General features: G+C 64.4%; 59 protein-coding genes and 1 riboswitch. Of the genes, 13 read left to right on the top strand and 46 right to left on the bottom strand.

All coding sequences use genetic code 11. The features are described 5' to 3' along the window. Positions 1-6: 6 nt before the first annotated feature. From B3M58_RS14435 to B3M58_RS14425, 3 genes are all read right to left on the bottom strand, one after another. Positions 7-780, bottom strand: coding sequence for a class II glutamine amidotransferase (locus B3M58_RS14435; protein ID WP_296220106.1), 774 nt, complete (start codon positions 778-780; stop codon positions 7-9). 2 nt (positions 781-782) lie between these two features. After that, positions 783-1229 (bottom strand): HIT family protein, encoded by a 447-nt coding sequence (locus B3M58_RS14430; protein ID WP_296220105.1) that lies wholly within the window; start codon positions 1227-1229, stop codon positions 783-785. Positions 1230-1310: 81 nt separating this feature from the next. Continuing rightward, complete coding sequence (locus B3M58_RS14425; RefSeq protein ID WP_296220103.1) at positions 1311-1790, bottom strand: MFS transporter; 480 nt, start codon at positions 1788-1790, stop codon at positions 1311-1313. Positions 1791-1901: 111 nt separating this feature from the next. Here B3M58_RS14425 and B3M58_RS14420 point away from each other — a divergent pair, with 111 nt between their 5' ends. Both B3M58_RS14420 and B3M58_RS14415 read left to right on the top strand, forming a co-directional pair. Further along, on the top strand, positions 1902-3938 hold the full coding sequence (locus B3M58_RS14420; RefSeq protein WP_296220102.1) for a S9 family peptidase: 2037 nt from the start codon (positions 1902-1904) through the stop codon (positions 3936-3938). Between the two features lie 118 nt (positions 3939-4056). After that, positions 4057-4530: a cyclic nucleotide-binding domain-containing protein gene (locus B3M58_RS14415; RefSeq protein WP_296220101.1), complete on the top strand. Its 474-nt coding sequence runs from the start codon at positions 4057-4059 to the stop codon at positions 4528-4530. A gap of 339 nt (positions 4531-4869) precedes the next feature. Here B3M58_RS14415 and B3M58_RS14410 read toward each other — a convergent pair whose 3' ends face one another. After that, positions 4870-5205 carry a hypothetical protein gene (locus B3M58_RS14410; protein WP_296220099.1) on the bottom strand — a complete coding sequence of 112 codons (336 nt, stop codon included), beginning with the start codon at positions 5203-5205 and terminating at the stop codon, positions 4870-4872. Between the two features lie 131 nt (positions 5206-5336). Here B3M58_RS14410 and B3M58_RS14405 point away from each other — a divergent pair, with 131 nt between their 5' ends. Together B3M58_RS14405 and B3M58_RS14400 are read left to right on the top strand one after the other, a co-directional pair. Next, positions 5337-5711, top strand: a complete 375-nt coding sequence (locus B3M58_RS14405; protein ID WP_296220097.1) for a YajD family HNH nuclease — start codon at positions 5337-5339, stop codon at positions 5709-5711. Between the two features lie 74 nt (positions 5712-5785). Further along, positions 5786-6256 carry an RNA methyltransferase gene (locus tag B3M58_RS14400; protein ID WP_296220096.1) on the top strand — a complete coding sequence of 157 codons (471 nt, stop codon included), beginning with the start codon at positions 5786-5788 and terminating at the stop codon, positions 6254-6256. A gap of 125 nt (positions 6257-6381) precedes the next feature. Here B3M58_RS14400 and B3M58_RS14395 read toward each other — a convergent pair whose 3' ends face one another. The 8 genes from B3M58_RS14395 to rnd all read right to left on the bottom strand — a co-directional run bounded on the left by B3M58_RS14395 (position 6382) and on the right by rnd (position 13922). Continuing rightward, a complete protein-coding gene (locus B3M58_RS14395) occupies positions 6382-7473 on the bottom strand; it encodes an extracellular solute-binding protein (protein WP_296220095.1) in 1092 nt (363 codons plus the stop codon). Between the two features lie 9 nt (positions 7474-7482). Then, a complete protein-coding gene (gene aguA, locus B3M58_RS14390) occupies positions 7483-8592 on the bottom strand; it encodes an agmatine deiminase (protein ID WP_296220093.1) in 1110 nt (369 codons plus the stop codon). 97 nt (positions 8593-8689) lie between these two features. Beyond that, complete coding sequence (locus B3M58_RS14385) at positions 8690-9577, bottom strand: LysR substrate-binding domain-containing protein (RefSeq protein WP_296220092.1); 888 nt, start codon at positions 9575-9577, stop codon at positions 8690-8692. 25 nt (positions 9578-9602) lie between these two features. After that, complete coding sequence (locus tag B3M58_RS14380; RefSeq protein WP_296220091.1) at positions 9603-10829, bottom strand: hypothetical protein; 1227 nt, start codon at positions 10827-10829, stop codon at positions 9603-9605. A 62-nt stretch (positions 10830-10891) separates the two neighbouring features. Then, positions 10892-11341, bottom strand: a complete 450-nt coding sequence (locus tag B3M58_RS14375; protein WP_296220090.1) for a YcgN family cysteine cluster protein — start codon at positions 11339-11341, stop codon at positions 10892-10894. Between the two features lie 195 nt (positions 11342-11536). Next, positions 11537-12469 (bottom strand): D-2-hydroxyacid dehydrogenase, encoded by a 933-nt coding sequence (locus B3M58_RS14370; protein WP_296220128.1) that lies wholly within the window; start codon positions 12467-12469, stop codon positions 11537-11539. A gap of 29 nt (positions 12470-12498) precedes the next feature. Then, entirely contained in the window at positions 12499-12792 is a 294-nt protein-coding gene (locus tag B3M58_RS14365) for a YcgL domain-containing protein (RefSeq protein WP_296220089.1), read from the bottom strand. Further along, the gene (gene rnd, locus B3M58_RS14360; protein ID WP_296220087.1) at positions 12789-13922 is read right to left on the bottom strand and encodes a ribonuclease D; all 1134 of its coding nucleotides are present in this window, start codon (positions 13920-13922) and stop codon (positions 12789-12791) included. Before rnd ends, B3M58_RS14365 begins: the two co-directional genes overlap by 4 nt. A gap of 237 nt (positions 13923-14159) precedes the next feature. Between rnd and B3M58_RS14355 the strand changes: the two genes are divergently transcribed. Beyond that, the gene (locus tag B3M58_RS14355) at positions 14160-15221 is read left to right on the top strand and encodes an SMP-30/gluconolactonase/LRE family protein (RefSeq protein WP_296220086.1); all 1062 of its coding nucleotides are present in this window, start codon (positions 14160-14162) and stop codon (positions 15219-15221) included. 168 nt (positions 15222-15389) lie between these two features. Here B3M58_RS14355 and B3M58_RS14350 read toward each other — a convergent pair whose 3' ends face one another. Together B3M58_RS14350 and gdhA are read right to left on the bottom strand one after the other, a co-directional pair. Then, positions 15390-16070 carry a spermidine synthase gene (locus B3M58_RS14350; RefSeq protein WP_296220085.1) on the bottom strand — a complete coding sequence of 227 codons (681 nt, stop codon included), beginning with the start codon at positions 16068-16070 and terminating at the stop codon, positions 15390-15392. A 191-nt stretch (positions 16071-16261) separates the two neighbouring features. Further along, complete coding sequence (gene gdhA, locus B3M58_RS14345) at positions 16262-17599, bottom strand: NADP-specific glutamate dehydrogenase (RefSeq protein WP_296220083.1); 1338 nt, start codon at positions 17597-17599, stop codon at positions 16262-16264. 318 nt (positions 17600-17917) lie between these two features. Between gdhA and B3M58_RS14340 the strand changes: the two genes are divergently transcribed. From B3M58_RS14340 to B3M58_RS14325, 4 genes are all read left to right on the top strand, one after another. Further along, positions 17918-18772 (top strand): sulfurtransferase, encoded by an 855-nt coding sequence (locus B3M58_RS14340; RefSeq protein WP_296220082.1) that lies wholly within the window; start codon positions 17918-17920, stop codon positions 18770-18772. Positions 18773-18988: 216 nt separating this feature from the next. Then, positions 18989-19468 (top strand): hypothetical protein, encoded by a 480-nt coding sequence (locus tag B3M58_RS14335; RefSeq protein WP_296220080.1) that lies wholly within the window; start codon positions 18989-18991, stop codon positions 19466-19468. A 327-nt stretch (positions 19469-19795) separates the two neighbouring features. After that, positions 19796-21058, top strand: coding sequence for an OmpP1/FadL family transporter (locus tag B3M58_RS14330; protein ID WP_296220079.1), 1263 nt, complete (start codon positions 19796-19798; stop codon positions 21056-21058). 68 nt (positions 21059-21126) lie between these two features. Next, positions 21127-21744: a response regulator transcription factor gene (locus tag B3M58_RS14325; protein ID WP_296220078.1), complete on the top strand. Its 618-nt coding sequence runs from the start codon at positions 21127-21129 to the stop codon at positions 21742-21744. A 49-nt stretch (positions 21745-21793) separates the two neighbouring features. Here B3M58_RS14325 and B3M58_RS14320 read toward each other — a convergent pair whose 3' ends face one another. From B3M58_RS14320 to btuB, 21 genes are all read right to left on the bottom strand, one after another. Beyond that, positions 21794-23569 carry a hybrid sensor histidine kinase/response regulator gene (locus B3M58_RS14320; protein ID WP_296220076.1) on the bottom strand — a complete coding sequence of 592 codons (1776 nt, stop codon included), beginning with the start codon at positions 23567-23569 and terminating at the stop codon, positions 21794-21796. A 36-nt stretch (positions 23570-23605) separates the two neighbouring features. Next, complete coding sequence (locus B3M58_RS14315; protein WP_296220075.1) at positions 23606-24685, bottom strand: lipase secretion chaperone; 1080 nt, start codon at positions 24683-24685, stop codon at positions 23606-23608. 51 nt (positions 24686-24736) lie between these two features. Continuing rightward, complete coding sequence (locus B3M58_RS14310) at positions 24737-25663, bottom strand: esterase/lipase family protein (RefSeq protein ID WP_296220073.1); 927 nt, start codon at positions 25661-25663, stop codon at positions 24737-24739. A gap of 114 nt (positions 25664-25777) precedes the next feature. Next, complete coding sequence (locus tag B3M58_RS14305; RefSeq protein ID WP_296220071.1) at positions 25778-26344, bottom strand: glutathione peroxidase; 567 nt, start codon at positions 26342-26344, stop codon at positions 25778-25780. Positions 26345-26461: 117 nt separating this feature from the next. Beyond that, positions 26462-26587, bottom strand: coding sequence for a hypothetical protein (locus B3M58_RS14300; RefSeq protein ID WP_296220069.1), 126 nt, complete (start codon positions 26585-26587; stop codon positions 26462-26464). Next, positions 26584-27792, bottom strand: a complete 1209-nt coding sequence (locus B3M58_RS14295) for an MFS transporter (protein WP_414704092.1) — start codon at positions 27790-27792, stop codon at positions 26584-26586. Before B3M58_RS14295 ends, B3M58_RS14300 begins: the two co-directional genes overlap by 4 nt. A 42-nt stretch (positions 27793-27834) precedes the next feature. Next, on the bottom strand, positions 27835-28248 hold the full coding sequence (locus B3M58_RS14290; protein ID WP_296220067.1) for a MarR family winged helix-turn-helix transcriptional regulator: 414 nt from the start codon (positions 28246-28248) through the stop codon (positions 27835-27837). A 62-nt stretch (positions 28249-28310) separates the two neighbouring features. After that, positions 28311-29117, bottom strand: coding sequence for a hypothetical protein (locus tag B3M58_RS14285; RefSeq protein WP_296220066.1), 807 nt, complete (start codon positions 29115-29117; stop codon positions 28311-28313). Positions 29118-29307: 190 nt separating this feature from the next. Next, positions 29308-30033, bottom strand: a complete 726-nt coding sequence (locus B3M58_RS14280) for an adenosylcobinamide-GDP ribazoletransferase (protein WP_296220064.1) — start codon at positions 30031-30033, stop codon at positions 29308-29310. Then, complete coding sequence (cobC, locus tag B3M58_RS14275) at positions 30030-30605, bottom strand: alpha-ribazole phosphatase family protein (protein WP_296220062.1); 576 nt, start codon at positions 30603-30605, stop codon at positions 30030-30032. Before cobC ends, B3M58_RS14280 begins: the two co-directional genes overlap by 4 nt. Then, positions 30602-31657 carry a nicotinate-nucleotide--dimethylbenzimidazole phosphoribosyltransferase gene (gene cobT / locus B3M58_RS14270; protein WP_296220061.1) on the bottom strand — a complete coding sequence of 352 codons (1056 nt, stop codon included), beginning with the start codon at positions 31655-31657 and terminating at the stop codon, positions 30602-30604. Before cobT ends, cobC begins: the two co-directional genes overlap by 4 nt. Continuing rightward, a complete protein-coding gene (gene cobU / locus B3M58_RS14265; RefSeq protein WP_296220059.1) occupies positions 31654-32175 on the bottom strand; it encodes a bifunctional adenosylcobinamide kinase/adenosylcobinamide-phosphate guanylyltransferase in 522 nt (173 codons plus the stop codon). The genes cobT and cobU overlap by 4 nt, the downstream gene beginning before the upstream one ends. 88 nt (positions 32176-32263) lie before the next feature. Continuing rightward, a complete protein-coding gene (locus B3M58_RS14260) occupies positions 32264-33715 on the bottom strand; it encodes a cobyric acid synthase (RefSeq protein ID WP_296220058.1) in 1452 nt (483 codons plus the stop codon). Beyond that, positions 33712-34704 carry a threonine-phosphate decarboxylase CobD gene (cobD, locus tag B3M58_RS14255; protein WP_296220057.1) on the bottom strand — a complete coding sequence of 331 codons (993 nt, stop codon included), beginning with the start codon at positions 34702-34704 and terminating at the stop codon, positions 33712-33714. Before cobD ends, B3M58_RS14260 begins: the two co-directional genes overlap by 4 nt. Next, positions 34697-35599, bottom strand: a complete 903-nt coding sequence (gene cbiB / locus B3M58_RS14250) for an adenosylcobinamide-phosphate synthase CbiB (RefSeq protein ID WP_296220125.1) — start codon at positions 35597-35599, stop codon at positions 34697-34699. The genes cobD and cbiB overlap by 8 nt, the downstream gene beginning before the upstream one ends. 2 nt (positions 35600-35601) lie before the next feature. Next, positions 35602-36399, bottom strand: coding sequence for a cobalamin-binding protein (locus B3M58_RS14245; protein WP_296220055.1), 798 nt, complete (start codon positions 36397-36399; stop codon positions 35602-35604). Between the two features lie 296 nt (positions 36400-36695). Then, positions 36696-37355, bottom strand: coding sequence for a 5,6-dimethylbenzimidazole synthase (bluB, locus tag B3M58_RS14240; protein WP_296220053.1), 660 nt, complete (start codon positions 37353-37355; stop codon positions 36696-36698). After that, a complete protein-coding gene (locus B3M58_RS14235; RefSeq protein WP_296220051.1) occupies positions 37352-38659 on the bottom strand; it encodes a cobyrinate a,c-diamide synthase in 1308 nt (435 codons plus the stop codon). The genes bluB and B3M58_RS14235 overlap by 4 nt, the downstream gene beginning before the upstream one ends. Before the next feature lie 58 nt (positions 38660-38717). Continuing rightward, entirely contained in the window at positions 38718-39329 is a 612-nt protein-coding gene (gene cobO, locus B3M58_RS14230; protein WP_296220049.1) for a cob(I)yrinic acid a,c-diamide adenosyltransferase, read from the bottom strand. Then, positions 39329-39898 carry a hypothetical protein gene (locus B3M58_RS14225; protein ID WP_296220047.1) on the bottom strand — a complete coding sequence of 190 codons (570 nt, stop codon included), beginning with the start codon at positions 39896-39898 and terminating at the stop codon, positions 39329-39331. The genes cobO and B3M58_RS14225 overlap by 1 nt, the downstream gene beginning before the upstream one ends. A gap of 102 nt (positions 39899-40000) precedes the next feature. Further along, positions 40001-41848 (bottom strand): TonB-dependent vitamin B12 receptor, encoded by a 1848-nt coding sequence (gene btuB / locus B3M58_RS14220; RefSeq protein WP_296220046.1) that lies wholly within the window; start codon positions 41846-41848, stop codon positions 40001-40003. Positions 41849-41966: 118 nt separating this feature from the next. Next, positions 41967-42203: riboswitch (cobalamin riboswitch) on the bottom strand. Between the two features lie 283 nt (positions 42204-42486). Here btuB and B3M58_RS14215 point away from each other — a divergent pair. After that, positions 42487-42888, top strand: coding sequence for a hypothetical protein (locus tag B3M58_RS14215; protein WP_296220045.1), 402 nt, complete (start codon positions 42487-42489; stop codon positions 42886-42888). A 118-nt stretch (positions 42889-43006) separates the two neighbouring features. Here B3M58_RS14215 and B3M58_RS14210 read toward each other — a convergent pair whose 3' ends face one another. The 7 genes from B3M58_RS14210 to ttcA all read right to left on the bottom strand — a co-directional run bounded on the left by B3M58_RS14210 (position 43007) and on the right by ttcA (position 47796). Next, on the bottom strand, positions 43007-43327 hold the full coding sequence (locus tag B3M58_RS14210; protein WP_296220043.1) for a hypothetical protein: 321 nt from the start codon (positions 43325-43327) through the stop codon (positions 43007-43009). A gap of 79 nt (positions 43328-43406) precedes the next feature. After that, positions 43407-44069, bottom strand: a complete 663-nt coding sequence (locus B3M58_RS14205; RefSeq protein ID WP_296220042.1) for an O-methyltransferase — start codon at positions 44067-44069, stop codon at positions 43407-43409. An 81-nt stretch (positions 44070-44150) separates the two neighbouring features. Beyond that, positions 44151-44669: a C40 family peptidase gene (locus B3M58_RS14200; protein ID WP_296220041.1), complete on the bottom strand. Its 519-nt coding sequence runs from the start codon at positions 44667-44669 to the stop codon at positions 44151-44153. Positions 44670-44752: 83 nt separating this feature from the next. Next, the gene (locus B3M58_RS14195; protein ID WP_296220040.1) at positions 44753-45358 is read right to left on the bottom strand and encodes a C40 family peptidase; all 606 of its coding nucleotides are present in this window, start codon (positions 45356-45358) and stop codon (positions 44753-44755) included. 55 nt (positions 45359-45413) lie between these two features. Then, positions 45414-46193, bottom strand: coding sequence for an NAD-dependent deacylase (locus B3M58_RS14190; protein WP_296220038.1), 780 nt, complete (start codon positions 46191-46193; stop codon positions 45414-45416). Between the two features lie 78 nt (positions 46194-46271). After that, the gene (locus tag B3M58_RS14185) at positions 46272-46943 is read right to left on the bottom strand and encodes a DNA-3-methyladenine glycosylase I (RefSeq protein WP_296220036.1); all 672 of its coding nucleotides are present in this window, start codon (positions 46941-46943) and stop codon (positions 46272-46274) included. Positions 46944-46971: 28 nt separating this feature from the next. Beyond that, on the bottom strand, positions 46972-47796 hold the full coding sequence (gene ttcA / locus B3M58_RS14180) for a tRNA 2-thiocytidine(32) synthetase TtcA (protein WP_296220035.1): 825 nt from the start codon (positions 47794-47796) through the stop codon (positions 46972-46974). Between the two features lie 97 nt (positions 47797-47893). Here ttcA and B3M58_RS14175 point away from each other — a divergent pair, with 97 nt between their 5' ends. The 3 genes from B3M58_RS14175 (at position 47894) to B3M58_RS14165 (ending at position 49865) form a co-directional block, all read left to right on the top strand. After that, positions 47894-48490 (top strand): DNA-J related domain-containing protein, encoded by a 597-nt coding sequence (locus B3M58_RS14175; RefSeq protein ID WP_296220033.1) that lies wholly within the window; start codon positions 47894-47896, stop codon positions 48488-48490. A gap of 167 nt (positions 48491-48657) precedes the next feature. Beyond that, on the top strand, positions 48658-49257 hold the full coding sequence (locus B3M58_RS14170) for a Yip1 family protein (RefSeq protein WP_296220031.1): 600 nt from the start codon (positions 48658-48660) through the stop codon (positions 49255-49257). A 113-nt stretch (positions 49258-49370) separates the two neighbouring features. Next, entirely contained in the window at positions 49371-49865 is a 495-nt protein-coding gene (locus B3M58_RS14165) for a SprT family zinc-dependent metalloprotease (protein ID WP_296220029.1), read from the top strand. 44 nt (positions 49866-49909) lie between these two features. Here the strand turns inward: B3M58_RS14165 and B3M58_RS14160 are convergent, their stop codons facing one another. From B3M58_RS14160 to B3M58_RS14145, 4 genes are all read right to left on the bottom strand, one after another. Next, positions 49910-51091 carry a CaiB/BaiF CoA transferase family protein gene (locus tag B3M58_RS14160; protein ID WP_296220027.1) on the bottom strand — a complete coding sequence of 394 codons (1182 nt, stop codon included), beginning with the start codon at positions 51089-51091 and terminating at the stop codon, positions 49910-49912. Between the two features lie 124 nt (positions 51092-51215). Then, positions 51216-52853, bottom strand: a complete 1638-nt coding sequence (locus B3M58_RS14155) for an AMP-binding protein (protein ID WP_296220025.1) — start codon at positions 52851-52853, stop codon at positions 51216-51218. A gap of 36 nt (positions 52854-52889) precedes the next feature. Further along, a complete protein-coding gene (locus B3M58_RS14150; RefSeq protein WP_296220023.1) occupies positions 52890-53720 on the bottom strand; it encodes an amidohydrolase family protein in 831 nt (276 codons plus the stop codon). Positions 53721-53847: 127 nt separating this feature from the next. Next, positions 53848-54987 (bottom strand): acyl-CoA dehydrogenase family protein, encoded by a 1140-nt coding sequence (locus B3M58_RS14145; protein WP_296220021.1) that lies wholly within the window; start codon positions 54985-54987, stop codon positions 53848-53850. Between the last annotated feature and the right edge of the window lie 303 nt (positions 54988-55290).

The following is a 55290-nucleotide window of genomic DNA, read 5'->3' as shown; positions in this document are numbered from 1 at the left end:
AGCGCCCTAAGCGTTACCCTGCGCCACACACTCGCCGCCTCGCCACAGGCGCCACTCGCCCGGCTGGTAAAGGCTCCAGCGCTCGTTATCGGTCAGTGGCTCGGTGGCCAGCACCGTCACCACATCATTGGCCGTGGTCTCGGCCTGGAAATCCACACGCATGTCGGCATCTTTCAAGTGTGCGGGGCCAAACGGCGCACGCCGCGTGATGTGCGCCAGCTTGGTCGAGCAGAAGCTGAATAACCAGTCGCCATCGCTGAGCAGGCAATTGAATACGCCGTGTTTGCGAAACGCCGCACACGCGCTGACCAGGTTGGGTAACAGCGCCGCGACCGGTACTGGCGAAGGGAACGCCGCCCGCAGGCGATTGAGCAGATCGCAAAACGCCGCCTCGCTGTCGGTATCGCCGACCGGCCAATAGAAGCTCGGCTGCGGATGAAAGTCGGCCAACTGGCCATTGTGCGCAAAACACCAGTTACGGCCCCACAACTCGCGCACGAACGGGTGGGTATTGGCCAAACACACGCGGCCGACATTGGCCTGGCGAATATGGCCGATCACCACCTCGCTCTTGATTGGGTAGCGTTGCACCAAGTGCGCCACCTCCGACTCGCTGCTCGCACGCGGGTCCTGAAACAGGCGCAGGCCACGCCCCTCGTAAAAACCGATGCCCCAGCCATCACGGTGCGGCCCGGTGCGCCCGCCGCGCTGCATCAGCCCGGTAAAGCTGAAGACGATATCGGTGGGCACATTGGCGCTCATACCCAGTAACTCACACATGGCTAAAACTCTCGATTCAAGGCGTTGCGCAATTGTTCGGCTTCGTGCTGCAAACGCGCCTCCAAGCGCTTACGCCGCAGCGGTAGAAAACGCGTCAGCGCCCGCCAAATAAGTTGCGGTACATCGCCGGAGCGCCGCGGAATCAGGTGCAGATGCAGGTGCGGCACGTGCTGGTTCGACGCCGGGCCATCGTTGAGCAACAGGTTGATCCCGTCGCGCCCGTAATCAAGCGCACGCAAGGCCGCGGCGACGCGCTGGCCAAGGCTAAGCAGACGGTCACGGGCGGCGGCGGATAGATGCTCAAGCAACGGCGCGTGTTCGCGACTGACGATCAGGACGTGAGCCGGACGCAAGGGGAAAATATCCAGCAAGACAATGAAGTGCTCGTCTTCATAGACCCGCTGCGCCGGCAAGCGATTAGCGGCGATAGCGCAGAACACACAGTCCATAAGCCCTCCTTGTGCGCAAAGGCCCATGCTGAACGCCTGACGAGATAGGTGCAAGCGCTGCTCGCGAGTAGCAAGTGTCGATCAGAGGCGCGGCTCGACGCGCAAACGGCGTTCGCCACGCTGGTCATAACGGCTATCACCGGCGTCGCCGCGTTCTTGCTCCAGCATTTCGCGCAGGGTCGGCGCATCCTCGTCGTCGGGCTGCGCAAGCGGGCCACGCCGACCCTTCCACCAGCGCTCCAACGGCCAACGGATCACCACGAACAACAGGTACAACGCAAAGGCGATCAGCCCATACATGGCCAGATCGGCCACCGCGCGCCAGGCGTTATTGCCCACCTGAAACAGTAAGTCCAGGGCAGTAATGGCGATGGCCGGGGCAAACAGCTCCTTGGCCGGGTCGACGATGGTCGGTGTCAGCAGCAGGATCGCCACCAATACCCGCAGCGGTTCGCGCAGATAACGCCACATCCAGCGGGTCAGGCGGAACCAGACCAATAGGCAACCGAGCGCGGCGATGGCATAGGCGCCCCAGGCGAGTAGGTAGTCGTTCTCGATCATAAAACGCAGGGTCCCTGGCATGGCGGGGCAGACAAAGTGGGGCTTATGATAACGGCTTTTCGCCGGCCCGGCGCCCCTGCTGTCGGCCGTGCCTCAGCCCGGAGTGACCCAATGCCGCACGCCCCCATCGCCCGCACCGAGACCGGCGCCGACCCTTACTGCTGGCTGGAGAACCGCGACTCGGCCGAGGTACTCGAACACCTCCAGGCGGAAAACGCCTACCTGGAAGCCGAACTGGCCGAGCAGCAGGCGCTGCGTGAAACGCTGTTCCAGGAGATTAAAAGCCGCATCCGCGAGACTGACCTGTCGCTGCCGTCGCCGTGGGGGTCTTACCTGTACTACCAACGCACCACCGCCGGCGATGAATACCCACGGCACTACCGCAGCCCGCGCCCGGCCGACGACTCGCTCAGCGTCGACGAAAGCGCCGAGCACTTGCTGCTCGACCTGAACGCACTGGCGGGTGGCGGTTTTCTATCGCTAGGTGCGTTCAGCATCAGCCCGGATCACCAGCGCCTGGCCTACAGCCTGGACACCAGCGGCGACGAAACTTATCAGTTGTTCGTCAAGGAACTGGCCAGCGGCGCCATCAGCGAACTGCCCTTCAGCGACTGCGACGGCAGCATGACCTGGGCCAACGACAGCCAGACCCTGTTCTTCGGCGAACTGGACGACACCCATCGGCCGCACAAGCTCTACCGCCATCGCCTCGGCAGCGACGGCGCCGAGCTGGTGTTCCATGAACGCGACGGGCGCTTTTTCCTCAACTGCTACCGCGCCAGCTCCGAGCGTCAGCTGCTGCTGTTGCTCAACAGCAAAACCACCAGCGAAACCTGGGTACTCGATGCCGACACGCCGGCCGAGGCATTCCACTGCCTGGCGCCGCGCGAGGAAGGTCACGAGTACTACGTCGACCATGGCAAGCGTGATGGCGCCTGGAGCTGGTTGATTCGCAGCAACCAGAGCGGCATCAACTTCGCCCTGTACGGCGCCACGGAACAGGCGCCGACGCGCCAACACTGGAACGAACTGCGGGCGCATGACGCACAGGTCATGCTCGAAGGCGTCAGCCTGAATCACAGCGCGCTGATTCTCAGCCTGCGCGAAGGCGGCCTGCCGATCATCGAGGTGCAAGCGCACGGCCAGGCGCCCTACCGCGTCGACCTGCCGGATGCGGCCTACAGCCTGTATGTGCAGGACAGCCTGGAGTTCATCAGCCCGACGATCCGCCTGCGCTATGAAGCCCTCAATCGCCCGGCGCAGATTCGCCAACTGACGCTGGCCAGCGGCGCGCAACAGGTGCTCAAGGAAACCCCGGTGGAAGGCCCGTTCGACGCCGACGCCTATGTCAGCCAGCGCCTGTGGGCCACAGCAGCAGACGGCAGCCAAGTACCCATCAGCCTGGTGGCGCAGCGCGAGGTGCTGCACGCCCGGCAACCCGCGCCACTTTATCTGTACGGCTATGGCGCCTACGGCGAAAGCCTCGACCCATGGTTCTCCCACGCCCGCCTGAGCCTGCTCGAACGCGGCTTTATCTTCGCCATCGCCCATGTGCGCGGCGGCGGCGAGTTGGGCGAAGCCTGGTATCGCGCCGGCAAACTGGCGCACAAGCAAAACAGCTTCAACGACTTCATCGCCTGCGCCGAACACCTGATCGCCAACGCTTACACCACAGCGGCGCAACTCGCCATCAGCGGCGGCAGCGCCGGCGGCCTGTTGATCGGCGCGGTACTCAACCAGCGCCCGGAGCTGTTCGCCGCGGCGATTGCCGAGGTGCCGTTCGTCGACGTGCTCAACACCATGCAGAACCCCGACCTGCCGCTGACAGTGACCGAGTACGACGAGTGGGGCGACCCGCACGAACCGGAGGTGTTCGCCCGCATCAAAGGCTATGCGCCCTACGAAAACGTCAAGGCCCAGGCCTACCCGGCGATTCTTGCCGTGGCCGGCTACAACGACAGCCGCGTGCAGTACTGGGAGGCGGCCAAGTGGGTGGCCAAACTGCGCGCCAACAAGAGCGATAAGCACCTGCTGCTGCTGAAGACCGACTTGGGCGCCGGCCATGGCGGCATGAGCGGCCGCTACCAGGCGCTCAAGGATGTCGCCTTGGAGTACGCCTTCTTGCTCAAGGTGCTTGGGCTGCACTGAACAGCGCTCGACTGCGCGCACCTTCACAGCTTCCGGCGAGCGGCAGTTGGCAAGTCTGCGCGCGCCGGCTACCGTCGCGCTCATCCACCACGACGTGCCAACGCGCCGCAGAGTAGCCATGCCCGACAGCTCTTACTTGATCGATGAAATCCGCGACATGCTCCTCGACTGCGGCCTGTTCAACAGCCTGTTGCCGAGCGAGGTGCTCAGCGCCGCCGGCTACTTCAGCATCAGCCGCTTCGATCAGGATGCGTTGATCTGCAGCGAGGGCGATGCCGGCACGTTCATGTGCATCATCCACTTCGGTGCGGTATCGATCCGCAAGACCAACTCCAGCGGCGAAGTCGTCGAAATCGCCAAACTGCGCAAGGGCCGCGCCTTCGGCGAAATGGCCGTACTGGATGGCGAGCGGCGCTCGGCCAGCTGCATTGCCGTCAGCGACTGCACCTTGCTGATCCTGGCCAAGGACTCGCTGGAAAAAATGCTGCACGAGGCGCCGAAGTCAGCGGCCAAGGTCATCCGCGCCATCGCCGTGGCCATGTCCAAGCGCCTGCGTATGGTCGACGGCCAACTGATCGAACAACAGATCTAGCAGGCCGCTTTTAACGCCGTATCGGTAACGTAGGTAGTTTTTATGGCTATGTCCCCGTTATGTGTTGGAACGTGGGGCCGGCTAGGCGATGCCTGGAGCGCGGTAATGCGTAGGGTGGGTTAGGCGCACATGACCGCGGACTATCGGCCGCTGCATAGTCAATTGCGCCGTAACCCACCAGAGGGACTAGGCCGATTAGCGCTGGGTGGGTTACGTGGCGCAACTAGTTGCGCAGTCGCTTTGCCAGCCCGCATCAGCGCCACTAACCCACCCTACCGAATCGACGTACAACCGTTAACGGGTACATAGCCTTTTCAATGGCCTGCTAGCAGGCACACCTCAATCGGTAGTTCGGCGGCCTGGCGGCAGAGCGTCGCGATTGCGCTGTAGCTGTTGCTCCAGCAGCGGTAACTCACCATCCGGCGGCGCCAGGTTGCCGCGTGGCGGGTTGAGGCGCTGGCCCGGATTCCCCGTGCCATCGTTAAGCAACGGCGGGCTATTCGGCGCAGTGCTTGGCAGGTTGCGCGGCACCGCCTGGGTAAACGGCTGCGGTGTGGCCGTGCCGGGCGCACCGCTCGGCCGCTCGTAGGTGCTGGGCAATGGATAGGTTTGCGCGTACAGCGCCGGGCTGCACAGGGCAATCAGGCTTAACGCGAACAGGCTGGGCCGGTGCATCGTCCATCTCCTTTATCGACAGGCATGGCTATTGGGCCACGTCGCCGCCCGATAAGTGCCCGCCCGGCGGTTCTCCCCGACCATCGGCAGGGCTACACTGTCAGTATCCGCGTTAAGCCACGAGAACAGTTATGAGCACCGACAAAGCCCCCTCGCCCACCGCCAAGCTCGACCGCATCCTCGCCGATGCCCAGCGCAGCCGCGAAGAAGGCTACCGGGACAAAGCCCTGAAGATGTATCCGCACGTCTGCGGCCGCTGCGCCCGCGAATTCGCCGGCAAGCGCCTGAGCGAGCTGACCGTGCACCACCGCGACCACAACCACGACAACAACCCGCAGGATGGCTCCAACTGGGAGCTGCTCTGCCTGTATTGCCATGACAACGAACACTCGCGCTACACCGACCAGCAGTATTTCAGCGAAGGCTCGCTGAACACGCCTAAAACCTCCCAGGCGACCCACAACCCCTTCGCCGACCTGGCTGCAAGGCTGAAAAGCAAAGAATAGGTCGCCTCCCGCCTGCACCCGTATAATCCCGGCCTTTACCCAGATGGCTGCACAGCCAAGACAAGGCCGGTTACGTGGCAAACAAACGATACAGCTGCATTGGTTTATTCAATCCCAAGTCCCCGGAAAACGTCGGCGCGGTGATGCGCGCGGCCGGCTGCTATGGCGTCGCCTCGGTGTTCTATACCGGCAAACGCTATGAGCGCGCCCGCGACTTCATCACCGACACCAAGCGGGTGCATATGGATATTCCGCTGATCGGCATCGACGACTTGCAGAAGATCATCCCGCTGGGTTGCACGCCGGTCGCCGTGGAGCTGATCGAAGGCGCACGGCCGTTGCCGGAATACACCCACCCGGACCGCGCCCTCTACATCTTCGGCCCGGAAGACGGCTCGCTGGACAAGGACATCCGCGCCTGGTGCGAGGACGTCATCTATATCCCCACCGAGGGCTGCATGAACCTCGCCGCCACCGTCAACGTGTTGCTCTACGACCGCATGGCCAAAGGCAACAACACCAAGTCCGGGGCCAAGTTCAAGTAAGCGGCAGCGCAGTTTCTACAGGACCGTGGGGTGGGTTACGGCGTGCCTAACCCACCCTACGCCTTACCCCTACAGGCCACGAAGAGCCTGATGGTGAACACGGCGGCGCCATGTCCGGCCTAGCGCTACAGCCCGGACTTGAGCCGACTGAAGGCGCGGGTCAGCGCGCGGTTGAACGCCTGACTGTTGTCATTCTTGCTGTACAGCCCAGCACGCACGGCCTGCGGCGGGTAGATGCCGGGGTCGTTGAAAATCGCCGGATCGACCGCAGAATTGGCCGCTGGCACCGCGTTGGCGTAGTAGATGCTGTTGGTGATGCCCGCCACCACGTCCGGGCTCATCAGGTGATCCATCAGCGCATGAGCGGCCTCGGGATGCGGCGCATCCGCCGGGATAACCATCGCGTCGAACCAGATCAGCGTGCCTTCGCGCGGGATGCTGTAGTGCAGGCTGTACGGCTTGCCCGCCTGCTGCGCCTGCCCGGCGGCGATCGACACGTTGCCATTCCACGACATCGCCAGGCAGGTATCGCCATTGGCCAGGTCGGCGATGTTGCGGTCGTTGTCGAAGTAGCGGATCGATGGCCGCACCTTGGCCAGATGCGCTTCGGCGAGCTTCAGGTCGTCGAGGCTCTGCTGATTGATGTCCAGGCCCAGGTAGCGAAAGGTCGCGGCGAACACCTCGTTGGGATCGTTGAGAAAACTCACTCCACAATCGGCGAACTTCGCCACCACCGCCGGATCGAGCAGCATGGCCCAGCTGTCGGTCGGCGCATTGGCCATGCGCTTGGCGATGGCCTGCTGCTGATAACCGAAGCCGGTGGTGCCCCACACGTACAGCCCGGCATAGCGGTTGCCCGGATCGAAGGTCGCCATATGTCCGGTGAACTCGGCATCAAGGCCGGCGAAGTACGGCAGCGCGGCCTTGTTCAGCGGTTGCAAGGCACCGCTGCTGATCGCCCGTTGCAGGTGCTGGCCGGCGGTGAGCACCAGGTCGTAACCACTGCGCCCGGTAAGCAGCTTGGTCTCCACGGTCTCCAGCGAGTCGAAGTGATCGGCCACCACCTTGATCCCGGTCTTCTGCTCAAACGAAGACAGGGTGTCCGGCGCCAGATACTCGTTCCAGATATACAGATTGACCTGCTTCGGCGTTTCGGCCGCCAGCGCGTGTGCGCTAGCGGCCAGACCCAGGGCCAACAGGGTGGCATGCAGTTTCATCGGGGCCTCCTAGCGCTTAGGCGCGGCGTATTGCGGCATGGTGATGCAGGCGACGTTGCCGCCACCGAGGAGGATCTCCCGCGAATTCTCAATGCCGAGGATGCGGTGCTGGGGGAACAGCTCGGCCAGGGTGGCCTGGGCGATGCGGTCACGCGGATCGTTGAACAGCGGCACGACGATGGCCGAGTTGCCGGCGTAGTAGTTGATATAGGAAGCACAGATCTGCGTGCCGGCCTGGCGCGTGTGGGTGGCGTCGTCCTGATCCAGGCCCTCGGCCTCTTGCGCCGTCCACTCCAGCACACGCGGTTGCGGCAGCTTGTGCACTTCCAGCTCGCGGCCCTGGGCATCGCGGGTGCTGCGCAGGATGTCATAGGCCTCCTGATAGATTTCCCACTGCGGATCGCTGCGGTCGTCGGTCCACTGTTGCACCACCACGCCGGGGCGCACAAAGCAGGCCAGATCGTCGATATGGCCGTCGGTTTCGTCGAACTTGCAGCCACGCGGCAGCCAGATCACCTGCTCGGCGCCGAGGTAGTCCTGCAGGCGGCGGGTCACTTCGTCCTTGCCCAGATGAGCGTTGCGATTGCGGTTGAGCAGGCACTGCTCGGTGGTCAGCAGAGTGCGCTGGCCATCGGTCTGGATGCCGCCCATCTCGGCGATAAAGGGCGCGCGGTAACGGTCGTAGCCCTCGATCTCGAGGATCTTCTGCGCGATCTGGTCGTCCTTGTCCCACGGGTAGTAGAGGCCGCCGTCGAGGCCGCCGTAGGCGTTGAACTCGAAGTCGACGCCGCGCACTTCGCCGCTGTCGTCATTGACCAGGAAGGCCGGGCCGCTGTCGCGGAACCAGGTGTCGTTGCAGGTCATCTCCACCACCCGCACATGGGCCGGCAGCTGGCGACGGGCATTGGCGTACTGGCTGGCCGAAGCGCACACGGTGACCGGCTCGCTGGTCGCGATGGCGCTGACGATCTCCACCCAGACCTTCTGCGCCGGCTTGGCGCCGTTGCGCCACACGTCGGTGCGCTCCGGCCAGCCGAGCCAGCAGCGCGCCTTGGGTTCGAATTCACCGGGCAGGCGGAAGCCGTCGGCTTTGGGGAGAGAGGTCAGGGAACGGGCCATTGCTAGGTACTCGTCGGTGGCGGTTGGATAGCTCGACAGTACCCGCGGCAGAGCGCCCGCGACCAATGACCATTATCGCGGAATAGCTGAATTCAACTCACAGGTCGACCAACTGATCAGTGAACCATTCAACGAACTGCGCCACCGCTGGCTTGTCCAGGCGCAGGCGTTCGCAGACCAGCGCGTACTGCCCGAGCGAGGCCACGCTGGCGGCGAACGGGCGCACCAGGCGGCCGCTGGCGAGGTCCTCGGCGCTGGTCAGGTTGTCGCCGATGGCCACGCCCTGCCCGCGCGCGGCGGCCTCCATGGTCAACCCGGCATGGCCGAGGTAGAGATGGCGCTGCGGCTGGATATCGCCGGCATGAGTGGTCAGCCAGGCGGTCCAGGTCTTGCCGTCCTGGTCATCGTGCAGCAGACAGTGACGGGCCAGGTCGCGCGGGTGTTTGAGCGGCAGCTGGTTGAACAGGCCGGGGCTGCACACGGGGAAGAACAACAACGTCGGCAACGGCCGCACAAAGTATGCGCTGGCGTCCGCCGGGCCGGTGCCGTAGGTGATCGCCAGGTCGATCTCCTCGCCCGGCTGGGTCGCTTCCAGCGGCTGCTCGTAGAGGTGCAGGGTGATCTGCGGGTAGCGCTCGCTGAAATCGGCCAGGCGGCCGACCAGCCACTTCTGCGCCAGCTCGGCAGTCACCGCGATGCGCAGCTGCGCCTGGGAGCCGGGATCGCGCAGCTCGTCGCAGGCATCAAGGATCAGCTCGAAGGCCTGCTGCAGGCTGCGCAACAGGCGCTTGGCCTGCGGCGTGGGGCGCACCTGACGGCCGTCGCGCTGGAACAGCGGCGTGCCGAGCTGCTCTTCCAGTTGGCGAATCTGGTGACTCACCGCGCTGTCGGTGACGCACAGCTCAGCGGCCGCCCGGCCGAAGTGCGCATGCCGGGCGGCGCACTCGAAGGTGCGCAGCGCGGTAAGGGAAGGCAGACGACGCATGCGGGACTCCTGGCGGCGCTTGGCGCTACTTGAGCAGCTTGCTGTCGAGTACCTCGGACGGCTTGCCCATGACGTTCTCGCTGATCTCGATGAAGCCTTTGGTGCTGGCTTTGTCCAGACGCATCAGGCCGCGGGTCACGTCGTCCAGCGAGCGCTGCTGGCTATCCTTGGTGGCCTGGCGGATTTCCCGGTCGAGCTCTTGCAACAGCAGCACGGCGCGTGCAGTGATCGGGCCGGTGGAGTTTTCGCTACGCAAGCTATCCACCGGGCGACTCCACTCAATCAGCTGCTCGCGGATTTTCTGGTAGCGATCCTCGCTCAAGCCACCGGCCCGACGCATCAGTTCGATGGCGTAATACTCGGCCAGGCCTTCGCTGATCCAGTCGCTCTTATCGGTGTCGCGGATGCGGCTGAACACATGCACCAGCTCATGCACCAGGGAACTGGTGCCGTTCTCGCTGACCAGCGGGCGCTCGGCGTGCATGAAGTAGGAGTTGGGCGCCGACAGGCCGCCGCGCCACATCGGGTCGCCGGCACCGACGATCAACAGTTTTGCCGGATCGCGCGGGAATACCGCCTGCGCTTCCGGCCAGACGAAGGTCAGCAAGGTGAGGACATCCATGCGGCGCATGCCCTCGCCCACCGGCGCGGCGATGGTCACGTCGGTCTCGCCGAGCTTGGCCCGGCGGGTGCCGATCTTACCGGCGAGAATCCAGCCGGTCGGGCGGTCGAACTTGCGCGTCGGGTTGTCGATGCGGAACTTGTTCTTGCCGATGCGCGGCCAACCGGTTTCCACGCCGCGCCAGCCTTCCGGCAGATCGAAGGTCAGCCGCGAGACCAGTTCGGTGCCATCCTGCTGGCGCAATTTGGCGCTGGGCACCAGGTCGTCGCCACGCAGCAAGGCCCAGTTCTCGGTCATCCGCGCATCGAAACGCTTATCTTCACGTGGGTGATTGATGCGCACGCGGTAGGTCAGCGTCGCCTTGCCTTTGCCCGGCTGCCAGACACCACGCCCGGGGCTTTCCTGAGTCCATTGGCCATCGCCGTTGAAATCGCTGTAATAGCCTTTTTCACCCAGGTCGAAGCTCAGACTGGTGACCGGCTCGCCCTTCTCCAGGGTCAGGCTGACTTCGGCCTGATCGCTCGCCGGGAGGAATTTCACCCGGTAATCCAGGTCGACTTTCTGCGCGGCCCACAACGGGGCGCTCAGGCACAGGACTACGGCAGACAACGACAAACGGCGAATCGGCATGGGCAACTCCTTGTTGGCGGGACGGTGCAGTGCAGTCGTAGACCGAAAAGCAGCGCAGCAATTCAACCGGCGCGGAAGATCAGGTAATCCTCCCAGTCGTCCTCGGCCACGCTTTTTTCGCTGAGCATGCGCCCGGACTGGGAAATACGTTCGATGTGCACGGCCTCGGGATCGCCGCACACCAGGTGGTGCCACAGTGGCAGGTCTTTGCCCTCGCTGATCAGCCGATAGCCGCAGGTCGGCGGCAACCACTGGAACTGATCGGCCTGGGCCGGAGTGAGCTGGATGCAATCGGCGACGAACTGCCTGCGGTTAGCGTAGTCGGTGCAGCGGCAGGTTTTCAGGTCGAGCAGCTGGCAGGCGATGCGCGTGTAATACACGCTGCCGTCGTCCTCGTCCTCGAGCTTTTGCAGGCAGCACAGACCACAGCCGTCGCACAGCGACTCCCACTCGTCCTGGTCGAGTTGAGCGAGGGTTTTGCGTTTCCAGAAGGGTTCGACTTTGGCGGCCATGGCGAGGGTTACGAGTGACGAGCGAAAAGGCCGGCAGTCTAGCCTGGCGACTGCCTGCGGCCAAGGCTGGCACGCCGAATGGCGGCCGTAGGGCGGACATGCCGCAGCGCGACTTGTCCGCCGCCTAAGCGGCAGACGGTGGACAAGCTGCGCATGTCCACCGTCTGCCGCGATCACGGATTTCATCCAACGCACTCAATAGCCGCGGACGAAGTCCACCAAACCACGCAGCTCGGTGTCCGCGCGGTAGCGTGCCAGGTTGTCGAGAAACAGCCGGGCCATGAGGCGTGGGTCGGTGGGCGCGGCGCTGTGCCCGGTGAGTAACAGGTGCGGCGCCGTCCAGAACGCATGCCCCGGCGGTAACGGTTCCTGACGGCAGACATCGATCACCGCACCCGCCAACTGGCCGCGCTCAAGCGCCGCCACCAGATCGGCATCGACCACCGCCGCGCCGCGTCCGGCATTGATCAACAACGCGCTGGGCTTGAGTCGGGCGAACAGCGCGGCGTCATATACGTCGCGGGTGGCCGGAGTATCCGGCAGCAAGTTGATCACGTAGTCGGCGTCAGCGGCCAAACGTGGCAAAGCGTCCAGCCCCGCCACCTCGCTAAATGGCGGCACTACACGCGCATGACTGGCCACGCCACACAGCACCACAGCAAAAGGCGCGAGCAAGTGCGCCACGCTCAAGCCGATATCGCCGACACCGACGATCAGCACCCGGCGCCCGGCCAAACTCTGCGGCTGGCGGTTGTCCCAGCGCTGCTCGACCTGCGCGGCCAGGCGCGCAAACAGCTCGCGCTCATGTGCCAGCAGGTGACACAACACATACTCGGCCATCACCTGGCCGAAGATGCCCACGGCGCGGGTCAGGCGGTAATCGCGCGGTAAATCGGCGGCCAGTAATGGCGTGATGCCGGCCCAGGTCGATTGCAGCCACTGCGGCCGATGGCCCTGGCGCAACAGTTTGGCAAGCAGATCCGGCTGCCCCAGCCAGAGCGGACATCTGTCAGCCCAGCGCGCCAGCTCAGCGGCATCGTCACTACCCACTAGCTCCAGCACCGGGGCGGCCTGCCGCAGCAGGTCGGCATAGCGGGCGTGCTCGGTTTCGCCGAGCAATACCCGCACGGGAGGCTGCGCGCATGCGGACATCGGGTTTATACCGGGTCGTTACGGCGTAGCAGTTCGTCTGGCAGGTGCTCGATGTAGTCGTCTTCCGCCGGCGGCATTTGCAGGTGATAACCCTGCTGATCGAGGTTGGCCAGCACCGCGTGGATGTCCTCGCGGGCCAGGGTGCGCTCCGGCGTGAGCACCATGTCGAACGCATGGGTCGGCGGCCCAAAGGCCACCAGCAAGGACTCCGGCACGCGCTTGAGTGCATCGCTGCGCAGCACGTAGAGGTACATCTCGTTCTTGCGCGGGCTTTTGTAGATCGAACAGATACGTTTCACGCGGATTCTCCTTCAGCGGCCAGGCAATCGAGCAACGCCTGGCCCATCAATTCACGGCGCCAGCCGCGCAAGGTGTCCGGCAGCTGATAAGGCCCATTGGGGTAGCCGCTTTTCAGCAGGGCTTCGAGGGTTTTCTTGCGCAGCATCAACTCGGGGGCGATGTTCAAGCGTTCGGCTTCGCGCTGGCCAACCGCACGCAGCTTCTTCAGCAACGTCGAGGCGTCTACCGGCAAGGGTTCGGGCAATGCTTGCGGCCAATCGGCGGGCGCTGTGGCGGCGGCGCTTTTGATCAGTTGCAGGAGGAATTCACCGTCCTGACGCACGGTTTTCGGGTGCATGTCCTCGATCCGCGCCAGGGCCACCAGGTTATCCGGTTGAGTACGGGCCAACGGCCACAGCGAATGCTCGCGGATGATCCGGTTGCGTGGCTGGTTGCGCACCCGCGCCTGACGCTCGCGCCAGGCACAGAGCTCGCGCAGCACCGCCAGTTGCGCGCGGGACAGCTTCCAGGCCAGTTTGGCTTCGCGGTAGGCATCCTCGGGGGCAATTTCACGGCCCAGGTTGGCCACCAGCTCGGCACCGTCTTCCAGCACCCAGGCGTTCTTTTCCGGCGCCAGTTGCTGTTGCAGCGCGGCGTAGACCTCGGCCAGGTGCAACACATCTTCGGCGGCGTAGCTGACTTGGGTTTCCGACAGCGGCCGTTGCAGCCAATCGGAGCGGGTCTCGCCTTTCGGCAGCTCGATGGCCAGCACCGCCTGCACCAGGCGCGAATAGCCCATGGAGAAGCCGAGATTGAGGTAACCGGCGGCCAGTTGGGTATCGAACAGCGGCGTCGGCAGGCTGCCGGTCAGGCGCAGGAACACTTCCAGGTCTTCGCTGCAGGCGTGCAGCACCTTGACCACGGCCGGGTCCACCAGCAGTTCGGCGAAGGGTGCCCAGTCACTGATCAGCAGAGGATCGATCAAGTACGCCCGCTCACCCTCGCTGACCTGCAACAGACCGGCGATCGGGTAGAACGTATCGACCCGCATAAATTCGGTGTCCACAGCCACGAATGGCAGGCTACGCCAGCTGGCGCAGTAGTGCGCCAGGCTGGCGTTGTCACGAATCCACTGAATCTCAATAGCCACACGGCTCTCCCCTGAAGAATGCCGCGCAGTATATATCGCCCGCGGGTCTGCTGACGTTTCATCGCACCTGCGGCGCAACGTCTACAGCCGCCACTTCGTGCTCAACTCAAGCAGAAGCCGTGGTCGAGCGCCTGAGCGACCCGCACCACATGCCCAGCGGTGCGTGAAGACAGCGACCTGTGTAATCTGGCGGCCGCTCACAGCACTCGGTCAGCTTCAGCACAAGGAATAACAACAATGAAGAAACTGCTTGGCCTACTCGCCCTGGTAATCGCCGCCGTGGCGCTCTATCTGTTGGTAACACCCAGCCCTATCGACCCGCTCGCCTGGGAGGCGCCGCCAGCGCCAACCATGACCGGCGTGCTGGAGCCCAACGACACCCTGATGAAGGCCGAGCTGCTCGGCCGTGGCCAGGTGCATGGCCCGGAAGACACCGCCGTGGACGCCCAGGGCCAAGTCTACAGCGGCCTGCACGATGGGCGCATCGTGCGAATCAAGGCCGACGGCAGCGTGGAGACCTTCGCCGACACCCAGGGCCGCCCGCTGGGCATGGACTTCGACGCCAGCGGCAAGCTGATCGTCGCCGATGCCTACAAGGGCTTACTCAGCATCGATACCCAGGGGCAGATCAAGGTACTTACCCGCGAGGCCGACGGCCTGCCGTTCAAATTCACCGACGACCTGGATATCGCCCGCGACGGCACCATCTACTTCAGCGACGCCTCCTCGCGCTTCGAGCAGCCGGACTACCTGCTCGACCTGCTCGAAGCCCGCCCGCATGGCCGCTTGCTCAGCTACGACCCGGCCAGCGGCACCACCAAGGTATTGCTCAAGGATCTGTATTTCGCCAACGGCGTGGCGCTGTCGGCCAACGAAGATTTCGTGTTGGTCAACGAAACCTACCGCTACCGCATCACCCGTTATTGGCTCACTGGCGAGAAAGCCGGCAGCCACGATGTATTTATCGACAACCTGCCGGGCCTGCCGGACAACCTGCAAGGCGACCGCAACGGCACCTTCTGGGTGGCCCTGCCGACACCGCGCAAAGCCGATGCCGACTTCCTCCACCGCCACCCGTGGCTGAAAGCGCAAATGGCCAAACTGCCGCGCGCGCTGTGGCCCAAGGCGATCCCCTACGGCTTCGCCATCGCCATCAACGAACAAGGCGAGATCGTGCGCAGCCTGCACGACACCAGCGGCACCCACCTGCGCATGGTCACCTCGGTCAAGCCGGTGGGCGACTACCTGTACTTCGGCAGCCTGGACAACGACCGCATCGGCAAGCTGAAGATTCGTTGAGCCGCAACCTGTGTAGGGTGGGTTGTCCGCGTAGCGACGTAACCCACCGATAGCGGTAGCGCCATGGGCATCGCTCGCGACGGGTTCGACCTGGCTGGTGGGTTACGCCTACGGCTAACCCACCCTACGGGCTGCTTCATCTACGCGCTTCGCAGCCATGGGCTGCGGCTAAAGCTTCTGCGCGATCCAGATGGTGTGACGCGTGCCTTTATTGCCGTGGGCGTAGACCTGCACTTCTTCCACCTTGAAGCCGGCCTTACGCACCTTCTCGGAGAACTTGCGGTCGGCACTCGACGACCACACGGCCAACATGCCTTTCGCCCGCAAGGCCTTATTGCAGCGCGCCAGCCCATCCATGGAATACAGCCAGCTGTTGCCCTTCTGGGTCAGGCCCTCGGGACCGTTGTCGACGTCCAGCATGATCGCGTCATACGCCTGCTCGGCGGCTTTCAGCAGATTGGCGACATCGTCCTGCACCACCGTTGTGCGCGGGTCGTGCAACGGATAGGCGGCTTTGGCGCCGAGCGGCCCGCGATTCCACTCGACCACCCCCGGCACCAATTCGGCCACCACCACCTCGGCATCGGCTCCCAGGTGCTGTAACGCCGCAGCCAGAGTGAAGCCCATGCCCAACCCACCGATCAACACCCGCGCCTGCGGGCGATTGGCAATTTGCTTGCAGGGAATCGCTGCCAACGCATCCTCGGAGCCATGCATGCGCGTGTTCATCAACTGACCGCCATCGCCACCGGCGATCTTGATCACGAAGTCCTCGCCGTATTCGAACAGGCAGAGCGCGCCATCCGTTCCGGGAATCGGAGCCGTATCGAGCAAAACAAAACGCTTCATGCTGGGCGGTCACCTGCGTGGGGAAATGAGGGGCACGCAGCATGCCTGAAGTTGAGCGGCAATGGACGCAAATCCTCAGGCCGCCAGGGGCATCGCCCGCGGCGCGCCGGTACATCGCCATACGCAGCGCCAACCGCGGCCGTGCGCCGAAACGACAAGGCCGCGCATGCCCATGCGCGGCTTTGGGCGGCTCAGACCACGCCTTGAGCCAGCATAGCCTCGGCGACCTTGACGAAGCCCGCGATGTTGGCGCCCTTGACGTAGTTGATGCGGCCGTTTTCCTCGCCGTAATGCACGCAGGCGTGATGGATGTTCTGCATGATGCCATGCAGACGTTCATCCACCTCGCCAGCGCTCCAGTGCAGGCGCATGGCGTTCTGGCTCATCTCCAGACCGCTAGTGGCTACGCCGCCGGCGTTGGAGGCCTTGCCTGGGGCGTAGCAGATGCCGGCTTCGACGAACAGATCCACTGCTTCCAGGGTCGAGGGCATGTTAGCGCCCTCAGCCACGCAGATACAGCCACCCTTCAACAGCGCCCGCGCATCCTCGCCGTCCAGCTCGTTCTGTGTCGCGCAGGGCAAGGCGATGTCGCATGGCAACCGCCATGGCCGCTGACCGACGAGGAACTGCAAGCCATAATGCTCGGCCATCTCACGCAGGCGACCACGGCGCACGTTTTTCAGCTCCATCAGGTACTGCCACTGCTCGCTGCTCAGGCCGCCCTCGCTGTACAGCGTGCCTTCGGAGTCGGACAGCGAGATCACTCGACCGCCCAATTCCATGACCTTCTGCGCCGCATACTGAGCCACGTTGCCAGAGCCGGAGATGGCCACGCGCTTGCCCTCGAAGCCCTGCGAGAGACGCTTGAGCATCTCCTCGGCGAAATAGACGCAACCATAGCCGGTGGCCTCCGGGCGGATCAGGCTACCGCCATAGGTCAGCCCTTTGCCGGTAAACACCGAGGTGAACTGGTTGGACAAGCGCTTGTACTGACCGAACAGGTAACCAATCTCGCGACCGCCAACGCCGATATCACCAGCCGGCACGTCGAGGTCCGCACCAATATGGCGGTACAGCTCACTCATGAACGACTGACAAAAGCGCATGACTTCGCCTTCGCTCTTGCCTTTAGGGTCGAAATCCGCGCCGCCCTTGCCGCCGCCCATGGGCAACGACGTCAGTGAATTCTTGAACACTTGCTCAAAGGCCAGGAACTTGAGCACGCCCAGGTTCACCGAAGGGTGGAAACGCAGGCCGCCCTTGTAGGGGCCGATGGCACTGCTCATCTGAATCCGATAGCCGCGATTGACCTGAACCTGTCCGCGGTCGTCGACCCAGGGCACGCGAAACAGGATGGCGCGCTCCGGATCAACCATGCGCTCAAGGATACCGGCCTCCCAGTAACGCGGATTGGCCTCAAGAAAAGGCCAGAGACTGCGCACCACCTCTTCGACCGCCTGATGGAACTCCGGCTGGTCAGGATCGCGCTGTTTGAGGCGCGACAGGAAAGCTTCAACGGACAACGACATGCAGCACCTCGACGCTACAGCAACAGAATGCGCGGCACTTTATCAGGCAAAAAAACACAAAAATAGATCAAAATGTCGCCTATCTGAAACTTTCTAGTACACAAAAAATCGACCACCCCCTGTCGGGCAGGATTACCCGGCATAAACCGCGCTAAACGCACGCAATAAACCCTGAACGCGCTGAGAAAAAGTGCATATCAAGCCATCCACAGCGTCACGAACAAACCGCCAGCACATCGCCATGCCCCCAACGGCCGGCCAAACCCACACCCTTGGCGCTATGATGGTCGGCATCCTTGTCACAGCAAAGGCCTCGCCATGCCGCTTGCCCAACTGATCAGCGCCGCCGACCTGCATACCCGTCTCGGCAACGCCAACGTGGTCCTGCTCGACTGTCGCTTCGCCCTCGATGACCCGGCCTACGGCCAGCGCAGCTTTGCCGAAGGGCACATCGCCGGCGCGCAGTTCGCCGACCTGGAGCGCGATCTCTCCGGCCCGGTGCATAAAGGCATCAGTGGCCGTCACCCCTTACCGAACCCAGCGCAACTGCTTGCGCGCCTGCGTGCATGGGGCCTGTGCGCCAACAGCAGCGTGGTGCTGTATGACGACGGCCCCGGCGCATTTGCCGCACGCGCCTGGTGGTTGCTGGCCTGGCTGGGCAAGCGCGATGGCGTGTACCTGCTCGACGGCGGCCTGCAGGCCTGGCGTGCGGCGGGTTTCGCGCTGACGCAAGCACAGCCAAGCCGCGCACCTGGCGACTTCGCCGGGCACGCCGATGCCAGCCTGGTGCTGAGCGCCGAGCAGGTCCAGCAACGCTTGCACAACCCACAGCTAACCTTGCTCGACGCCCGCGCCCTGCCGCGCTTTCGCGGTGAGGTGGAACCGCTCGACCCAGTGGCCGGGCATATTCCCGGCGCCCGCTGCGCAGTGTTCACCGACAACCTCGACAGCACCGGCCGCTTCCTGCCGGCCGCGCAGTTGCGCCAACGCTTCGCCGCGCAACTCGACACGCGCCCGGCCAGCGAGCTGGTGGCCTACTGCGGCTCCGGCGTCACCGCCTGCCACAACCTGTTCGCCCTGTGCCTGGCGGGCTACCCGCTGGCGCCGCTGTATGCCGGGTCGTGGAGCGAATGGATCACCGATCCGAGCCGTCCGGTGGCCACTGGCGACTGATCCCAGGGTTATGGCAAATCATGGCGGGCTAAGCACCGCCTGGAATATAGGTAATAAGCGAAAGCTGAAAACAATTTAAAAACAGCCCTTTACACGCCAAAGGTCGCACTACACTTCAAATCAAGCGGCTAACCCCGCTGCCGGTGGGGCCTTTATTAAAATCATCAGAAGCTGCCATGCGCCCTGGCCCCACCGGTCACCTTTCGTGAGGGCTCTATGGGAATCGCCGCCTGCGAGTTGCGTCAGCACGTTATCCGCCCCACCTTGATCTACCTGGGGCGCCACTCCCCTTCCGCCGAAGCCCTGTTATTGGGTGCCGCGGCCTGCCAATCCGGGCTCGGCAGCGCCCTCGACGATTGCCACGGCCATGGCCTGTACCGCATCGCCGAAGCCAGTCATCAACAACTCTGGGACTCACACCTGGCGCGCGACCCCGACCTCGCCAGCCAAGTCCGCGGGCTGGCCAGTCAGCATGCCTTCCTCGCGGCGCCGCACCTGGAACTCACCGTCAACCTGCGTTACGCCACGGCCATCGCCTGGATGCTGATCGAGGCGCAAAACAGCGTATTGCCCGAAGCCGAAGACCTCCTCGGCCTGGCGCATATCTGGTGTCAGGTATTCCACCCCCAAGGTCGGCCACGCGACTTCATCGACGCCTGGAAACGCTGCATCGGCACCCTTAGCCAAGTCGCCTGACGGGCCTGCACAGGCGTTCACGACTGCGGAAAACGCCAGCATATTGCCTTCACTTATCGGACAAAACCGCTCTATTACGGGAACTTCAGCGGCTTGTCAGGGGTCAGCAGAGCCTGCTAGAAGCCTGTCGGACTTAACGCTGCTCTACTGCGAAAAAGCCCCTCTTCTGGATGGATTCGGTCATGTTTGCCGCTCTTTCTCGTTAAATAGCTCGCTATGCGCCTCGAAAGATCAACAAAACTGACTCGATCCGGACTTTCCCTCGCGACGAACGGTCAAGTCCGACAGGCTCCTAGGTTGCGCCCCCGCTTAACCAAGGAGCCCCCTGTGAGCCAACGCGTCCTCAAGACCAGCTTCGCCCTCGCCATTACCGCCGCATCCAGTTACAGCCTGGCCGGCGGCTTCGCCATCAATGAACAGAGCGTCAGCAACATGGGCACCGCCTTTGCTGGCCGCTCGTCGTCCGCCGAGGATGCCAGCACGGTATTCGGCAACCCCGCCGGCATGGCGCGCCTGAAGCGCGAACAAGTCAGCGGCGGGGTCGCCCTGCTCAACGCCAAAACCGCTATCGACGATGCCAGCGGCAGCACGCCGGGCAGCAACGACGGCGACATGGTGCCGTTCATCGGCGCGCCGATGGGCTATTACGTCAACCCGCTGGATGACCGCTGGACCTTTGGTTTCGGCATGTACGTGCCGTTCGGCCTGGTCACCGACTACGAACGCAGCTTCCAAGGCCGCGCCTATGGCGACCGCAGCGAAGTGCGGGTGATCACTCTGCAGCCGACCCTCAGCTACCGCATCAACGAGCACCTGTCGATCGGCTTCGGCCCAACCCTTAACCGCATCGACGGCGAACTCTCCTCGACACTCTCCGACCCCTTCGTCGCGGGCAACACCGGCAGGGTAACAATCAAAGGCAACGACACCGCGCTGGGCTTCAACGCCGGCGTGCTGTTCGAGTTGAGCCCGCACACCCGCTTCGGCCTGACCTACCATTCCAAGGTCGACTACCGGCTGAAGGGCGACACCGAGATCGAGGGCGGTGGCACCTTCGCCAGCGCGGCCGGCAAGTACGATGCCTCGCTCGACCTGCAAACCCCGGAGTCGCTGGACGTCTCGGTGACCCACGACCTCAACGCGCGCTGGACGGTCTACGCCGGCAGCACCTGGACGCGCTGGAGCCGCCTGGAAGAAATCACCGTCAACAGCCAGAACGTCGGCGGGCCGTTGTCGTCGGTGTTCAGCACCCTCACCGAAGACCAGCAGTGGCACGACACCTGGGCGCACGCCGTGGGTGCCGCCTACAAGTTGAACCCGCAATGGATCTTGCGCGCGGGCCTCGCGGTCGATCAGTCGCCCACCAACAATCGGCACCGCTCGCCACGCATTCCCACCGGCGACCGCACAATCCTCAGCCTGGGCACCGCCTGGAGCCCGAATGACCAGGTGACCATCGACGTGGCCTACTCCTACCTCAAGGAAGACGACAGCGAGATCGCCCTCAACGAACCGCTCAAGGGCACATACAGTTCCACCTACAAAAATTCCGCCCACGGCTTGGGTGCGCAAGTGACCTACCGCTTCTAATTCAACCAGCGGTTTGCGCTACACTCGCGCGGCGACCATAAACATAAAAAAAGCCGCGTGAGACAGCCATGACAGCACTCTGTACTGCCTTGCCCGAACATCTGCGCCTGTTGTTGGTGGATGACCATCGGATTTTCCTCGACGGCCTCAGCCTGGCACTAGCGCCGCTCTGCCCGAACCTGCATATCCAGACCGCGCAAAATGCCGCCGAGGCGGAAGCCTGCCTGCGCCAAGACGATTTCGATTTGATCCTGCTCGACCTGCGCCTGCCGGATGTCGCCGGTCTCGACCTGTTGCAGCGCTGGCAACAGCAAGGACGCCTGACACCGGTGGCGATTCTCAGCGCCAGCGACTCCAGCCTCGATGCACAAGCGGCGCTGGCGGCCGGGGCACTCGGTTTTATCCCGAAAAGCGCCGACAGCGATGCCCTGCGCCAAGCAGTAACCCGCGTACTGCTGGGTGAAACCCTGCCGGCGCCAGGCGCCAGCGACAAGCCGCAACTCACTCCCCGACAGCGGGAAATCCTACTGTTATTGGCCGACGGTTTGCCGAACAAGGCCATCAGCCGCCAACTGGGGCTGTCCGAAGACACGGTGAAAACCCACCTGAAAGCGCTGTTTCAGGAGTTCGACGTGCACACCCGCACCGCCTGCGTAAACGCCGCGCGGCAACGTGGCTGGCTGTAAAAGGCCATGCATTGCCGCGCTTTCGGTGGGCTGAACGCGGGGTGCGGGCTCAGCCTTCGCTGGCGACCTGGTGCGCCGCCGGGGTCGGCAGCATCACCGCCAGGGCTTGGCGCAAGCGTGCCGGCAGCAGAGGCTTGCCGAGCAAGGTGACATGCGCGGGGCTGCACCGCTCTTGCAACTCGGGGCTGATATCGGCGCTGATCAACAACGCCGGCAGCATGCGTCCGGCCTCCTCACGCAAGCGCTCGATGGCGCGCAGGCCATCCTCTGCCGCCGCCAGTCGGTAATCACTGATCAACAACTGCGGCGCCGCTTCGCCCAAACATTGCAAGGCCGTCGGCAAGTCGGCGCAAGCCCAAACCTGACACCCCCAGCGTTGTAGCAAACCCGACAAGGCTTCGCGCCCGGCACTGTCATCCTCCAATAGCAGGATGCGTCCGCTGAGGGCCGCACCAACAGGGGTGCGCGGCTGCCATTCGCCAGCGGCCGCAAGCGGCAAACGCAGCCCAAAGCACGCCCCCTGCCCCGGGCTGGAGTGCAGCTGCAACGGATGCTCCAGCAGCGCCGCCAGTTGCTGGACGATAGCCAGGCCCAGGCCCAGACCACGCTCGGCATTGCGCCCTGGATTGTCCAGCTGGCGAAACTCCTCGAAAACCTGCGCCTGCTCCTCCGCCGACAGCCCTTGGCCGTCGTCGGCCACCTCCAGCAGCAGCATGCCGGCATCTTCCCTGGCGGTGATGCGCACATGCCGCGCCTGGGCGTGGCGCAGCGCATTATTGAGCAGGTTACGCAGTACCCGCTCGAGCAACAGCGGGTCGCTACGCACCCACAGTTCGGCGCATTGCAGCTCCAGTTCGACACCCTGTAACTCGGCTTCGCGCCGGGTCTCGCCGCTCAAGCGTTCAAGCAGCGGGCGCAACGCGAAGGCTTGCGGTTTGGCCTGCACGCCGCCGGGTAGCGTCAGGCGGGTGTAGTCGAGCAACGATTGCAGCAAGCGGCTGAGTTGCTCCACCGAAACCGCCAGACGGCTGCTGACCCGCCGGATGCTCGGCTCCTGGCTTTGCTCGAGCAGGTGCTGAGCATACAAACCCATGGCGTTCAGCGGTTGGCGCAGGTCGTGGCTGGCGGCGGCCAGCAGACGCAGCTTGCGCGCATCGTCGGCTTCGGCGCGTTGGCGGGCCAGGTCGAGCAAACGCAGGTTGAGCCAGGCGCCACGCTGACCGTGCTCTTGCAGGTAGGCGCCGACGCTGCCAATCAGGTTGGCACAGGTCAGAAACAGGCCATGATAGGCGAGCACACCGCCGGGTTCGGTCAACAGTACACCGAGCAGCAGGTATACGGCGCAAAAGCCCCAGGCCGCCAGGCTGACAGCGCGAAAGGACACCCCAAGCAGCACATAACCGAACAACAGGATCAGGAACAACCCGTCATACGGCATCACCACGCCTTGGACCCAGCACAGGTGAATGATCACGGCGACGCAGACGCCGTTCAACGCATACGCCCCGATGTAAGCGAGCAAGGCGCGGCGCGGCGGGCTTTGCGGCCGGCGGTAATAGAGCACCACCAGCACCACGCCGAGCATCGCCAGCACCCGCAAGGACAATGCCGAGAGGCTGACGGCCAACGGGAGCAGCAGTAAATCCAGGACGGCGTAGATCAGTTGAAACACGATCGCCGTGCTGGCGATCAGCAGCAACCGGCGTTGCACGCGCTGCACGCGGTGTTCGACGAAGCGCTGCTCCAGAGCCGGAACAAAACACAAGCGCCGATGACCGCGGCGCTGTTGCGCCAGCAGCAGGCGCTCTTCCTGCTCCAGGTTCATCGCTGACAGCCTGTGTGGCCCACTACCGGGCGCGCTTTACAGCTCCGGGGTTTCGCTCGCGCTGTTCTGTTGTTTGGCGGCAATCGCGTCATAGGTATCCACTCGGTGCTGGTCTTCGGCGCTAAACAACCGCTGACGCAAACGCTGCTGTTCCTGTTGTCGATCCGCCGGGCTCAGGCCATTGCCTTGCAGACTCGCCAGCTGCTGTTGGTAAGCCGCATAACGCTGTTGCCAGCTGCGCTCGCTACGTTGCTCGGCGAGCAAGCGCTCGACCGTCGCGGGATCATAGGTCAAGGTGAGGAACTGCCGCACCTGTTCCTCGCTCGCGCCCTCACGCCACAGCTGCTCGCTCTGCGCTTGCTGCGCCAAAGCCTGGCTCTGACGCTCCTCGCTGGCACGCATGGCCTGCGGCAATTGCCCGCGCAACTGCTCTTGCGCATCGGCCTTGGCCTGCTCGCTCAAATCGTCGCGTCCCAGCAGCATCAGGCTATCGAGCGTGTACCGAGCATAGGCTTCCTCGGCGCCGAACAAGGCCTCGACCGCGCCACTGGAAAAGTGGGTCCGACGCAGCTGCGCCAGACTGTCAAAAGCCTGCTGCAACATGCTTAATTGCGCCTGCGGCTGAGCTTGTTGCTGCACACTCAGTGGTTGCTGCAGCAGCGCCAGGCTGGCGCGTTTGTAGTCCAGATAATCGCCCAGCACGCCGATCAACTGACCCAACGCCGGCTCCTGCAAACGGCTACCGGCATCGGCCAGCAACGCCTCGACCGCCACCTCTAACCCAGCCTGATCGGCGGCGCTGAGAAAATAATCGAAGTAGTCACGCACCGCCAAATCGAGCTGCAGATTACCCGCGCTGTCGGTTTTCAAATCACCGTCGACCTCGGTACCGAGCATGCTTGGCAGCAGCACCTGCGGCGTTGCCCGCGCGGTGACGGTTGGTGTCGGTTGGCTGAACGAGGGGTTTGACGGGGTAGCGGCGACAGCGGGTTTAACCACGCTGGCGGAGCTGGTTGTGGGCGCGACGGGCGTCGGCCATTGCCAGTAGAGGGTCAGTGCGGCAGCACCGAGGGCAAGCAAGCTCACTAAGACGATGGAACGTAACGGCAAGGGCATGCGACCTCCGGATAGCGGGCTGCAGGGCGCAGCCCGCGAGTACGACTGGGATCAGACGCCTTTGTTTTTCAGGCGGTTGGCATGCTGACGGTAGAGCGACACTGGCTCGGTCCAGCCGCGGATGCCGAACAGGTGGTTGATCGCATCGACGTGGTTCATGTTGTAGCTGTCGCCGAGTACTTGGCCCAGGTAGCTCGAGCAAACGCCGACCAGCCCATCGTTCTTCTCGCTGCCGAAGGCCAGGCCGGTGATGGCCAGGAACGGATCGACCGCATCGAAGACATTGGTGTAGGACGCGTTACCGGTCCAGGAGAAGTAGCGAATGGTATGCCCACGCACGTTGTGCGTTTCGCTGGACTTGGCGCAATAGCTGGAGTTGTTCACGCCCCATGGGTGGCGGCTGTTGAGCGCCGCAGTGCCGGCCGTGGTCAGGGTTTTCAGGGCGGCCAGGCCATTCTGCGAATTGTTGCTGCCGGACAGCAGGTTGATGATCGAACCGATGGCATTGGCGACGGCATTGGCGCCGCCTTCGATGGCGCCGTTGGCCGGGATTACGCCGCGCACCACGTCGGCGACTTTCGAGCCTTTATTGACACCGTTGATCGAGGTCACCGAGGCCACCAGATCGGGGCGCAAGGACGCGGCCACGCGCGAGGTCGGCGAGCCCTGACTGTGGCCGATCAGGTTGACCTTGCCGCCATTGGCGCCGGCCCATGGCACGATTTGTCGGGCCAGTTCGGCGCCGCGCTGCTCGCTGTCGTTGAACGCCGCCACGCTGGCGACATACACCTTGGCGCCATCACGCTCAAGGTTCCAGGGAATGGTGTGGAAGTAGTTGATCAACCCGCCGATGGTGTTGAAGCCGGTGACGCCGTGCACCAGCACGATCGGGTATTTGGTTTGGGTATAGTTGGCCTGGGCCTCGACGGCGCCGACCAGGGCCACAGCGGCCAGGGCAGTAGTAAAGACGCGACGCATGGGGTGCCTCCATTATTTTTCTTGTGGGCACGCCGGGAAACTGCGTCCGGCGTGCCACAAGTCTAAGGAGGCAACGCGTGCCAGCCCATCGCCCAGATGGGTGAAGGGCCTGGCTCAGGGCGCCGAGGCGATGGCCTTCTCCACCGCCGCGATCAACTCGGGGTCATCCGGCTGAGTGCGGCTGGAGAAGCTGGCGACCACCTTGCCCTGGCGATCCACCACGTACTTGGCGAAGTTCCAGCGCGGCGCCTGACTCTGCGCCGCCAGCTCCTTGAACAACGGAATCGCCTGCGCGCCGGTGACAATCTGCGTCTCGCTCATGCTGAAGGTCACACCGTAATTGACGAAGCAAACCGTGGCGGTTTCTTCGGCATCGCCGGACTCCTGCTTGAAGTCGTCCGACGGCACACCGAGCACCTGCAAGCCTTGCCCTTTATAGCGCTGGTACAAAGCTTCCAGCCCTTTGAATTGCGGGGTGAAACCGCAAAAGCTGGCGGTATTGACCACCACCAGCGGTTTACCGGCGAACTGGCTGCACAGGTCGATGCGCTCCTTGGCGCGCAGTTTCGGCAGCTCGCCTTGCAACAGGGCCGGACATTCGGCGGCCAGGCTCGCAGACGGCATGACTGCAAGCGTCAGAACGCCGAGCAGCAGAGGAACAACGAAGGTGCGCAGCGACATGGGCATTACCTCGAACAGGACAAACCGTGGAAAACGCTACTCGCCGCACCTGCCAACAGCAATCGGCGAGACGTAACCAGCTGCAACAACACTTGCCACCGGGGCATCACGGCCCAACTAGCAAACCCCCAAGCCCAACTGCAAAAACGCCAAACCGCCCTGCTGCCAGCCCCACCAGATCAACCCCAGCACGGCAGCAGCGCCCAGCGCCAGGCTCGCACCCAGCCAAGGCGTGGTTTTCATGCCAGGGCTCCGGCATCGCGCAGACGTGCCACGGGCTGCTCGCGCACCGGCCAGTTCAGCGCCGCCGCCAGCAGACTGAGGAGAATCGCGATCTGCCACACCAGGTCATAGTTGCCGCTCTGGTCGTACAGATAACCGCCCAGCCAGCCACCGAGAAAGGCGCCGAGCTGATGGAAGAGGAAGACGATGCCACCGAGCATCGACAGGTTGCGCACGCCAAACAAGGTGGCCACGGTGCCGTTGGTCAGCGGCACCGTCGACAACCACAACAGGCCCATGGTGATCCCGAAGGCATACGCGCTCCACACCGTCAGCGGCGTCAGGATAAAGGCGGCGATCACCACCGCGCGGGCCAGGTACAGGGCGCTGAGCAAACGCGGCTTGGACATCCGCCCACCAAGCCAGCCGGCGATGTAGGTGCCGAAGATATTGAACAGCCCCACCAGCGCCAGCACCGTGGTGCCGACCAACGCCGGCAGGTGCTGGTCGACCAGGTAGGCCGGCAAATGCACGCCGATGAACACCACCTGGAAGCCGCAAACGAAAAAGCCCAGCGCCAGCAGCCAGAAGCCTGAATGGCCGCAGGCCTCGCGCAACGCCTCGCCGAGGGTTTGCTCGTGGGCCAGTACCGGCAGCGGGTTGTCCTTGATCATCGCCGCCAGCGGCACGATCAGCGCTACCAGCATGCCGAGGGCGAGCAAGGCGGCGGACCAGCCGAGCCAGCTGATTAGCCCCAGGGTGCCCGGCAACATGGCGAACTGACCGAAGGAACCCGCCGCCGCCGCGATGCCCATGGCCATGCTGCGGTTCTCCACAGGTACGGCGCGACCGACCACGCCGAGAATCACCGAAAACGAGGTGCCGGACAGGCCGATGCCGATCAACAACCCGGCGCTCAGCGACAACGACCCGGCCGAGTCCGCCAAGCCCATCAGCAGCAGGCCGGCGGCATACAGAATGCCGCCGACGATCACGGTGCGCTGCGCGCCGAAACGGTCGGCCACGGCGCCCGCAAAGGGTTGCGCCAAGCCCCAGATCAAATTCTGCAAAGCGATGGCGAAGGCGAACACTTCGCGCCCCCAGCCGAACTCGGCACTCATCGGCGCCAGGAACAGGCCGAAACCGTGGCGAATACCCAGCGACAGCGCCAGGATCAAGGAAGCCCCGAGAAGGATCCAGCCACTCTTGCGCCACACAGCAGTCATAAAGCGTCCTTTCGCGGGTCGCGACCCGCTTCACCGAAAAAGTCAGTCGAGTGTTTGTAGATCATCGAGTAGCGCCATCAAGGCCACTTTTTGCTGCGCCCCGATGCGCTGAGACAGTTGCTCCTGCGCCTGCTCCCAGGCTTGCAACGCCTGAGCCAGACAACCCTGGCCGGCCGTGGTCAGGCAAACCAGACGATTACGCTGATCCTCGCCGTCGGCCAGCACGATCAAACCCTTCGCCTCGAGTACCTGCAAGTTGCGGCCCAGCGTACTGCGCTCCAGCCCCACGGCCTCGGCCAGGTCGGTGATACTCGGCCGATTCAGCCGTTGCAGGTTTTTCAGCAGCGAATATTGGGCGACATTCAACCCGACAGCTATCAGCGCATCGTCGTAGAGCTTGCTCACGCTGCGCGTCGCACGGCGTAATTTGGTACAGAGACAAGGGGTCGGCAACATGGATACGTGTATATACCCGCATCATCCCGAAAGCAACGCAAAATCCGCTCTGCGTTGCGTGTTCAAGGCGCAGGAGCAGCCGACATCCGCGCCCGTTCACGGTAGTAACCCTGCAATTGTGCGTGGTAACGCTGATACACCTCGGCCGGCAACCAGCGCTCGTGCAGCGCCATAAAGTCTTGCGGCTGCTGCGCCGCCTTGCGCACGGCCTGATCGATACGCCGCGCCATCCGCATGCCCCACTCGCTGCGCGGGCAATAGATACCCACCGGCACCAGTTGTGCACTTTCGCGCAGCGGCACGCTGACCAACGGTTCGCTGAGGCTATAGGTGCGGGCCACCTCGGTGTAGATCAGCGGGTAATCGAACACGTAGTCGAGACGCCGGTGACTGACCATCAGCAGCAGATTATCGCCGGCCACGCTGCCGCCCAGCTCCTGCAAACGCCCTTCGGCTAGCGCCCGTTGCAACGCCTGGCGAATATCCGGCGGGTAGGCCCGCGCTTTGGCCAAGGCGCCACGCAGGTAGGGGTTGGCGAACAACCAGGCCAGGCTGACCTGGCCGTCCTCGATCAGCAGTTGCTCAAGGGTTTGCCGGCGCACCAGCACATGCATCGGCGTGGACAACAGGTAGGGCACGAAATACCCCTGTCGATCACGCTCGGCGCTTTTCAGCTGGCCGCTGCTGCACGATTCGCCGCGCTCGCCCATGCGCTGCTCCAGGCGAGCCAGCGAGAGCACTTCATAGCGCGTCTGCCACTCGGGCAGCTGCGCATCGATCAATTGCATGGCTTCGAACAGCAAACCATCGACCAGTTGTGCGTCGCGCACATTGAAGGCACCGGGCAACGGCACGACAGTCCAAGTCAATTGCTGCGCCTGAAGCACAGATGCAGCCAGCATCGTCCCCAGGGTCATGAGTAGGTTTCGCAGCATGGGCTTATGAACTAATTGTGGTTGTCCCTAGACCCTAGGCGAGCAATGTCCGTTGCGCGCGCACTGGGGCTGGAAAATCGTAACAGTACAGTGCAAGCCGACCCCGCGTGGATTTACCTTCGAGTCACAGCGCCAGCGCCACCAGCACCGCGCACTCGACCAGTTCCAGCAGTGCGCCGGCGGTGTCGCCGGTACTGCCGCCCAGGCGGTTGAGCATCATTCGGCGCAGGTAGACGAACAACCCAGCGGCCACCAGCAAGGCCAGCACGCCAGGCCAGCCGAACAACAGGACTGCCGCGGCATGGCTGGCGAGCACCCAGGGCAATGGCCGGCGCGGTACATGCTCGGCCAAGGCCTGGCCCAGGCCGCCGGCACGGACATAGGGCGTGGTGAGGAACAACAGCGGCAACAGCCCGCGCGCTAGCCAGGGCGCGAGCAGCAACCACAGGCCATGCCCGGCGTCGAGCAGCGCCACCAGCGCGGCGAACTTGAGCAGCAACAACAGCACCAGCACCACCACGGCAATCGGCCCGCTGCGCGGGTCTTGCATGATCGCCAGGGTGTGTTCTCTATCGCCGAAACCGCCGACCCAGGCATCGGCGCTATCGGCCAGGCCATCCAGGTGCAGGCCACCGCTCAGCCCGACCCACAGGGCGAGCAGCAGCGCAGCCTGCAACAGCACCGGCGTAGCGTCGAGCAGGGCCTGCACGGCCACCAGCAGCAGGCCGAGCAGCAGCCCCACCAGCGGGTACCAGAGCTGCGAGCGGCCGATCTGCACGGGCGTTGGCAGGCCCGCCAGGCTGATCGGCAGGCGGGTGAGAAATTGCACGGCGATCAACAGCGGTGTCATGCCAGCTCCTGCAAATGCCCGGTGCGCTCCAGGCGCAGGCGGAAGCGCTCGGCATGGCCAACGTTGACCTGTAACAGCTCATGCCGCGGCAAGCTCCTGGCCCGCGCCAGCAGTAGGCGCATCACGCCGCCATGGGTCAGCACCAGGATGCGCTGGCCATTGTGTTGCGCCTGCAACCGGGCCAGGGCCGCCAGCACGCGCGCCTCGAACGCCAGCAGTGGCTCGCCTTCTGGCGGGGTGAAGGCATAGGGGTCGCTCCAGAATTGCCCCAGCGCCTCGGCATCGCGGTGCATCAGTTCGGCGGCGCTGCACCCTTCCCAGGCGCCGAAATGCAGCTCTTGCAGGTCCGCCTCCAGGGACAACGGCAGCCCGCGCTGCTCGGCCAGCTCCTCGGCAAATCGCGCACAACGTTGCAACGGCGAGCTGACCACTCGATCCCACGGGCCGGCATCGACAACCGCCTCGCGCAGCTGCGCCCAGCCCTTGGCCGTCAACGCATCGTCGAGGCTGCCGCGCAGGCCGCCGCCCAGTTCCGTTTCGCCGTGGCGCAGCAGTTCCAGGTGCAGGGTCATGCCGGTCGCTCCGCCACGGCGGCTTCGGCGAAGGTGGCCATGTCGTTATGCAGCCGGCAGGCCAGTTGCAGCAAAGGCACGGCGAGCGCGGCGCCACTGCCCTCGCCCAGGCGCAGGCCCAGGTCGAGCAAGGGTTCGGCCTGCATCGCCTGCAATACCCGCCGATGCCCGGGCTCGGCGCCCCGGTGGGCGAACAGCAGCCAGTCGCGGCAGGCGGGATTGAGGCGCACGGCGAGCAAGGCGGCGACGCTGCAGATAAAGCCATCGACCAGTGCCGGCAGGCCGCGCTGGGCGCAGGCCAGGTAAGCGCCAGTCAGTGCGGCGATCTCGAAACCGCCCAGGCGCACCAAGGCCTCGATCGGCTCGCCGATGGCCGGCCGATGCAGGGCCAGGGCGGCGTCGATCACCGCCGTCTTGCGCGCCAGCCCAGGCGCATCCAGACCGGTGCCGGGGCCGACCAGCTCGGCCGCCGGGCAGCCCAGCAGCCAACACGCCAGCGCCGTGGCGGTGCTGGTATTGCCGATGCCCATCTCGCCGCCGATAAACAGTTCGACGCCGGCCTGCTGCGCCCGCGCGACGCTGTCGCGGCCAGCCTCCAAGGCAATCAGCGCCTGCGCGCAGGTCATCGCCGGGCCGTGAAGGAAGTTCTGCGTACCGGCACCGATGTGCAAATGCCGCACGCCGGGTAGCGCTTCCAGCGGTACGGCGGTGCCAAGGTCGACGACGTCCAGGGTCGCCCCCAACTGCTTGGCCAGCACACTGATAGCCGCCCCGCCGCCGACGAAATTGCGCAGCATCTGCCCGGTAACCGCCTGCGGGTAGGCCGACACACCCTCGGCGACCACGCCATGGTCGGCGGCGAAGATACCAATCCACAGCCGCTCGACACTCGGCCGCTGGCGACCTTGCAGCGCCGCCAGCTGAATCGCCAGCTGCTCCAGTTGGCCGAGCGCGCCGGCCGGTTTGGTCAGCTCTAGCTGGCGGGCCTGGGCCTTGCCGCGTGCCACGTGATCCAGCGGCTGGCAGGGGTTCTGCCACCAGTGCAGACTCATAACGCGTCTCCCTTCAACAACATCGGCAAGCCCGCCACGGTAAACACCACCCGCTCACAGCGCCCGGCCAGCGCCTGGTGCAGCCAGCCCGCCTCGTCGACATAACGGCGGGTCAGCTCGCCCAGCGGCACCACGCCCAGGCCGGTTTCGTTGCTGACCAGGATGAGCCGCCCCGGCAGTTCGACCAGGGCATCGAGCAGAGCCTCGCGCTCGGTCTGCAAGCGCGCCGGATCGTCCAACAGCAGCAGGTTGGTCAGCCACAGGGTCAGGCAATCGACCAGCAGGCAGCGCTCCGCTGCCGCCTGTTCGCGCAGCACGCGCGCCAGTTCGAGCGGCTCTTCAATCAGCCCCCAGTGCGCCGGACGGCGTTCGCGGTGATGTTGGATGCGCGTATTCATTTCGCCATCCAGCGCCTGGCTGGTGGCGATATAAGTCACCGCCAGGCCGGATTCGCTGGCCAAACGCTCGGCCAGGCGGCTTTTGCCAGAGCGGGCACCGCCGAGAATCAGTTCACGCATGGTTCACCTTGTCTCCCCGTAGGGTGGATGTCGTTTTCTACATCCACCATCGCGCCGCAAATGGTGGATCGATAAAGCGTGATCCACCCTACAGGCCACATAGCGTTCGCAGTTTTTCAGTATCCAGATGCGCCTCGACCAGATCGGCCAAGCGCTCGATATCACGCTCACGCAAGGCGTGGTAATCCACCTGCTGCACCTCGCATAGGCCGGCCCAGCGCAGCAACGCGCTGCACGCCTGCGGGGTTTCAAACAGGCCGTGCAGATAGGTACCGAGCACCTGACCATCGGCGCTCAGGCCGCCATCGGCGCGGCCATCGTCCAGCCGCACGGCCGCGTTCAGGCCTGCACCTGTACTGACCCCGGCATGAATCTCGTAACCACTGACCGCGGCATGTTCCAGGCACAGCTGGCCGCGCACATTGCGCAGCTGCTTTTGCGGCTCCAGCACAGTAGTGAAATCCAGCAGTCCGAAACCCTCGCTGCAACCCGCCGCCCCTTCCAGGCCATGCGGGTCGTCGATCTGCGTGCCGAGCATCTGCAAGCCGCCGCAGATACCCAGCAGCTTGCCGCCATAGCGCAGGTGTTTGGCGATGGCCGCCGCCCAGCCCTGCTGACGCAGGAAGGCCAGGTCGGCGCGCACGCTTTTCGAGCCGGGCAGGATGATCAGGTCGGCCGGCGGGATCGTCTGGCCGGGGCCGACAAAGCTCAGCTCGACCTGCGGGTGCAGGCGCAGCGGGTCGAAATCGGTGTGATTGCTGATGCGCGGCAGCACCGGCACCACCACCTTGAGCGTCTCGGCCGCCTTGGCGGTCTGGCGGGTGTCGATGGCGTCCTCGGCCTCCAGGTGGAAATCCATCAGGTACGGCAGCACGCCGAGCACCGGCTTGCCGGTGCGCTGCTGCAGCCAGTCCAGGCCCGGTTGCAACAGGGCGATGTCGCCGCGAAAACGGTTGATCACAAAACCCTGCACCCGCGCCTGCTCGCTCTCGGAAAGCAACGCCAGGGTGCCGACCAGATGGGCAAACACGCCGCCCTTGTCGATATCGGCAATCAGGATCACCGGGCAATCCACCGCCTCGGCAAAGCCCATATTGGCAATGTCACCGGCGCGCAGATTGATCTCCGCCGGCGAACCCGCGCCCTCGACCATCACCACCGGGTAGGCCGCGCTCAAGCGCTGGTGCGATTGCAGCACCGCCTGCATCGCCACCTTCTTGTAATCGTGATAGGCCACGGCATCCATGCTGCTGAGGGCACGGCCATGGATGATCACCTGGGCGCCGATGTCGCTGTTGGGCTTGAGCAGCACCGGGTTCATGTCGCTGTGCGGCGCCAGCCCGGCCGCCTGGGCCTGTACCGCCTGGGCCCGGCCGATCTCGCCGCCGTCGGCGGTGACCGCGCTATTGAGCGCCATGTTCTGCGGTTTGAACGGCACCACACTGACGCCCTGGCGTTTGAGCCAGCGGCACAGCGCGGTCACCAGGGTGCTTTTGCCGGCATCGGAGGTGGTGCCTTGCACCATCAGGGTGACGCTCATACAGACTCCAGGGCGAAGACCCGCAGCGCCTGCTCCAGGCGCTGCCAGCTGGTTTCATCCGCCGGCAGGCCGAAACGCAGGCTGCTCGGGCTGAGAAACAAACGGGTAAGAATGCCGTTAGCGGCGAGAAATTCATGCAAGGCGCCGGCGCGCTCGCTGGCGACCCAGTGAAACAGCGCGCAGCCGCCGGTCGGCGGCCAGCCGTGGGCGCCAAGCAGCGCCGCCAGACGTTCGCCATCGGTGCTCAAGCGCTGGCGCTGGGCCTGCTGCCCGGCGTTGTCCTGCAACAACACGCTGGCCACCGCCCGCGCCGGACCGCTGACGGTCCAGGGGCCCAGCAGCTCGGCCAGTGGCTCGAGCAGCGTAGGCTCGGCCAGCACGAACCCCAGACGAATGCCGGCCAGGCCGAAGAACTTGCCGAACGAGCGCAGCACGATCAATCCAGGCAAGTGGCTGAACGTCGCCAGGCTGTGCTCGGGGGTGCAATCGATAAAGGCTTCATCCACCACCAGCCAGCCGCCGCGTTCGGCCAGGCGCGCATGCCAGGCCAGCAGTTGCGCGCTGTCGATACGCCGGCCGGTGGGGTTGTTGGGGTTGATCAGCAGCAGCACGTCGAGCCGTTCCAGGGCGCGGTTGACCGCGGCTTCGCTGATTTCCAGCAGGCGATGGCCTTCGCGCTGCCAGGCCGCCGCGTGCTCGGCGTAGGCCGGCGAGACGATGCCCACCGTGGCGTTGCGGCGCAGCCGTGGCAACGCCTGGATCGCCGCCTGCGAACCGGCCACCGGCAACAGACTGGCAACGCCGTAGTAATCGCGGGCAGCGGCCTCCAGGCCGTCGTCGAGCTCCGGCAGACGGGTCCAGGCCTGTGTGGCAAGCGTCGGCAGCGGCCAGCCGTAAGGGGCGATGCCGGTGGACAGGTCGAGCCACTCGTCGAGGGGAATAGCAAAGCGTTGCGAAGCCGCACGCAAGCGGCCGCCATGTTCAAGCACGTAGCACCTCCATGGCGATCAGTAGCGCCAGCCACAGCAGCACGCCGCCGTTGACCAGGTTCAGTGCCCGCTCGATGTCCCGCGCCTTGGGCGACGGCCCTTCACCCAGTTGCGGGCGCTCATGCACCTCGCCGTGGTACTGCGCCGCGCCGCCGAGGCTGACACCCAGGGCACCAGCGCCCGCCGCCATCACCGGGCCGGCGTTGGGGCTGTCCCACTGCGGCGCCTGGCGTTGCCAGCAGGTCAAGGCCAGCCAGGTCCGCCCGAGCACCGCGTAGGTCAGCGCCACCAAGCGCGCCGGGACGTAGTTGAGCACATCGTCGATCTTCGCCGCCGCCCAGCCAAAGCGCTCGAAGCGTGCGCTGCGATAGCCCCACATGGCGTCCAGGGTATTGCTCAGGCGGTACAGCACCACGCCCGGCGCACCGGCGACGAGAAACCAGAACAACGCGGCGAACACCGCATCCGAGCCATTTTCCAGCACCGATTCGGTGCCGGCACGGGCCACGCCGGTGGCATCCAGCGCGGCGGTGTGGCGGCTGACCATGTAGCCGACCCGCTGCCGGGCCAGGGCCAGGTCGCCAAGGCGCAGCGCCTGCGCCACTGGCTGGGCATGCTCGCCCAGGCTTTTCAGGCCCAGGGCCAGGTACAGGGCGAGAATCTCCACCGCCCAGCCAAAGGCCGGCACCTGTGCCAGCAGCCCGGCCAGCAGGGTCAGCGGCAACACCGCCAGGCACCAGGCGCTAACCCCATGGCTGCGCCAGCCGCCACCGGCCGGGTTGAAACGCTGCTCGATGCGCTCGGCCAGACGGCCGAACGCCACCAGCGGATGCCAGCCCTTCGGCTCACCCAAGGCGGCATCCAGGGCCACGCCGGCCACGGCGCTGAACACCAGGCTCACGGCTGCGCCTCGACGCAGCGGCGAATCAGCGCGTGCAACTGGCGCACGCCATCGGTCAAGGCCGCCGGCCCGGCCTGGAGGATGTCCGGCGATTTGATCTCATACAGGTGGCCGTTGCGCACCGCCGGGATGCTGTGCCAACCCGGCCGCGCGGCGACCTGCTCGGGACGAAAACGCTTGCCGCACCAGGAACCGATGATCAGCTCGGGGGCGCGGCGCAGCACTTCCTGCGGGTCTTCGATAATGCGCTGCTTGGCCCGCTTGAAGCCGCCCAGCTCGGCGAAGCAGTCCTCGCCGCCGGCCAACTCGATCAGCTCGCTGACCCAGCCGATGCCGCTGATCAACGGCTCGTTCCACTCTTCAAAATACACCCTGGGCCGACGCGGCAGGCACGCGGCGCTGGCGCGGATGCGCTCCAGGCCGGCCTGCAACTCGACGATCAACTGCTCGGCGCGCCCATTGGCGTGCACCAGCGCGCCGAGGGTTTCGATCATCCGGTAGGTGCCGGCGATGTCGCGCTGGTTGAACAGGTGCACCTCCAATCCTTCGCGGGCCAGATCGGCGGCGATATCCGCCTGCAGGTCGCAATAGCCCAGCACCAGATCGGGCTTGAGCGCGAGAATCTTGTCGAGCCGCGCACTGGTGAAGCCGCTGACCTTGGGTTTTTCCTTGCGCGCCTGGGGTGGGCGCACGGTAAAGCCGGAAATCCCCGCAATGCGCGTCTGTTCTCCGAGCAAATAGAGGGTTTCGCAGGTCTCGGTGGACAGGCAGACGATCCGTTGCGGGCCTTTCATTGATGACACGTTCCTTGGCGAGTGAGCTGGGCGGTTAGTTTATCGATGGCTCTGTAGCATTACGGGTTGCATAAGCAGTCAGGCTGTTGTGGTAGCGGTCTCGACCGCGAGCTGTTCAGGCAACGCGCTCAAGGCAGGGCAAAGCGCGCGCGGCCAAGGCCCCTCTTAGCTGGCCGCTGCACGGCTCCTGGGGACGGAGTTATTCGCGCAAGACGCGCCCCGCGACGAGTCCGCCGCAAGACTCGGTGGACAAGGCTTCGCCATGTCCACCCTACGGGCTAGGGTCTGTTGCCCATCTAGAAAGCTCCCCAGCGATCCTGAAACAGCAGCTCGCTCAATGGCCGCACCTCGGCCCAGCCTTGTTGCACCAGCATCGGCGCCTCGTAGAAAGCCGCCACCGGCCCCAGGCACAACACCGCCAGGGGCTTGCTGCCGGGCGGCATGCCCAGCAGCTCGGCCAGCGCCTGCGGCTCGAACAACGACACCCAGCCCATGCCCAAACCCTCGGCGCGCGCGGCCAGCCAGAGATTCTGAATGGCGCAGGCCAGAGATGCCATATCCATTTCCGGCAAGGTGCGGCGGCCGAAGACATGCGCCTCGCGCCCATCCATCAGCGCCACCACCAACAGCTCGGCGCACTCGCGGATGCCCTCGACCTTGAGGCGCATAAATGCGTCGCTGCGCTCGCCCAGTGCGTCGGCGGTGCGCACCCGCTCCGCCTCCACCAGGTCGTGGATCGCCTCGCGCAGCGGCGCACGGCTGATGCGGATAAAGCGCCAGGGCTGCATCAAGCCGACGCTCGGCGCCTGGTGCGCGGCTTCGAGCAGGCGCGCCAATAACTGCGGCGCCACCTCACCGCCGACAAAGTGGCGCATATCGCGGCGCTCGGCGATGGCCCGGTACACCGCGGCGCGCTCCTCGGGGCTAAACGCATGCGCGTTGTCGGCACGCCTCATCGACGCTCATCCGGCATGAACAGCGCAGCCGCCGCCAGCGGATCGGACGGCAGATAAAAGTGGATGTACGAGGCCGTCAGCCGCCCCAGGCGATACACCGCTTCGGCGGTGCGCTGGTAGTTGGGGCACTCGCCACGGGCCAGCGGCGTCAGCGCGGTGGTCAACGCCGAATGGTGGAAGGTGTGGCCACGCAAGCGCCCTTCCGGCAGCTCGGCGTCCTGCAACGCCAGGGCGGTGAGACGCGGTTGCAGGGTGGCTTCCCCGGCCAGCAAACCCAGCATGCGGCCACTGGCGCCCTGCTTGTCGGTCAGCTTGTCGAGCAGGTAGAGCATGCCGCCGCACTCGGCATGGATCGGCTTGCCCGCCGCGTGGTGCGCACGGATCGCGGCGGCCATGGCCTGGTTGGCTGCCAGTTGCGCCAGGTGCAATTCCGGGTAGCCACCGGGCAGGTACAGGCTGTCCACCTGCGGCAATAGCGAATCGTGCAGCGGCGAGAAGAAGCACAGCTGCGCACCCAGCGCATGCAGCAGGTCGAGGTTGGCCTGGTAGATGAAGGCAAAGGCGCTGTCGCGGGCCACGCCGATGCGTACACCGTCGAGCAGCGGCGCGATAACCCGCGGCGTGGCAGCGGCGAATCTCACTGGCGGCGGCAAGGCCACGTCGGCGCTGGCGGCGAGGGCATCGGCGGCGGCATCCAGGCGGGCGTCCAGATCGGCCAGCTCCTCAGCCTGGACCAAACCCAGATGACGGCTGGGCAACTCCACCGCGGCGCTGCGCGGCAAGGCGCCGTACCAGCGAATCGACGGCGGCAAGGCATCGCGCAAAATCTCGCCGTGGCGCAGGCTGCCGGTGCGGTTGCCGAGCACGCCGGAGAACGGCAGATCCGCCTGGAAGGTCGCCAGGCCGTGGGCCAGCGCGCCGAAGGTCTGGGCCATGGCCGAGCCGTCGATCACCGCCAGTACCGGCACGCCGAAATGCCGCGCCAGGTCGGCCGCCGACGGCGAACCGTCGAACAGCCCCATCACGCCCTCGATCAGAATCAGCTCGGCCTCGCCCGCCGCCTCCCACAGCAAACGGCGACTGTCCTCCTCGCCGACCATCCACAAATCCAGCTGGTACACCGGCGCGCCGCTGGCGCGGGCGAGAATCATCGGATCGAGAAAGTCCGGCCCGCACTTGAATACCCGCACGCGCTTGCCCTGGCGGCTGTGCAGGCGGGCCAGGGCCGCAGTGACGGTGGTTTTGCCCTGGCCGGAGGCCGGTGCGGCGATCAACAGCGCCGGGCAGTGACGGGAGGTGTTCATGCCGGCACCTGCATACCGATGGGAGCGGACTTGGCCGCCAATGGCCTGAGCGAGAGCATCAAAACTCCACGCCTTTTTGCGCCTTGACCCCAGCTTTGAACGCATGCTTGACCAGGCTCATCTCGGTGACGGTGTCCGCCGCCTCGATCATCCCCGGCAGAGCGCCGCGACCGGTCACCACCACGTGCTGCAACAACGGCCGCGCCTCGATATCGGCGAGTACCGCGTCCAGCTCCAGGTAGCCGTATTTCAGCGCGATGTTCAGCTCGTCCAGCACCACCAGGCCAACCGCCGGGTCGTTCAGCAGCTGGCGCGCCACCACCCAGGCCTCCTGGGCCTTGTGGATATCGCGCTGACGGTCCTGGGTTTCCCAGGTGAAACCCTCGCCCATCACGTGGTAGCTGACCTCATCGGGGAAACGCCGAAAGAAGGTCTCTTCTCCGGTGCTCGCCGCACCCTTGATAAATTGCACCACACCGACCTTGAACCCATGCCCCAGCGCCCGCGCCACCATGCCGAAGGCCGAGCTGCTCTTGCCCTTGCCGTTGCCGCTGTGCACCAGCAACAGACCGTATTCGTCCTGGGCCTGGGCAATCTTCTCGTCGATCAGGGCCTTCTTGCGCTCCATCCGCGCCTTGTGCCGCGCGTCGCGTTCGCTCGACTCGCTCATCACTTGACCTCGACGCGCTGCTGCGCCGCTTGCCAGGAGCGCGCGCCGAGCAACAGCAGCGCCGCCACACCGACATACAGCGCCAGGTTGCCCAGGGAACGCGGGTAGTACACGGCAATGCGCTCGACCAGCATGGCCAGGCTCGGCTCCGGGTAACGGCCGGAGAAAAACAGGAAGCCGCCGCCGGAGAACAGGTAGCAGACGAACGCACTGATCGTCGCCACCGCCGCCAGCAACGCCAGGCTGCTGAGCTGCTCGCGGTGCCAGCCGGCGTACAGACGCCCGCCCAGCCACAGCGACGCGTAGGCCGGCACCAGCAGCCAGTACGCCGGCGACAGGCACCAGTCACTCACCCCGGCCCATTGCATGGCGGCGAAATCGAGCAGCGAGGCTTCGAGAAACAGCGCTGGGAACACCCAACGCGGCGTCAGCAGCACGCCGGCGAGGAAGAACACCGCCCAGGAAGCGCTGGGCAAGTTGACCGTGGCCACGTGCTGGCCTCGGGTCATGGCCATCAGCGCCACCAGGGCGATGCCGATCAGCAGTTGGCTACGGGGCGACAGGTTCATCCGTGGTATCTCCTTGTTGATAAGCGAAGGGGTTGATGCGTTACGCGGTTGTTGACGTAGGGTGGACATGCCGTAGCCTTGTCCACCGCCAGCCAGCAATCCTTAAAGCGCCTGGTAACGCACGCTGAAGTACACCGCCTGACCCGGCTGGTTATAGCCCTCGGCGGTTTCGTAATCGGCGTCCAGCAGGTTGGCGACGCGGGTCTGCAAGCGCCATTCGGGGTTGATGCGGTATTCGCCGCGCAGGTCCAGGGTGGCGTAGCCGGACAGTTCCTTGGTGTTGGCCAGGTCGTCGTAGCGCTGCCCTTCGGCATGCAGGCTGGCGCCGACGCTGAAGGCACCGAGGCGGCGATCCAGGTCGAGGTTGAAGAGCTGCTTGGCACGACGCGCCAGTTCGTTGCCGTCATTACCACCGCCGGCGCGGTTCTCCGGCTCCATCAGCGTGTAGTTGGCGTTCCAGTCCATCCCCAACAGCTGACTGCCGAGCACCAACTCGACCCCGCGAATGCGCGCTTCGTCGATATTCGCCGGCGCCTCGATGCTGGAGTCGTAGGCGATCAGGTCGTCGATACGGGTGCGGAAGGCGTTGACCGCCCAGTGGCCCCAGGCATGCTGACCGGCCAGGCCGGCTTCCAGGCTGGCGGAGGTTTCCGCATCCAGGTTCGGGTTGCCGTAGCCCGGGAAATACAGCTCGTTGAAGGTCGGCGCCTTGAACGCGGTGCCGTAGCTGAGCGTGGCGCGCAGCCAATCGGTCAACGCATAGCCGTAGCCGATATTGCCGGTGTCGTGCTTGCCGAACTGCTGGTTGTCGTCGCGGCGCAACGCCACTTGCCAGGCATGCCGGCCGACGTCGCCGAGGTACTGGGCAAACATGCCGTTGTTGTCCCGCGAGTCTTCGGCGTATGCCGTGCTGCCGTTGACTTCGTCACGCTGGTGGTCGGCGCCCAGGGTCAGGGTATGCCCGCTGGCCAGGCTCAGGTCGTTCTGCCAACTGACGCTGTCGCGACGGGTGTCGAAACGCGAGTTAAATGTGCCATCCAGGTACGCATCGGACTTGTCTTCGCTGCGCCCGGCTTGCAGGGTCACCTGCCAGGGCTCCAGCGGCGAGAAACGCGCGCGGCCGCCCAGCACCTTGGACTCGCCATCGGCATTGGCATTAAACCCCCGGGTACGGGCGCGATTGACCTGGTCGTAATCGTTGTGCGACTTGGCTTGCAGCAGGTTGGCGTCCAGCTCCAGGCCGTTGTCGAAGCGATACCCGCCGCGCAAGGAGGCGGACAAATTACGGTAACCGTCGGCGTCGTCCTCATAGCCACTGGTGCCGGGCGACTTGACGTTGATGCCGTCGGTATCCGCGCTGGCCACGCCCAGGCTGTACCAGCCCCTGTCGCTGCCAGCGGACACTCCGGCGCTGCCGGTGTAGCTGTCGTGGGTGCCATACCCGGCGGAGAAGAACGGCTTGGCGCCTTGGCCAGCGCCCTTACGGGTGAAAATCTGGATCACCCCGCCAATCGCCTCCGAGCCATACAGGCTGGAGCGCGGCCCGCGTACCACCTCGATACGCTCGATCAGCTCCAGCGGCAGATCCTGCAACGCGGCGCCACCGGAAGTCGCCGAACCGATCTTGATGCCGTCAATCAGCACCAGCACATGGTCGGATTCGGTACCGCGCATAAACAGCGAGGTGGACTTGCCCGGCCCGCCGTTGTTGGCAAAGGACACACCCGGCACCGTCTTCAGCAACTCGGGCACCGAGGTGGCCTGACTCTGCTCGATCTGCGCACGCTCGAAGACCGTCACCGCGGCCAGGCTCTGCTCGGCCGTTTGCGCGGTACGGGTGGCGGTCACCACCTGATCGTTCAACTGGGCATGTTCGGCCGCATGGGCCAGGGAAATGCAAGAAACGCCACACAGCACGACCGCTGCAGGCGCCAAAAGGGACTTACTCATCTCGTTGTATGCTCCGTCGCTCTCACCCGTGCGACATAGGCTGGGAAAGGCATACGGAGAACGAAAACGCATGGGCAGCAGACGGCGCAGCCCACACGCCAGACAACGCCCTCCGCGATGCCGTGGACTGCTACAGGCCGGTCTCCGGGCTTACGAGCTGCGAACTGAATACTCAGAACGCCACCAAACGCACCTTCCCATGCACATGCACAGTGGTTGAAAAAGCGCTGGCTTGACTCGTCTACCGTTGCGGGGGCAGCGTCGGAATAGCTGGCGTAAAAGACCAGCGCACCGACTTCCCTGTTTCACCCCTCGGACGCATAACGTCGGGGGCACCTGAAGCAAGGCGCGCAGGGTAGAGGTTTGCAGGGCTAGGCGTCAACGACGGCAGGTCTGTACTCGCCTCGGATGCGGATTAACCAACAGGCACAACATCCAGGCGGGAGCAGCAGGTTAAATGCGCATGGGCTGGCTAGCAGGAACCTTGGCTGCGCGCGCGTTGGCCGGCCTTGAGCGCGTTGCCTGAACAGCTCGCGTCCCACACGAGCGTGGCTGCTCATGTAACGCGTAATTGGCCGCGCGTTTTTATTTTCCCGACGGTATCCGTCTCCTCGCCTCATATCGTTATGATCGGGCCCATGACGTCCTCTCTAGCCATCCGCACATCCTGCCCACCCGGCGCCTGCACCTGCGACCGCGAACGGTTGCTGGACACCCCCGGCGCCGATTTGCGCATCCTGCGTCTGACCCGCCAGGAGGAACAGCACCTGCTTGAGCGGCTGGAGAATCTGGCGAGCCTGGACGACCTCGAACACATGCAACAACGGATGTACCAGAACCTCGGCGTGCGCCTGACCATCGCCCCCGGTTTCAACGAAGTGCGCAGCATGCGCGGGATCGTCATACACATCGACGAGCTGCCCGGCCTGTGCCGCAAAACCCGCCAGTCGATCCCGGCCGCAATCCGCCGCGGGCTGGAAAAGCACCCCGAGATCGCCTACACCCTGCTCAACGCCCACGACCTCCTGCGCGACGCCTGATACACGTGCGGCATAAGACGTCAGGCTTTAGTGGAGCGGTCTTGACCGCGAGCTGTTCAAGCAACACGTTCACGTGACCAAGGCCCCACCCATCCCGCCAGCGCACGGCCCCGCAGCGTCAATGCCGGGGCATAAAGCCCGCTGGCTTGCTCGCCAGCCACTCGACGAAGGTACGCAGGCGCGGGTCGGCCAATAGCGCATCGCGGTGGTTGTAGGTCAGCGCCAACTGCTTCTCGCTGAACAGCCGATGAATCTGGTTATGGCAAGCGCGGCATACCCACAACGTGGCACTGATGCGCTGGTGCTTGGCGTAGCGTTTCTGCACATAGGCTTTGTCGTGCAGCGCCTTGGGAATCAGGTGGTGACGGGTCAGCGGCACGCTGCGGGCACAGAGTTCGCAGGTGTCGGGCGGCGTTGGCAGGCGGATCGGCTCGGGCATGGCAGGCTCAGCAATCGGGCTTACGTAAGGTGGGCAGAGCGCAGCCGTGTGCACCGCTCAAAGGCCGGATAAATCGCGCTCAGCGTTTGCGGCACAGCGTCAGACCATCGCCAAGCGGCAGCAGCGACAGGTCGATACGCGGGTCACGCTGCAATGCCCGGTTGAGCGCCTGGATCGCACGGGTATCCGCGCTATCGGGGTTGTTCTCCAGTACACGCCCGCTCCACAGGGTGTTGTCGAACAGGATCAAGCCGCCCTGGCGCGTCAGCCTGAGCGCGTGCTCCAGGTAAGCCGGGTAATTGGCCTTGTCGGCATCGATAAAGATCAGGTCGAAACATGCGCCCCGCCCTTCGGCCTGCAACGCGGCGAGGGTCTCCAGGGCCGGCGCCAGGCGCTGTTCGATGCGCCCGGCCAGTCCGGCTTCACGCCAGTAGCGCTCGGCCGTGGCGTTGTAGTCGCCGGGGATGTCGCAGCAGATCAGCCGACCATCCGCGGGCATCGCCTGGGCCATACAAATCGCGCTGTAGCCGGTAAAGGTGCCGACCTCGATGATTCGCCGGGCGCCGCTCAGCTGCACCAGCAGCGCCATGAACTGGCCTTGCTCCGGGGCAATTTGCCAACGCGCAGTGGCCAGCTGTGCGGTTTCCTCGCGCAGGCGTTTGAGCAGCGGAGTTTCGCGCAGGGAGACATCCAGCAGGTACTGATAGAGCCGGTCGTCGAGATTGAGCGTGCGGTTGGTCATGGCCACGGCTCCGGGATATGCACAGAATGATGAGGGCTTACTGGCCGCGCCCAGCCAAAGCCCGCGCCCGCAGCTGGTATCTCAGGGATTACGCGCCAGCTCAGGGCTGAATACCCGCCTGGCATCCAGGTAGGTGCGTTGCCAGTAGCTGTTGCTCAGGCTGTCCAGGCGCACCGTACCGCCGCTGGAAGGGGCATGCACGAAACGCCCGTCGCCGACATAGATCCCGGCATGGCTGACCTGGCGACCGCCGCTGGTGGCGAAGAACACCAGGTCGCCACTCTGCAACGCATCGCGCCCCACCGCCGGTGCGCGCATGGCGCTCAGCTCGCGGGTCGAGCGCGGCAGGCTGATGCCGGCAGCATCGCGGTAGACGTAACCGATCAGGCCGCTGCAATCGAAGCCGCCAGCCGGGGTGTTGCCGCCATAGCGGTACGGCGTACCGACCAGGCCAAGGGCACGGAACAGAACATCCTCGGCATTGCCGTGAAAGCTGCCGCTAGGGGCATGCATGGGTGGTTGTGGAGCGGGAGCGTGGCCGGCGCAGGCGGTGAGCAGCGCAGCGAGGAGAAGCAGGGCAACACGGGCCGGTGCGGGCATGAGCGAGGCGATCCAGAGCCGGAATGCGGCCTACTCTGCCGGCTCAGGCGCAGCAGCGCAACCCTTGCGGTTGCGCCACGGAATCATGGGTGGCGGGCGACCTGCTCGGTCGGGGCCAGGGCCAAAGCGCGTTTAGCTTCGATGAAGGTGCGGTTCCAATAGCGATCTTCCAGGCTATCGACCCGCACGCCGCCGCTGCGACTGCTGGAGGAATGGATGAACTGGTCATCGCCCAGGTAGATGCCGGCATGGCTGACGCGACCACGGCCGTTGGTGCTGAAGAACACCAGATCACCGGGCTCAAGCTCGGCACGCTCCACCAGGGGCGCGTCGATATTGATCATTTCGCGGGTCGAGCGCGGCAACTGCATGCCGAGCTCTTCCTTGAACAGGTAACCGATGAAACCGCTGCAATCGAAGCCGGACTTCACCGAACTGCCGCCGTAACGGTAGCGAGTACCGACCAGCGACAGGCCATGTGAAAGGATGCTGTCGGCCAGCTGCGGCAGTTGATAGGGTTTGTCGTCGGCGAAATCATCGATCGCCGCCGCCTCGAACTCTACCGAGGGCTCCAGGGCCGCAACCGGCCGGGCAGGCGCCTCGATCTGAGGTTGCGGGGTGTGGCTGGCACAGGCGGCCAGCAGCATAGTGAGTGCGAGAGGCACGAGGGGTGCGAAGCGTTTGCGCATGGGCACGACCGTGTCGAAGAATTTGATAAGGGCGCGACTATGCCTTCTATAGTCCTTATTTGCAAATTCTATGGCTCGAAATGTGACCCACTAGTTCTGGCAAAACATCTAAGGCCCGTCCCTGCACATGCAAGTCGACGGCAGCGCTCAAATCGGTGCGGGCCGGGTTGATCTCGGCGGTAAACCCGCCCGCCTGGCGCGCACGCAGCAGCGGCTCGACGATATACGGGAAGCTGGCGCTGGTACCGACGCTCAGCACCACCTCGAAGCCTTTGCGCAACTCGGCATAGAGCCTGGCGATCGCCGCCTCGGGCAGCATTTCCTCGAACAGCACCACCGGAGGGCGCAGGATACCGCCGCATTGCGCGCATTTCGGCGGCAATGGCCGGCTCAGGTGTTCGGCGAGCTGCGGGTCTTCAGCACCACAGGATTGGCAATACAGCGGCGCCAGTTCACCGTGGATTTCGATCAAGCGTTCCGGCGGGCTGCCGGCCGCGCGGTGATAGCCGTCGATGTTCTGCGTCAGCACCCAGCACTGCGGCTTCAGGCGCTGCAACTCGGCGATGGCGACATGCCCGGCATTGAAGGTTGCGCCGAGGCAGGCCTGGCCCAACTCGGCGAGGTACTTCCAGCACAGCGCCGGGTCGCGTTGCAACATCGGCCCGGACAACGCGACTTCGATTGGCAGGCCTTCGGCCGTGTGACCGTTGTACAGCCCGCCGAGGCCACGGTAGGTGGGCAGACCGGAGTCGGCGGACAACCCGGCGCCGCTGATGACCAGAATGCGTTCGGCCTGGGCGATGGCCTGGGCGACGCGGATGATGGCCTGTTCCATCGCACTCTCCTCGATCTCTCGTAGGGTGCGCCGCGCGCACCGCAAACCCAGCACACCCTAATCTTGCAGCGCCTGCTGCTAATGATTGACCGTATGCGCCAGCATCAGCGACAGCTGGCACAGCGGGCGGCCGCTCTGTGCATGCCATTGATTGAAGACGCCCTGTACTGCGGCCAGGTCTTTCAGGCTGGTCGGCGCCTTGTCGATGATGCCCTGGGCCTTGAGCGCGGCGACCATATCGTCGGTGGGGATGAAGGTGTCCTTGCCGACCATGCGCAAAAAGCGTGGCGCCGACAGGCCACCGAGCTGGGCACCGTGCTTGGCCAGGTACTTCCACAGGCCGACGATGTCGCTCACCGGCCAGTCGGCGATCAGCGCGCCAAAGCTGCCCTTTTCCTTGCGCACATCGAGGATGAACTGTGCGTTGCGCGGCACGCTTTTGAGCTTGCCCAGGTGACGAATGATGCGCGCGTCCTGCATCAGGTGTTCCAGGCGCTCGGCGCCCATCAGCACGACCTTTTCCGGATCGAAACCGAAGAACACCTCCTCGAAGGCCGGCCACTTGGCGTCCACCAGGCTGTGCTTGAGGCCGGCGCGGAAGATCCGCAGGCTGATCATGGACAGGTAGCGGTCATCGCTCAGCGCGCGCAACTCGGCCGCGCTACGCGGCTGCGGCAAACGCGCCTCCAGCGCCGCTGGCGAACCGAAGCGGTTCACGCAGTATTCGTTAAGCCATTTGTAGTCGCGCATCGGGCAGTCCTTGCTATTTTCCGTAGTTCTACAGATTCATCACATCGAGAAAACGCGGGGTGGCGTTATCGTCGATCTTCAGGCTGGCGAAGTCGAACAGGTTGCGGTCGGCCAGTTGCGAAGGCACCACGTTCTGCAACGCGCGGAACATGATCTCGGTGCGCCCCGGGGTCTTGCGCTCCCACTCTTGCAGCATCTCCTTGACCACCTGGCGTTGCAGGTTCTCCTGCGAGCCGCAGAGGTTGCACGGAATGATCGGGAATTGCTTGAGCGTGCTGTAGGCCTCGATATCCGCCTCGTTGCAGTAAGCCAGCGGGCGGATCACCACGTTGCGCCCATCGTCGGCACGCAGCTTGGGCGGCATGGCCTTGAGCGTGCCACCGTGGAACATATTGAGGAAGAAGGTCTCGAGGATGTCGTCGCGGTGGTGCCCCAAAGCCATCTTGGTCGCGCCGATCTCGTCGGCGAAGGTGTACAGCGTGCCCCGGCGCAGGCGCGAGCACAGCGAGCAGGTGGTCTTGCCTTCCGGGATCTTCTCCTTGACCACCGAGTAGGTGTCCTTCTCGACGATGTGGTACGCCACGCCGATCGATTGCAGATAGGCCGGCAGCACATGCTCGGGGAAACCCGGCTGTTTCTGGTCCATGTTCACCGCGACGATCTCGAACTTGATCGGCGCGACCTTCTGCAGGTGCAGCAACACGTCGAGCATGGTGTAGCTGTCCTTGCCACCGGACAGGCAGACCATCACCTTGTCGCCGTCTTCGATCATGTTGTAGTCGGCAACAGCTTCGCCAGCCTGGCGACGCAAGCGTTTTTGCAGTTTGTTCTGGTTGACCGAGAGGGTGCCCATGGTGCGCTGGAGTCCGGAGGTTCACGAAAGCGAGACATTTTACGCAGAAAGCCGCGCGCGCCCTACCCCATTAGCGTTGAAGTGCTAGGCTCGGCCGATGAACGACGATCTCGACCCGGCGCTCGACCTGCCGGAGCAACTGCTGCAGCTGTTGCAGGCCGCCCCTGCCGGTCTCGGCGAATACCAGTTGATCCAACAACTGAAGAGCCGCCACTGCACGCACATTCCCAACCTGCCGTTGACCGACAAGCTGGTGCTGTTTCGCACGCACTTCCTGCTGTTCAACGCGCTCTACAGCCTGCGCGAACGGCTGTGGGGCGAGCAGGCCGGCTACGTGCAGATCAGCCCGTTGTGCATCCAGTTGCTGCCCTACCAGGCCGGCAGCGCCGAGCTTAGCCCGCACGACCCACTGCGCGACTACTACCTGGACCTGCACAACCTGCGCGACACCGATGAACGTGACGTGGCAAAGCTGCTGGCGAGTTTCTGGACGCGCATGCAAGGCGGCGAAGAAAAACAGGCCGCTCTGGAGCTGTTCGAGCTGGGCGACAGCCAGCAACCGCTCAATCTCGCGGCTATCAAGCACCGCTACCGGCAGTTGGTGAGCCAGCACCATCCGGATCGCGGCGGCAGCACCTCGCGCTTGCAGTCGATCAATAAAGCGATGGAAATTCTAGAGCGCTATTACAACTGACGTTCAGAGAACAATTTGCTCTAAAGCCACGCCCCTTGCAGTCTCCAGCCGCTGCCTATACTGCGACATACGGTCGCATAGGTTCGGCCTGGCACCCGGTGACGCTGCATACGCGCGCCGGGCGCTCCGCTGGGGGGCGACCGCTATAACAAGAGGAGGTGTCTGGCATGATCCACCACGTTTGGGGGCTCTTCACCCATCCCGACCAAGAATGGCAAGAAATCCGTGGCGAAGAAGAATCCATCAGCCACATGTATCTCACCCACGTGCTGATTCTCGCGGCGATCCCCGCGGTTTCCGCATTTATCGGCACCACCCAGGTTGGCTGGGCAATTGGCGACCGAGCACCGGTGATGTTGACCGAGGCCAGTGCGCTGCAAATGACCATCATGTCCTACCTGGCCATGCTGGCCGGGGTCGCGGTGATGGGCGCGTTTATCCACTGGATGGCACGGACTTACGACGCCAGCCCCAGCCTGACGCAATGCATCGTGTTCGCGGCCTACACCGCCACTCCGCTGTTCATCGGTGGCCTGGCGGCGCTGTACCCGCACCTGTGGCTGGCCATGGTGGTGGGCACGGTGGCCATCTGTTACACCGTCTACCTGCTGTATGTGGGCATACCGACCTTTATGGCCATTCCCGAGGATGAGGGCTTCATGTTCTCCAGTTCGGTGCTGGCGGTGGGGCTGGTGGTGTTGGTGGCGATGATCGCCAGCTCGGTGATTTTGTGGGGCCTGGGGGTAGGCCCGGTGTACACCAGCTGATACCTGCAACTCGATAAACCGAAACCACCTGCGGGTGGTTTCGTCGTTTTGGGGCTGCCTCCCGTGCACGGCGCGGGCATAATCGCGCCGCGAACCCGAAACAGCAGCCATTTATGCCTGAACAGATTTATGCCCGCGTTGAAGCCTGCTACCAGCAAGCCGAAGCCTTCTTTAAGCAGCGCTTTGTGCGCCCCGAGGTGAGCTTCAAGCTACGCGGGCAGAAGGCTGGCGTAGCGCACCTGACGGAAAACAAGCTGCGCTTCAACCCGCAGTTGTACCGGGAAAACCGCGACGACTTCCTCAAGCAGACAGTGGCCCACGAAGTCGCGCACCTGATCGCGCATCAGCTGTTCGGCCTGAAGATCCAGGCACACGGCGAGGAATGGCAACTGATCATGCGCGGCGTTTACGAGCTGCCGCCAAACCGTTGCCACAGCTACGCGGTCACCCGCCGTCAGGTCAGCCGGTTCATCTACCGCTGCACCTGCCCGCAAGGCGAATTCCCGTTCTCCGCGCAACGCCACGCCCTGGTCGCCAAGGGCCGGCGCTACTACTGCCGGCGCTGCAAGGTGACTTTGAGTTTCACCGGTGAACAGCGCGTCGAATGACGCAGCGCCTGGCACCTAGCGGCCAGATATCTGTCCCGCTGGCGCTAAGCCACGACCTTATTGGCCTTGAACACGGCAATCTGCTCAGGCGAATAGCCCAGTTCACGCAGCACCTCCTCGGTGTGTGCGCCGAGCGGCGCACCGATATGCCGCGGCTTGGGCAGGCCGTTGGAGAACTTGATCGGGCAGGCGATCTGTTGTTGTGGGCCGTTGCCGCCACGCGGAACATCGGTCACCAACTCGCGAGCCTTGAGCTGCGGATGCTCGACCGCTTCGGCCAGGCTGAGCATCGGCTCGACGCAGGCGTCCAGACCGGCGAACACCTGACACCATTCGGCAAAGTCGCGCTTCTCGAACTCGACTTCGATCTCGCGCTTGAGCGCCTGCTGGTCTTCCGGGCGCTGCGAGAGCCCGCGTGCGGCCAGTTCCGGGCGGCCGATGGCGGCGCAGAACTGCTGCATAAATTGCGGCTCCAGGCTGCCCACCGAGAACCAGCGACCATCCCGGCTGCGGTAATAGTCGTAGAAGCTGCCGCCATTGAGCGCCTGATTCTGCATATCCGGCTCAACCCCGGCGGCCAGGTAACCGGCACCGGCCATGCCGTGCAGGCTGAAAGCGCAATCGGTCATGCTGACATCGACCTGCTGCCCCTCCCCCGTGACCTGGCGCTGGATCACCGCCGCCAGCAAGCCCATCACCCCGTGCAACGAACCACCGGCGATATCGGCAAGCTGCACACCCAGCGGCAGCGGGCCGGACTCGCGGCGCCCGGTGTAACTGGCGATACCGGCCAGGGCCAGGTAGTTGATATCGTGGCCGGCGCGGTCCTTGTAGGGCCCGGTCTGGCCATAACCGGTGATCGACACATAGATCAGCTTGGGGTTGATCGCCTTCAGCGCTGCATAGCCGACGCCGAGCTTGTCCATCACACCGGGACGAAACTGCTCCAGAACGATGTCGTATTCGGCCACCAACTGCTTGACCATCGCCACCGCTTCGGGCTGTTTCAGATCGAGGGCGATGCAGCGTTTATTGCGGTTGAGGTAGGCATGACTGGCCGACACACCGCCATCGTGCGGCGGCAGCACGCGCACCAGGTCCATGCGGCTCGGTGACTCGATGCGCAGCACTTCGGCGCCCATATCGGCGAGCAACAACGAGGCGAACGGCCCCGGCAGCAGGGTGGAGAAATCCAGCACTTTCAGGGACGACAGTGGGCCTTGCATAGCGATTGGGTTCCTTGTGTGGCGGTGTTAGCCGGGCTATCGGAGCCTATGTAGGGTGGACATGGCGCATGGCGACGCGGGTGGCGGACAAGCCTGCGGCTTGTCCACCCTACAACGTCTACAACTATTGCCAATGCAGCGGCTGTTTGGCGTCGAGCTTGTTCAGCTCCTCGGCGAAACGCGCCTCCAGCACATTGCGGCGGATTTTCATGGTCGGCGTCATGCAGCCGTTGTCCACGGTCCAGGCATCACGCACCAACACGAAGTGGCTGATGCGTTCGTGCGGTTGCAGTTGCGCGTTGAGCTGCTGACGAGTGCTTTCGAGCGCTGCGGCGAGCTGGGCGCGGGCCTGTTCGCGGGCCGCCGGCGACAGTTCGATCAGCGCCAGCGGCTGGTCCAGGTTGCTGCCCATCAGGCACACCTGCTCGACCCAGAGGTTCTTGGCGATCTCGACCTCGATCGGCACCGGGGCGATGTATTTGCCCTTGCTGGTCTTGAAAATGTCCTTCACCCGCCCGGTGATTGTCAGATAGCCCGCCGCATCGACCTCGCCTTTGTCGCCAGTGTGCAGCCAGCCGTCCTTGAGGGTTTCGGCGGTTTTCTCCGGCTCCAGGTAGTAGCCGAGCATCACACTGGGGCTGCGAAACAGAATTTCGCCGTTGTCGGCGATGCGCAGTTGGTTGTCCGGCATGGCGCGGCCAACGCTGCCGAAATGCACCTGCCCCGGCCGGTTGAACGTGCCATAGGCGAAGTGTTCGGTCATGCCATAGCCCTCGCAGATGGTCAGGCCGATGCGTTGATACCAGGTGAGCAAGGCCGGCGGAATCGCCGCCGCGCCGCTGACCAGGATACGCGCGCGGTCCAGGCCCAGCCCCTGGCGAATCTTGCGTGCCACCAGGCTGCCGAGCAGCGGAATACGCAGCAGCCGCGCCAGCTTGGCCTGCGGCAGTTTTTCCAGCACGCCCTGCTGAAAGCGCGTCCACAGCCGTGGCACGGAGAAGAACACGGTCGGGCGCACATGGCGCAGGTCGCTGGCAAAGGTTTCCAGCGATTCGACGAAGGCAACTCGCCCGCCGCTGTACAAAGCGTTCATCTCCACCAGAAAACGCTCGGCGGCATGCGACAACGGCAGGTAGGAGAAATATTGATCCTGCTCGCTAATCTGCATCTCGCGCACCGAACGACTGGCGGCGAAGGCAAATGCGCGCGGCGAGAGCATCACGCCTTTCGGCTGCCCGGTGGTGCCGGAGGTGTACAGGATGCTCAGCAGCTCGTCCGGCGTCTGCCGGTGAGCATCGCGTAACGCGGCATGGCTCGCCAACAGTGCCGCCCACTCATGCTGGGCGGCCATGGTCGGATAGGGCATGGCGATGCGCAGCACCTCGGCCGGAATGCCGGCGGCGAGTTTTTCCGGCTCGTCCAGCTTGCCGAGGAAGATCGCCTTGCACTGCGCATGGCGCAGCACATAGTCGATGCTCTCGGCCGATTGCAGCGGATACAGCGGCACGCTGACCAACCCGGCGAGCATGATCGCCAGGTCGGCGATCAGCCATTCGGCGCAGTTCTTCGCCAGCAACGCGACGCGCTCGCCCGGCTGACAGCCAAGCGCCAACAGGGCACTGGCCATGCGCCGCGCCTGGTCGTCGACCTGCGCCCAGGTAACGTCATGCCATTGGCCGTTGACCGGTTGGCTGAGCCAGACCGCATCCGGGCGCTTCTCGACCCAGAGCGCGAAACGCTCCAGGGGCAGTTGATCCGTCATGTACCGCCCTCGTTGTTATTGTTTTAAACCTGGCGTTCAGAGCTTGAACACCCGGCGTGCATTGCCATACAGAAACGCGGCCTCAACCTCCGCGCTCAAGCCGAGTTCCTTGACCTGGCTCATGCAACGGCTGAGCGACAACTGCGGGAAGTTGCTGCCGAACAACACCTTGTCCTGCCCGTAGCTCTGTATGAACTGCAACAGCTGCGCTGGGTAATAGCGCGGCAGGTAGGCCGAGGTATCGATATAGACGTTATCGTGCTTCCAGGCCAGGCCGATCATCTCGTCGGTCCAGGGATGGCCGATGTGCCCGGCGACGATGCGCAGCTCGGGAAAATCCAGCGCCACCTCGTCCAGATAGGGCACCGGCCGCCCGGTTTCCGAGGGCATCAGCGGGCCGGTGTGGCCGACCTGGGTGCAGAACGGAATATCCAGCTCGATGCATTTCACATACAGCGGGTAGTACAGCCGGTGGTTGGGCGGCAGTTTCCACAACCAGGGCACGATGCGCAGCGCCTTGCAGCCCAGCTCATTAACCGCCCGCTCCAGCTCGCGCACCGCCGCCACCGGCTTGCTCAGATCAACCGTGGCCACGCCGACAAAGCGCTCGGGAAAGGCGCGGGTGTACTCGGCGATTTCATCATTCGTACACACCCAGCGCTCGGGCCGGCACCAGGCGGCCAGCATCAGCGTGGCGACGCCGGCCTTGTCCATCTCGGCCACCGTCTGCTCGGGCGTCAGGCGCTGATCGAGCAAGTGGCCGGAGCCGGATTTCTCGAACAGCCGCGCGACTTCCGGCATCAGCTCGCGGGTGCGGCCGCTGGCGGGCTGCGCCCAGGCGTCGATGGCTCCACGGTTGATTGGCATGCATGCCTCCTGTGCACATACCTCTTGGGAGAATCCCCCCACCCGTAGGAGTCAGCTTGCTGGCGATCCGACACGAGAGAAAGCATCGCCAGCAAGCTGGCTCCTACAGTAAATCAGCCTGTACTAATCAGAGCTTCATGCCACGGCTGATGATCTCTTTCATGATCTCCGAGGTGCCGGCGAAGATGCGCTGGATGCGCGCGTTCGCGTACATCTTGCAGATCGGGTATTCCCACATGTAGCCCCAGCCGCCATGCAGCTGTACGCCCTCGTCGACCACCTTGCACAGCAGTTCGGTGGTGAACAGCTTGGCCTCGGCGGCCACTTCCGGAGTGAGCTTCTTCTGGTTGTGGTCCAGCACGCAGCGATCGACGAACACCTGCGCCACGTCGATCTGCGTACGCATCTCGGCCAGCTTGAAACGGGTGTTCTGGAAGTGCGAGATCGGCCGGTCGAAGGCCTTGCGCTCCTTCACATAGTCGATGGTGGTCTGCAACGCCGCCTCGGCACCGGCCACCGCGCCGCAAGCATTGGTCAGGCGTTCCTGGGCGAGCATGTTCATCAGGTAGAAGAAGCCGCCCTTGGCGTCGCCCAACAGGTTGGCCTTGGGCACCTTGACGTTGTTGAAGAACAGCTCGGCGGTGTCCTGGCTCTTCATGCCGAGCTTTTCCAGGTTCTTGCCGCGCTCGAAACCTTCCATCCCACGCTCAACCAGGAACAGGCCCATGGCGTGCTTGTTGGCCGGGTCGGTCTTGGCCGCGACTATCACCACATCGGCCAGCAGACCGTTGGAGATAAACACCTTGGAGCCGTTGAGCACGTAGTGATCGCCCTGCTCCACCGCGCTGGTGCGCATGCCGGCCAGGTCGGAGCCGGCGCTCGGCTCGGTCATCGCCACCGCCAGAATCAGCTCGCCGCTGATGATGCCCGGCATAAAGCGCGCCTTCTGCTCGGCATTGCCGTACTCGGCGATATAGGGGCCGCACAGCGCCGAGTGCAGCGGCAGCATAAAGCCCGGCTCGTTAATCTTCGCCAGCTCCTCGCACATGATCTGCTCGTAGCGGAAATCCTTGAGCCCGGCACCGCCGTACTCCTCATCCGCCCAGGGCAGCAAAAAGCCCATATCGCCGGCCTTCTTCCACACCTCGCGGCTGACCACGCCGGCTGCTTCCCATTCGTCCTGGTGCGGCACCACTTCCTTCTTCAGAAAGGCGGCGAAAGCGTCGCGGAACATGTTGTGTTCGGTGTCGAAGATGTTGCGCTGCATGCGGGTCTGCTCCCTGAGCTGAAGTCGTCCCGCAGCGTAGGCGGCGTACCCCGCCGCCTCAATGACCCATGCGCTCAGGCTTGATTGACCCATTCGGTCATCCGCCCGAGGCCATGGCCCAGGCGAAAAAAATGGCCGGGAGCCATTTTTAACGTCGCGCAGCGACGGCCCGCAGGGTGACCGCCAGGGATGGCAGGTCATAAAAAAGGCTATGTCCCAGTTACGTGTTGCAGGAGAAGCCGTGCTTTTGTCGGAGCGGATTTATCCGCGAAAACCTTTGAAAACTGAAGATCTTTCGCGGCT

The sequence above is a fragment of the Pseudomonas sp. UBA2684 genome, assembly GCA_002354655.1.
Taxonomy (GTDB): Bacteria; Pseudomonadota; Gammaproteobacteria; order Pseudomonadales; family Pseudomonadaceae; genus Aquipseudomonas.
Note: the sequence above shows the minus strand (reverse complement) of the source record. Positions and strands in the feature narration are given on the sequence as shown.

Bases quoted from the DNA above. Each gene is read 5' to 3' on its own strand.
- B3M58_RS14435 (WP_296220106.1), bottom strand. From the start codon at position 780: ATGTGTGAGTTACTGGGTATGAGCGCCAATGTGCCCACCGATATCGTC.
- B3M58_RS14290 (WP_296220067.1), bottom strand. From the start codon at position 28,248: ATGTTGCCGACCCCTTGTCTCTGTACCAAATTACGCCGTGCGACGCGC.
- B3M58_RS14310 (WP_296220073.1), bottom strand. From the start codon at position 25,663: ATGCGTCGCGTCTTTACTACTGCCCTGGCCGCTGTGGCCCTGGTCGGC.
- B3M58_RS14260 (WP_296220058.1), bottom strand. From the start codon at position 33,715: ATGAGCGTCACCCTGATGGTGCAAGGCACCACCTCCGATGCCGGCAAA.
- B3M58_RS14200 (WP_296220041.1), bottom strand. From the start codon at position 44,669: ATGCCCGCACCGGCCCGTGTTGCCCTGCTTCTCCTCGCTGCGCTGCTC.
- B3M58_RS14175 (WP_296220033.1), top strand. From the start codon at position 47,894: ATGAACGACGATCTCGACCCGGCGCTCGACCTGCCGGAGCAACTGCTG.
- B3M58_RS14430 (WP_296220105.1), bottom strand. From the start codon at position 1,229: ATGGACTGTGTGTTCTGCGCTATCGCCGCTAATCGCTTGCCGGCGCAG.
- cobT (WP_296220061.1), bottom strand. From the start codon at position 31,657: ATGAGTCTGCACTGGTGGCAGAACCCCTGCCAGCCGCTGGATCACGTG.
- B3M58_RS14320 (WP_296220076.1), bottom strand. From the start codon at position 23,569: ATGAACCTGGAGCAGGAAGAGCGCCTGCTGCTGGCGCAACAGCGCCGC.
- B3M58_RS14385 (WP_296220092.1), bottom strand. From the start codon at position 9,577: ATGCGTCGTCTGCCTTCCCTTACCGCGCTGCGCACCTTCGAGTGCGCC.
- cobC (WP_296220062.1), bottom strand. From the start codon at position 30,605: ATGACCCTGCACCTGGAACTGCTGCGCCACGGCGAAACGGAACTGGGC.
- cobU (WP_296220059.1), bottom strand. From the start codon at position 32,175: ATGCGTGAACTGATTCTCGGCGGTGCCCGCTCTGGCAAAAGCCGCCTG.
- B3M58_RS14190 (WP_296220038.1), bottom strand. From the start codon at position 46,193: ATGGAACAGGCCATCATCCGCGTCGCCCAGGCCATCGCCCAGGCCGAA.
- B3M58_RS14145 (WP_296220021.1), bottom strand. From the start codon at position 54,987: ATGCAGCGCAACATCTTCGACACCGAACACAACATGTTCCGCGACGCT.
- gdhA (WP_296220083.1), bottom strand. From the start codon at position 17,599: ATGTCGTTGTCCGTTGAAGCTTTCCTGTCGCGCCTCAAACAGCGCGAT.
- B3M58_RS14150 (WP_296220023.1), bottom strand. From the start codon at position 53,720: ATGCCAATCAACCGTGGAGCCATCGACGCCTGGGCGCAGCCCGCCAGC.
- B3M58_RS14165 (WP_296220029.1), top strand. From the start codon at position 49,371: ATGCCTGAACAGATTTATGCCCGCGTTGAAGCCTGCTACCAGCAAGCC.
- B3M58_RS14405 (WP_296220097.1), top strand. From the start codon at position 5,337: ATGAGCACCGACAAAGCCCCCTCGCCCACCGCCAAGCTCGACCGCATC.
- B3M58_RS14170 (WP_296220031.1), top strand. From the start codon at position 48,658: ATGATCCACCACGTTTGGGGGCTCTTCACCCATCCCGACCAAGAATGG.
- B3M58_RS14205 (WP_296220042.1), bottom strand. From the start codon at position 44,069: ATGACCAACCGCACGCTCAATCTCGACGACCGGCTCTATCAGTACCTG.
- B3M58_RS14415 (WP_296220101.1), top strand. From the start codon at position 4,057: ATGCCCGACAGCTCTTACTTGATCGATGAAATCCGCGACATGCTCCTC.
- B3M58_RS14155 (WP_296220025.1), bottom strand. From the start codon at position 52,853: ATGACGGATCAACTGCCCCTGGAGCGTTTCGCGCTCTGGGTCGAGAAG.
- B3M58_RS14210 (WP_296220043.1), bottom strand. From the start codon at position 43,327: ATGCCCGAGCCGATCCGCCTGCCAACGCCGCCCGACACCTGCGAACTC.
- ttcA (WP_296220035.1), bottom strand. From the start codon at position 47,796: ATGGGCACCCTCTCGGTCAACCAGAACAAACTGCAAAAACGCTTGCGT.
- B3M58_RS14235 (WP_296220051.1), bottom strand. From the start codon at position 38,659: ATGAACACCTCCCGTCACTGCCCGGCGCTGTTGATCGCCGCACCGGCC.
- B3M58_RS14195 (WP_296220040.1), bottom strand. From the start codon at position 45,358: ATGCGCAAACGCTTCGCACCCCTCGTGCCTCTCGCACTCACTATGCTG.
- B3M58_RS14340 (WP_296220082.1), top strand. From the start codon at position 17,918: ATGCCGCTTGCCCAACTGATCAGCGCCGCCGACCTGCATACCCGTCTC.
- B3M58_RS14395 (WP_296220095.1), bottom strand. From the start codon at position 7,473: ATGAAACTGCATGCCACCCTGTTGGCCCTGGGTCTGGCCGCTAGCGCA.
- B3M58_RS14215 (WP_296220045.1), top strand. From the start codon at position 42,487: ATGACGTCCTCTCTAGCCATCCGCACATCCTGCCCACCCGGCGCCTGC.
- cobO (WP_296220049.1), bottom strand. From the start codon at position 39,329: ATGAGCGAGTCGAGCGAACGCGACGCGCGGCACAAGGCGCGGATGGAG.
- B3M58_RS14245 (WP_296220055.1), bottom strand. From the start codon at position 36,399: ATGAAAGGCCCGCAACGGATCGTCTGCCTGTCCACCGAGACCTGCGAA.
- B3M58_RS14380 (WP_296220091.1), bottom strand. From the start codon at position 10,829: ATGCCGATTCGCCGTTTGTCGTTGTCTGCCGTAGTCCTGTGCCTGAGC.
- B3M58_RS14185 (WP_296220036.1), bottom strand. From the start codon at position 46,943: ATGCGCGACTACAAATGGCTTAACGAATACTGCGTGAACCGCTTCGGT.
- B3M58_RS14335 (WP_296220080.1), top strand. From the start codon at position 18,989: ATGGGAATCGCCGCCTGCGAGTTGCGTCAGCACGTTATCCGCCCCACC.
- B3M58_RS14350 (WP_296220085.1), bottom strand. From the start codon at position 16,070: ATGAAGCGTTTTGTTTTGCTCGATACGGCTCCGATTCCCGGAACGGAT.
- B3M58_RS14295 (WP_414704092.1), bottom strand. From the start codon at position 27,792: ATGACTGCTGTGTGGCGCAAGAGTGGCTGGATCCTTCTCGGGGCTTCC.
- B3M58_RS14375 (WP_296220090.1), bottom strand. From the start codon at position 11,341: ATGGCCGCCAAAGTCGAACCCTTCTGGAAACGCAAAACCCTCGCTCAA.
- B3M58_RS14325 (WP_296220078.1), top strand. From the start codon at position 21,127: ATGACAGCACTCTGTACTGCCTTGCCCGAACATCTGCGCCTGTTGTTG.
- aguA (WP_296220093.1), bottom strand. From the start codon at position 8,592: ATGGCCCGTTCCCTGACCTCTCTCCCCAAAGCCGACGGCTTCCGCCTG.
- B3M58_RS14425 (WP_296220103.1), bottom strand. From the start codon at position 1,790: ATGATCGAGAACGACTACCTACTCGCCTGGGGCGCCTATGCCATCGCC.
- B3M58_RS14355 (WP_296220086.1), top strand. From the start codon at position 14,160: ATGAAGAAACTGCTTGGCCTACTCGCCCTGGTAATCGCCGCCGTGGCG.
- B3M58_RS14225 (WP_296220047.1), bottom strand. From the start codon at position 39,898: ATGAACCTGTCGCCCCGTAGCCAACTGCTGATCGGCATCGCCCTGGTG.
- B3M58_RS14300 (WP_296220069.1), bottom strand. From the start codon at position 26,587: ATGAAAACCACGCCTTGGCTGGGTGCGAGCCTGGCGCTGGGCGCTGCT.
- bluB (WP_296220053.1), bottom strand. From the start codon at position 37,355: ATGAGGCGTGCCGACAACGCGCATGCGTTTAGCCCCGAGGAGCGCGCC.
- B3M58_RS14160 (WP_296220027.1), bottom strand. From the start codon at position 51,091: ATGCAAGGCCCACTGTCGTCCCTGAAAGTGCTGGATTTCTCCACCCTG.
- B3M58_RS14410 (WP_296220099.1), bottom strand. From the start codon at position 5,205: ATGCACCGGCCCAGCCTGTTCGCGTTAAGCCTGATTGCCCTGTGCAGC.
- btuB (WP_296220046.1), bottom strand. From the start codon at position 41,848: ATGAGTAAGTCCCTTTTGGCGCCTGCAGCGGTCGTGCTGTGTGGCGTT.
- B3M58_RS14315 (WP_296220075.1), bottom strand. From the start codon at position 24,685: ATGCCCTTGCCGTTACGTTCCATCGTCTTAGTGAGCTTGCTTGCCCTC.
- B3M58_RS14280 (WP_296220064.1), bottom strand. From the start codon at position 30,033: ATGACACCGCTGTTGATCGCCGTGCAATTTCTCACCCGCCTGCCGATC.
- B3M58_RS14420 (WP_296220102.1), top strand. From the start codon at position 1,902: ATGCCGCACGCCCCCATCGCCCGCACCGAGACCGGCGCCGACCCTTAC.
- B3M58_RS14305 (WP_296220071.1), bottom strand. From the start codon at position 26,344: ATGTCGCTGCGCACCTTCGTTGTTCCTCTGCTGCTCGGCGTTCTGACG.